This is a genomic window from Aeromonas sp. AE23HZ002T15, assembly GCF_054165525.2.
The window spans coordinates 4,502,594-4,560,264 of the sequence record NZ_CM201342.1; the positions used below are offsets into that span (position 1 = coordinate 4,502,594).

At 62.0% G+C, this 57,671-nt stretch carries 46 protein-coding genes and 1 tRNA gene (1 of these 47 cut by a window edge); 25 read left to right on the top strand and 22 right to left on the bottom strand.

Annotation, left to right across the window (positions count from 1 at the left end; genetic code table 11):
- Nucleotides 1–68 precede the first annotated feature (68 nt).
- The 5 genes from ACT5M9_RS21005 to ACT5M9_RS21025 all read left to right on the top strand — a co-directional run bounded on the left by ACT5M9_RS21005 (nucleotide 69) and on the right by ACT5M9_RS21025 (nucleotide 5,158).
- Entirely contained in the window at nucleotides 69–1,661 is a 1,593-nt protein-coding gene (locus ACT5M9_RS21005; RefSeq protein ID WP_457979148.1) for an ABC transporter substrate-binding protein, read from the top strand.
- Complete coding sequence (locus ACT5M9_RS21010) at nucleotides 1,646–2,656, top strand: ABC transporter permease (protein WP_457979146.1); 1,011 nt, start codon at nucleotides 1,646–1,648, stop codon at nucleotides 2,654–2,656. The genes ACT5M9_RS21005 and ACT5M9_RS21010 overlap by 16 nt, the downstream gene beginning before the upstream one ends.
- Nucleotides 2,646–3,458: an ABC transporter permease gene (locus ACT5M9_RS21015; RefSeq protein WP_457979145.1), complete on the top strand. Its 813-nt coding sequence runs from the start codon at nucleotides 2,646–2,648 to the stop codon at nucleotides 3,456–3,458. The genes ACT5M9_RS21010 and ACT5M9_RS21015 overlap by 11 nt, the downstream gene beginning before the upstream one ends.
- 273 nt (nucleotides 3,459–3,731) lie before the next feature.
- The gene (locus ACT5M9_RS21020; protein ID WP_457979144.1) at nucleotides 3,732–4,520 is read left to right on the top strand and encodes an ATP-binding cassette domain-containing protein; all 789 of its coding nucleotides are present in this window, start codon (nucleotides 3,732–3,734) and stop codon (nucleotides 4,518–4,520) included.
- Nucleotides 4,520–5,158 carry an ATP-binding cassette domain-containing protein gene (locus ACT5M9_RS21025; protein WP_457979142.1) on the top strand — a complete coding sequence of 213 codons (639 nt, stop codon included), beginning with the start codon at nucleotides 4,520–4,522 and terminating at the stop codon, nucleotides 5,156–5,158. Before ACT5M9_RS21020 ends, ACT5M9_RS21025 begins: the two co-directional genes overlap by 1 nt.
- Before the next feature lie 120 nt (nucleotides 5,159–5,278).
- Here ACT5M9_RS21025 and hypB read toward each other — a convergent pair whose 3' ends face one another.
- Nucleotides 5,279–6,136, bottom strand: a complete 858-nt coding sequence (hypB, locus tag ACT5M9_RS21030; RefSeq protein ID WP_457979141.1) for a hydrogenase nickel incorporation protein HypB — start codon at nucleotides 6,134–6,136, stop codon at nucleotides 5,279–5,281.
- On the opposite strand from hypB, the gene ACT5M9_RS21035 reads away from it, so the two are divergent.
- Entirely contained in the window at nucleotides 6,038–6,403 is a 366-nt protein-coding gene (locus ACT5M9_RS21035) for a hypothetical protein (RefSeq protein ID WP_520395681.1), read from the top strand. The two genes, hypB and ACT5M9_RS21035, sit on opposite strands and share 99 nt — an antisense overlap.
- Here ACT5M9_RS21035 and hypA read toward each other — a convergent pair.
- The 18 genes from hypA to ACT5M9_RS21125 all read right to left on the bottom strand — a co-directional run bounded on the left by hypA (nucleotide 6,381) and on the right by ACT5M9_RS21125 (nucleotide 27,412).
- Complete coding sequence (gene hypA / locus ACT5M9_RS21040; RefSeq protein ID WP_457979138.1) at nucleotides 6,381–6,722, bottom strand: hydrogenase maturation nickel metallochaperone HypA; 342 nt, start codon at nucleotides 6,720–6,722, stop codon at nucleotides 6,381–6,383. The genes ACT5M9_RS21035 and hypA overlap by 23 nt on opposite strands.
- A 32-nt stretch (nucleotides 6,723–6,754) precedes the next feature.
- Nucleotides 6,755–7,759, bottom strand: coding sequence for a hydrogenase expression/formation protein HypE (gene hypE, locus ACT5M9_RS21045; protein ID WP_457979136.1), 1,005 nt, complete (start codon nucleotides 7,757–7,759; stop codon nucleotides 6,755–6,757).
- On the bottom strand, nucleotides 7,756–8,874 hold the full coding sequence (gene hypD / locus ACT5M9_RS21050) for a hydrogenase formation protein HypD (RefSeq protein WP_457979134.1): 1,119 nt from the start codon (nucleotides 8,872–8,874) through the stop codon (nucleotides 7,756–7,758). Before hypD ends, hypE begins: the two co-directional genes overlap by 4 nt.
- Complete coding sequence (locus tag ACT5M9_RS21055) at nucleotides 8,868–9,119, bottom strand: HypC/HybG/HupF family hydrogenase formation chaperone (protein ID WP_332501141.1); 252 nt, start codon at nucleotides 9,117–9,119, stop codon at nucleotides 8,868–8,870. The genes hypD and ACT5M9_RS21055 overlap by 7 nt, the downstream gene beginning before the upstream one ends.
- Nucleotide 9,120: 1 nt before the next feature.
- Nucleotides 9,121–11,535: a carbamoyltransferase HypF gene (gene hypF, locus ACT5M9_RS21060; RefSeq protein ID WP_457979132.1), complete on the bottom strand. Its 2,415-nt coding sequence runs from the start codon at nucleotides 11,533–11,535 to the stop codon at nucleotides 9,121–9,123.
- Nucleotides 11,532–13,475, bottom strand: coding sequence for a SelB domain-containing protein (locus ACT5M9_RS21065; RefSeq protein WP_457979130.1), 1,944 nt, complete (start codon nucleotides 13,473–13,475; stop codon nucleotides 11,532–11,534). Before ACT5M9_RS21065 ends, hypF begins: the two co-directional genes overlap by 4 nt.
- A gap of 4 nt (nucleotides 13,476–13,479) precedes the next feature.
- A complete protein-coding gene (selA, locus tag ACT5M9_RS21070) occupies nucleotides 13,480–14,925 on the bottom strand; it encodes an L-seryl-tRNA(Sec) selenium transferase (protein ID WP_457979128.1) in 1,446 nt (481 codons plus the stop codon).
- 199 nt (nucleotides 14,926–15,124) lie between these two features.
- Nucleotides 15,125–15,216 (bottom strand) — tRNA-Sec (locus ACT5M9_RS21075).
- A gap of 202 nt (nucleotides 15,217–15,418) precedes the next feature.
- Nucleotides 15,419–15,910 (bottom strand): hydrogenase maturation peptidase HycI, encoded by a 492-nt coding sequence (gene hycI, locus ACT5M9_RS21080; protein WP_457979126.1) that lies wholly within the window; start codon nucleotides 15,908–15,910, stop codon nucleotides 15,419–15,421.
- On the bottom strand, nucleotides 15,910–16,323 hold the full coding sequence (locus ACT5M9_RS21085; RefSeq protein WP_457979124.1) for a formate hydrogenlyase maturation HycH family protein: 414 nt from the start codon (nucleotides 16,321–16,323) through the stop codon (nucleotides 15,910–15,912). The genes hycI and ACT5M9_RS21085 overlap by 1 nt, the downstream gene beginning before the upstream one ends.
- On the bottom strand, nucleotides 16,316–17,131 hold the full coding sequence (locus ACT5M9_RS21090) for an NADH-quinone oxidoreductase subunit B family protein (RefSeq protein WP_457979122.1): 816 nt from the start codon (nucleotides 17,129–17,131) through the stop codon (nucleotides 16,316–16,318). The genes ACT5M9_RS21085 and ACT5M9_RS21090 overlap by 8 nt, the downstream gene beginning before the upstream one ends.
- Nucleotides 17,131–17,661: a formate hydrogenlyase complex iron-sulfur subunit gene (locus tag ACT5M9_RS21095; RefSeq protein ID WP_457979120.1), complete on the bottom strand. Its 531-nt coding sequence runs from the start codon at nucleotides 17,659–17,661 to the stop codon at nucleotides 17,131–17,133. Before ACT5M9_RS21095 ends, ACT5M9_RS21090 begins: the two co-directional genes overlap by 1 nt.
- A 9-nt stretch (nucleotides 17,662–17,670) precedes the next feature.
- Nucleotides 17,671–19,389 (bottom strand): hydrogenase large subunit, encoded by a 1,719-nt coding sequence (locus ACT5M9_RS21100; protein WP_457979119.1) that lies wholly within the window; start codon nucleotides 19,387–19,389, stop codon nucleotides 17,671–17,673.
- A 50-nt stretch (nucleotides 19,390–19,439) separates the two neighbouring features.
- Nucleotides 19,440–20,393 carry a respiratory chain complex I subunit 1 family protein gene (locus tag ACT5M9_RS21105; protein ID WP_457979117.1) on the bottom strand — a complete coding sequence of 318 codons (954 nt, stop codon included), beginning with the start codon at nucleotides 20,391–20,393 and terminating at the stop codon, nucleotides 19,440–19,442.
- A gap of 2 nt (nucleotides 20,394–20,395) precedes the next feature.
- A complete protein-coding gene (hyfB, locus tag ACT5M9_RS21110; protein WP_457979116.1) occupies nucleotides 20,396–22,285 on the bottom strand; it encodes a hydrogenase 4 subunit B in 1,890 nt (629 codons plus the stop codon).
- Nucleotides 22,285–22,941, bottom strand: a complete 657-nt coding sequence (locus tag ACT5M9_RS21115) for a 4Fe-4S dicluster domain-containing protein (RefSeq protein ID WP_457979114.1) — start codon at nucleotides 22,939–22,941, stop codon at nucleotides 22,285–22,287. Before ACT5M9_RS21115 ends, hyfB begins: the two co-directional genes overlap by 1 nt.
- 466 nt (nucleotides 22,942–23,407) lie before the next feature.
- Entirely contained in the window at nucleotides 23,408–25,276 is a 1,869-nt protein-coding gene (gene kup, locus ACT5M9_RS21120) for a low affinity potassium transporter Kup (protein WP_457979112.1), read from the bottom strand.
- Between the two features lie 597 nt (nucleotides 25,277–25,873).
- On the bottom strand, nucleotides 25,874–27,412 hold the full coding sequence (locus tag ACT5M9_RS21125; RefSeq protein WP_457979110.1) for an endonuclease NucS domain-containing protein: 1,539 nt from the start codon (nucleotides 27,410–27,412) through the stop codon (nucleotides 25,874–25,876).
- A 737-nt stretch (nucleotides 27,413–28,149) separates the two neighbouring features.
- Between ACT5M9_RS21125 and ACT5M9_RS21130 the strand changes: the two genes are divergently transcribed.
- From ACT5M9_RS21130 to ACT5M9_RS21195, 14 genes are all read left to right on the top strand, one after another.
- Nucleotides 28,150–28,734, top strand: a complete 585-nt coding sequence (locus tag ACT5M9_RS21130; protein ID WP_457979108.1) for a 4Fe-4S dicluster domain-containing protein — start codon at nucleotides 28,150–28,152, stop codon at nucleotides 28,732–28,734.
- Between the two features lie 233 nt (nucleotides 28,735–28,967).
- Nucleotides 28,968–31,112, top strand: coding sequence for a formate dehydrogenase subunit alpha (fdhF, locus tag ACT5M9_RS21135; RefSeq protein WP_457979107.1), 2,145 nt, complete (start codon nucleotides 28,968–28,970; stop codon nucleotides 31,110–31,112).
- Nucleotides 31,113–31,330: 218 nt separating this feature from the next.
- A complete protein-coding gene (locus ACT5M9_RS21140) occupies nucleotides 31,331–31,591 on the top strand; it encodes a hypothetical protein (RefSeq protein ID WP_457979105.1) in 261 nt (86 codons plus the stop codon).
- 332 nt (nucleotides 31,592–31,923) lie between these two features.
- Nucleotides 31,924–34,062: a sigma 54-interacting transcriptional regulator gene (locus ACT5M9_RS21145; RefSeq protein ID WP_457979103.1), complete on the top strand. Its 2,139-nt coding sequence runs from the start codon at nucleotides 31,924–31,926 to the stop codon at nucleotides 34,060–34,062.
- Between the two features lie 11 nt (nucleotides 34,063–34,073).
- Nucleotides 34,074–34,895 carry a formate dehydrogenase accessory sulfurtransferase FdhD gene (gene fdhD, locus ACT5M9_RS21150; protein WP_457979101.1) on the top strand — a complete coding sequence of 274 codons (822 nt, stop codon included), beginning with the start codon at nucleotides 34,074–34,076 and terminating at the stop codon, nucleotides 34,893–34,895.
- 209 nt (nucleotides 34,896–35,104) lie between these two features.
- Nucleotides 35,105–35,704, top strand: a complete 600-nt coding sequence (gene recR, locus ACT5M9_RS21155) for a recombination mediator RecR (protein ID WP_457979099.1) — start codon at nucleotides 35,105–35,107, stop codon at nucleotides 35,702–35,704.
- 281 nt (nucleotides 35,705–35,985) lie between these two features.
- The gene (gene htpG, locus ACT5M9_RS21160) at nucleotides 35,986–37,899 is read left to right on the top strand and encodes a molecular chaperone HtpG (protein ID WP_457979098.1); all 1,914 of its coding nucleotides are present in this window, start codon (nucleotides 35,986–35,988) and stop codon (nucleotides 37,897–37,899) included.
- A 250-nt stretch (nucleotides 37,900–38,149) separates the two neighbouring features.
- Nucleotides 38,150–38,794, top strand: a complete 645-nt coding sequence (gene adk / locus ACT5M9_RS21165) for an adenylate kinase (RefSeq protein WP_457979096.1) — start codon at nucleotides 38,150–38,152, stop codon at nucleotides 38,792–38,794.
- Between the two features lie 94 nt (nucleotides 38,795–38,888).
- Entirely contained in the window at nucleotides 38,889–39,863 is a 975-nt protein-coding gene (hemH, locus tag ACT5M9_RS21170) for a ferrochelatase (protein ID WP_457979094.1), read from the top strand.
- Between the two features lie 40 nt (nucleotides 39,864–39,903).
- Entirely contained in the window at nucleotides 39,904–40,299 is a 396-nt protein-coding gene (locus ACT5M9_RS21175; RefSeq protein ID WP_438549542.1) for an MAPEG family protein, read from the top strand.
- A gap of 183 nt (nucleotides 40,300–40,482) precedes the next feature.
- Nucleotides 40,483–41,787 (top strand): inosine/guanosine kinase, encoded by a 1,305-nt coding sequence (locus ACT5M9_RS21180; protein ID WP_438549541.1) that lies wholly within the window; start codon nucleotides 40,483–40,485, stop codon nucleotides 41,785–41,787.
- Nucleotides 41,788–41,950: 163 nt separating this feature from the next.
- A complete protein-coding gene (locus ACT5M9_RS21185) occupies nucleotides 41,951–43,579 on the top strand; it encodes a methyl-accepting chemotaxis protein (RefSeq protein WP_457979091.1) in 1,629 nt (542 codons plus the stop codon).
- A 122-nt stretch (nucleotides 43,580–43,701) separates the two neighbouring features.
- Nucleotides 43,702–44,064: a DUF2750 domain-containing protein gene (locus ACT5M9_RS21190; RefSeq protein ID WP_100861710.1), complete on the top strand. Its 363-nt coding sequence runs from the start codon at nucleotides 43,702–43,704 to the stop codon at nucleotides 44,062–44,064.
- Nucleotides 44,065–44,230: 166 nt separating this feature from the next.
- On the top strand, nucleotides 44,231–44,725 hold the full coding sequence (locus ACT5M9_RS21195) for a hypothetical protein (protein ID WP_457979090.1): 495 nt from the start codon (nucleotides 44,231–44,233) through the stop codon (nucleotides 44,723–44,725).
- Here the strand turns inward: ACT5M9_RS21195 and ACT5M9_RS21200 are convergent.
- On the bottom strand, nucleotides 44,688–46,325 hold the full coding sequence (locus ACT5M9_RS21200; RefSeq protein WP_457979088.1) for an EAL domain-containing protein: 1,638 nt from the start codon (nucleotides 46,323–46,325) through the stop codon (nucleotides 44,688–44,690). The two genes, ACT5M9_RS21195 and ACT5M9_RS21200, sit on opposite strands and share 38 nt — an antisense overlap.
- A 186-nt stretch (nucleotides 46,326–46,511) precedes the next feature.
- Between ACT5M9_RS21200 and glgC the strand changes: the two genes are divergently transcribed.
- Nucleotides 46,512–47,786 (top strand): glucose-1-phosphate adenylyltransferase, encoded by a 1,275-nt coding sequence (gene glgC, locus ACT5M9_RS21205; protein WP_457979086.1) that lies wholly within the window; start codon nucleotides 46,512–46,514, stop codon nucleotides 47,784–47,786.
- An 80-nt stretch (nucleotides 47,787–47,866) separates the two neighbouring features.
- On the opposite strand, the gene ACT5M9_RS21210 is transcribed toward glgC, so the two are convergent.
- Entirely contained in the window at nucleotides 47,867–49,864 is a 1,998-nt protein-coding gene (locus ACT5M9_RS21210) for a hypothetical protein (RefSeq protein ID WP_457979085.1), read from the bottom strand.
- Nucleotides 49,865–50,011: 147 nt separating this feature from the next.
- The gene (locus ACT5M9_RS21215; protein WP_457979084.1) at nucleotides 50,012–50,566 is read right to left on the bottom strand and encodes a lipoprotein; all 555 of its coding nucleotides are present in this window, start codon (nucleotides 50,564–50,566) and stop codon (nucleotides 50,012–50,014) included.
- A gap of 320 nt (nucleotides 50,567–50,886) precedes the next feature.
- Between ACT5M9_RS21215 and ACT5M9_RS21220 the strand changes: the two genes are divergently transcribed.
- The 4 genes in view from ACT5M9_RS21220 to amoF are tightly spaced (at most 22 nt apart) and all read left to right on the top strand, a layout consistent with a single transcriptional unit that may run on beyond the window.
- Nucleotides 50,887–52,050, top strand: a complete 1,164-nt coding sequence (locus ACT5M9_RS21220) for an isochorismate synthase (protein ID WP_438549534.1) — start codon at nucleotides 50,887–50,889, stop codon at nucleotides 52,048–52,050.
- On the top strand, nucleotides 52,047–53,717 hold the full coding sequence (locus tag ACT5M9_RS21225) for a (2,3-dihydroxybenzoyl)adenylate synthase (RefSeq protein WP_457979082.1): 1,671 nt from the start codon (nucleotides 52,047–52,049) through the stop codon (nucleotides 53,715–53,717). The genes ACT5M9_RS21220 and ACT5M9_RS21225 overlap by 4 nt, the downstream gene beginning before the upstream one ends.
- Nucleotides 53,718–53,739: 22 nt before the next feature.
- A complete protein-coding gene (locus ACT5M9_RS21230; RefSeq protein WP_457979080.1) occupies nucleotides 53,740–54,648 on the top strand; it encodes an isochorismatase family protein in 909 nt (302 codons plus the stop codon).
- A protein-coding gene (amoF, locus tag ACT5M9_RS21235; RefSeq protein ID WP_457979078.1) for an amonabactin biosynthesis non-ribosomal peptide synthetase AmoF crosses the window boundary here: on the top strand, nucleotides 54,645–57,671 show its 5' portion. Its footprint extends 63 nt past the window's final position; 3,027 of the gene's 3,090 nt are visible here — the first part of the coding sequence; its start codon is at nucleotides 54,645–54,647; its stop codon lies beyond the right edge, outside the window. The genes ACT5M9_RS21230 and amoF overlap by 4 nt, the downstream gene beginning before the upstream one ends.

Consider the following 57,671-nt stretch of genomic DNA (forward strand, 5'->3'; position numbering starts at 1 on the left):
GCCCCTTGTTTGGTTTAATCAGGCGGCGTTTCTTGCCAAGGGGTGAGAGACGCAAAAGGATAGGCAAGATGATGATCCGACCCCTGGGGACTGCCGTGTGGCTGGCCCTGTCGCTGGGCGCTGGCGTGCAGAGCGCCTCGGCCCAGCCCGTCCCCACCGAGCTCAAGCTCGCCATCGGAGCCGAACCCACCGAAGGGTTTGACCCCCTGCTCGGCTGGAGCCATGGCAGTTACCTGCTGCTGCACAGCCCGCTGCTCAAGCAGATTGCTGGCGAGGGTGCCGATCTCAGCTGGCAGAACCTGCTGGCCGAGTCCGTGGTGCCGAGCAAGGATGGCAAGGGCTGGCTCATCACCCTCAAGCCAGACCTGAAGTTCTCCAACGGCGCGCCGCTCACCGCAGAAGACGTGGCCTTCACCTACAACCGCGCGGCCAAGGAGGGGGGCAAGATCGACATGGGCAACTTTGTCTCTGCCAAGGTGGTCTCGCCCACTAAGGTGGCCATCACCTTAAGCGCCCCCCAGAGCACCTTCGTCAATGTGCTGGGCTCCTTGGGGATAGTCTCGGCGCGGGATTACGATCCCAAGCGCTATGCCCAGCAGCCCATAGGCGCCGGTCCCTATCGACTGGTGAGCTACCTGCCGGGGCAACAGCTGGTGGTGGAGGCCAACCCCTATTACGCCGGTGGCAGCAACGACTTCAAGCGGCTGGTGTTCGTCTTTATCGACGAGGAGAGCGCCTATGCCGCCGCCCAAAGCGGCCAGCTCGACGTGGTGCGCATTCCTCCCTCCCTGGCGCCTACCGTGCCTGCGTCGGTGAAACTCTGGGTACGCCCGAGCGTGGAGAACCGGGGCATCGTTTTCCCGATCCCCACGGCAGGCAAAGATGATGCGAAGGGCAACCCCATCGGCAACGACGTCACCTCGGATGTGGCGGTGCGCCGGGCCGTCAACTACGCCATCGACCGCAAGCTGTTGGCGGATCAACTGCTCGAAGGCCATGCCATCCCCGCCTACAGCGCGGTGCAGGGGCTGCCGTGGCAGGGCGAGGATATCGCCTTCAAGGACGGGGATCTGGCCCATGCCAATGCCTTGCTCGATGAGGCGGGCTGGAAGAGGGGCAGCGACGGGGTGCGCCACAAGGGCGATCTGCGCGCCGCCTTCACCCTCTGGTACACCAGCGGGGACAGCACCCGGCGGGATCTGGCCGAAGCGGTGCGCGCCATGCTCAAACCCCTTGGCCTGGACGTGAGCCTCAAATCCGGCAGTTGGGAGCATGTGGAGCGGGCCATGCATGCCAACCCTGTGATGATGGGGTGGGGGAGTCTGGATCCCATGGAGCTCTATCACCACTACCAGAGCGGCGCCGCCGGGGTGGAGTTCTACAACCCGGGTTACTACCGCAATGCCGCCGTGGATGCCCACCTCAAGCAGGCGCTGGATGCCCCGAACTGGCAAGCGGCCGTGCCCTTCTGGCAACAGGTGGAGTGGGACGGCAAAACCGGGGCCGGGGTACAGGGGGATGCCGCCTGGGCCTGGCTGCTCAATGTGCAGCACACCTATCTAGCCAATGCCTGCGTCGATCTTGGCAAGGGGGCGCCCGAGATCCACGGTAGCTGGTCCCTGCTGAACAACCTGCAGGAATGGCGGTGGACGTGCCGTTAAGCACCAACCGCTGGATGCTTGCCAAGAGGACGGGCAAGACCCTGCTGCGACTGGCCGGGCTGCTGGTACTGGTGTCGCTCGCCACCTTCGTGCTGCTGAGTCACTCCCCCATAGATCCCATCAAGGCCTATATCGGCAACGATCTGCTGCACGTGCCCCCCGCGCAGTACGCCAGGATTGCCGCCCGCTGGGGGCTGGATCAGCCCCTGTGGCTGCGTTACTGGCACTGGTTCGGGCGGGTGCTGCAGGGGGATCTCGGCTACTCCATGCTCTACAACGCCCCCGTAGCCCAGGTGATAGGGCAGCGCTTTGCGGCCTCCTTTGCGCTGCTGGCGGGGGCCTGGCTGCTCTCCGGCATCCTAGGTGTCTTGCTGGGGCTCTGCGCCGGCCGCTATCTCAACCGCTGGCCGGACCGGCTCATCTGCCGCCTCGCGTACCTGCTCGCCTCCCTGCCCACCTTCTGGGTAGGCCTCTTGTTGCTGGCCCTGTTTGCGGTGCACTGGCCCTTGTTGCCGGTCTGTTGCGCCTGGGAGCCGGGCCTGGGAGCCGACCAGGTGGACTGGGCCATGCGGGCGCGCCATCTGCTGCTGCCGGTCACAACCCTGGCCCTGCTGGGGCTTGGCAACATAGCCCTGCACACCCGGGCGCGGGTGGCCGAGGTGCTGGCAAGCGATTTTATTCGCTACGCCCGCGCCCAGGGCGACGGCGGCTGGCCCATGTTGCGCTTTCACGTGCTGCGCCACGCCCTGACCCCGGCCCTCTGTCTGCAGTTTGCCTCCCTTGGCGAGTTGATCGGCGGGTCGCTTCTGGCGGAGAAGGTGTTCTCCTACCCGGGACTCGGTCAGGCGACCGTGGATGCGGGGCTGCGCGGAGACATCCCCCTGCTGATGGGAATCGTGCTGTTTTGCACCCTGTTGGTGTTTCTTGGCAACACGGTGGCGCGTCTGCTGCTCGCTCGCATCAACCGAGGCTGGGGAGAGCACCATGTTGTTTAATCCGCTGCCCTCCCTGCTGCGCCTTGCCTTCGCCCTGAGTTGCCTGCTGCTCCTTGCCGGTTATGGCTGGCACCTGGCGGGGCAGGAGGTGCCCATGGACTTGCTGGCTCGCCAGCAGGGGCCGTCGATGGCCCACTGGTTTGGTACCGATCAGATGGGGCGGGATCTCTGGCAACGCGCCTTCCAGGGCACTCTCACCAGTCTGGAGCTCGGCATCAGCACGGCCCTGTGCAGCGGCCTGCTGGCCATGCTGGCCGCCAGCCTCTGTCTGGTGCATCCCAGATGTGATGCCGCCGTGCGTCTGGTCATCGACGCCATGCTGGCGCTGCCCCACATGCTGCTGCTGATCCTCATCTGCTTCACCGTGGGCGGGGGCCTGCACGGGGTGATCCTGGCGGTGGCGCTCACCCACTGGCCGAAACTCGCGCTGATCCTGCGCGCCGAGGCCAGACGCATCGCCAGCAGCGACTACGTGGTGCTGGCCCGCTGTCAGGGGATGGGGGGGCTAGGGCGCTGGCGCATCCATCTGCTGCCCGGGCTCTTGCCCCAGTGGTTTATCGGCACGCTCTTGATGTTTCCCCATGCGGTGCTGCACAGCGCCGCGTTAAGTTTTCTGGGCTTTGGCCTCGCGGCCCACGAAGCGTCGCTGGGACTCTTGCTGGCCGATGCCCTGCGCTATCTGGCGGGGGGCGGCTGGTGGCTGGCCCTCTTCCCCGGTCTGATGCTGCTGTTGCTGGTATTGCTGTTTGATCAGGCCGCCCGCGCCCTGCAACGGCTCTGGTTTGGGGGTGAACCATGCTGATATTTGAAACCGCCACCTGGCGTCAGCACAGTCTGGCTGGCGCTCTTCCTCAGTTTCATGATGTTGGCGCTGGTGCTGTTGTTCGATCAGGTTACTCGCGCGCCCTGCAACAGCTCTGGTTTGGGGGTGAACCATGTTGATATTTGAAACCGCCACCTGGCGTCAGCACAGTCTGGCTGGCGCTCTTCCTCAGTTTCATGATGTTGTCGCTGGTGCTGCTGTTCGATCAGGTTACTCGCGCGCCCTGCAACGGCTCTGGTTTGGAGGGGCGCCATGCTGATCTTCGATAAGGTCACCATAGAGGCCGCCCGCTACAACTGGCTGGGCCGCCGTCGCTGGCAGCCCCTGCTTCGCGACATAGATCTGCAACTGGCCCCCGGCGAGATAGTGGCGCTGGTGGGAGGGAGCGGCGAGGGCAAGAGCCTGCTGCTGCAAAGCGCCCTTAGCCTGTTGCCAGACAACCTGCGCATGGGCGGCACCATCAGCCTCGACGGCGCGCCGCTTTGTGACGAGGGGCGGGCCCGGCTGCGTGGCCATACCCTCTGCCATGTACCGCAAGGGGTGAGCGCCCTCAACCCCTTGTTGACGGTGGAGCGTCAGCTCGGCCGCGCCGCCCGGCTCTGCGGCCAGAGCGGCTCCCGCGAGCAGCTCAGCCGGCAATTGCTGAGATACCAGCTGCCGGTGCAGACTCTCACTCACTACCCGCGCCAGCTCTCCGGCGGCATGGCGAAACGCATCCTGGCCTGCGCCGCGGCGCTCAGCGGGGCGCGCTTCATCCTGGCGGACGAGATCACCGCCTGGCTCGATGAAGGCCTGGCCTGCGAGTTGTTGGCCCAGCTGCGGGAATTGGCGAGCGAGGGCAGCGGCATCCTCTGGGTCACCCATGATCTCGCGCTGGCGGCCCGCTTTGCCGATCGCATCGTCGCGCTCCATCAGGGGCAGGTGAGCGACAGTCTGAGCTGCCAGCAGCTGAGGGCGGGGCAGGGCAGCGAGACCCTGAGAGCCCACTGGCAAGCCCTGCCGGAGTTTCATTCGTTATTTGCCAACCCGGAGATGTGCTGATGTTCGAGGTTCAGGATCTGGCTATCCATCAGGGGGCGCAGCCCCTCTGGCAGGGGTTGAACCTGAAGATCAAGGCGGGTGAGCGGCTCGGCCTCTCGGCGCCGAGCGGTTATGGCAAGACAACTCTGGGGTGGGTGCTGGCAGGCTGGCGGCCATTGCCTGATGGCGGCAAGGTGCTGCTGGATGATAAGCCTCTGCCAACCTCTGGCTACAACCCGGTGCAGCTGATCCCCCAGCACCCTGAGCTCTGCTTCAACCCACGCCGCAGCACCGGTCAGGCGCTCTGGGATGTCTGGCGCCCGGACGAGGCCATGCTGGCACGCTTTCTGGTGAACCCGGAATGGCTCAGCCGCAAGCCGGGCCAGCTCTCCGGCGGCGAACTGGCCCGCATCGCTCTGCTGCGGGCGCTGGATCCCAGAACCCGGCTCCTTATTGCCGACGAAGTGACCGCCCAGCTCGATCCCCGCATCCAGCGCCAGCTCTGGCAAGAGCTGATGGTGGAGTGCGAGCACCGGGGTCTCGGCATGCTGGTATTCAGCCACCAGCAGGCGCTGCTGCATCAGGTGTGTCACCACGTGATCCATTTCGGTGAGAGGGGAGAGAATATGCCTGACATGCTGTCAAACGATGCTGCTTGAGCATTTCATGCTGTTGTAGTTAAAAAAGAGAGGGAGGCTAGTGCCTCCCTCTCTTGTTATCCAGCCCAGTGGAGGGCTATCTCTAGCGCAGCCTGCCGGGATCTTGGTGCGACACCTTTCTCAGGCGCTCGCCAGCCAGTTCAGCCAGGCGTCCATCCCTTCCCCCGTGGTGGCGCTGACCTGGATCACCTGGATATAGGGGTTCACCCGTTTGGCGTTCTCGATGCAGCGCTCGACGTCGAAGCGTACATGGGGCAGCAGGTCCGTCTTGTTGATGATCATCAACTGGGCGGCGGCGAACATGTCCGGGTATTTCAGGGGTTTCTCCTCCCCCTCGGTGACCGAGAGGATAGCGACCTTGTACTTCTCGCCGAGATCGAAGCTGGCGGGGCAGACCAGGTTGCCCACGTTCTCGATAAAGAGGATGCCCCCTTCCTGCACGGGCAACTGGTGGTAGGCGTCGTGCACCATCTTAGCATCCAGGTGGCAGCCCTTGCCGGTGTTGATCTGGATGGCGGGCACTCCGGTGGCACGGATGCGATCCGCATCGCTGCTTGTCTGCTGATCCCCCTCGATGACGGCGCAGGGACGCTGGCCTTCGAGTCGGCGCAGGGTCTCGCACAGCAGGGTGGTCTTGCCTGAGCCCGGGCTCGACACCAGGTTCAGCACCAGCTGGCAGGTGGCCTCGAAGTGATCGCGGTTGTGGACGGCCAGCGCATTGTTCTTGGCCAGCACGTCCATCTCGATGGCGATCAGCTGGCGCTGACCCAGGCCCGGCACCGACAACCCGGCTTCCCCCTTGCCGTAGTGCAGGTCACCATGCTCATGGCTGTGGTCATGGGAATGGGCATGATGGTGGCCATGGTCGGTGGCGTGATGATGCTCGTGCTGATGGTCATGCTGGTAGCCATGTTCGTGGCCGTGGGAATGACCATGATTCTGGGTATCTGGCTGAGCGGCCTGGGCCTGAGGGATCATGCCGTGGTAGTGGTGATGCACATCCCCCTGATGGTGGTAGTGATGGTGATGATGGATGATCACCGTCCTGGGCGCGTCCTGCTCCTGTGCAGGACCATGGGAGTGATGATGACCATGATGGTGGCCGTGTTCATGCTCATGATGATGATCATGCCCATGTTCATGAAGATGATCGTGATGGTGATCATGGTGATGGTCCTGGCCGGCAACGCGCGCCTGGCCGCATCCGCATACGCTACACATATCAACTTACCTCGATGTCGGTGATGCGCAGGCTATCCCCCTGCGCGACTCGTAATTTGTATCCGCCACACTCCGGGCAGGCCTGGCCGCGCTCGGCGAGGGCCACCGTCTTGCTGCAGTCGTAACACCAGCCCTCGGCGATCTGGTGCTGAAAATGCAGGCTCGCGCCCTCGACGGCCGTGCCCTTGGCGGCGGCCTCGAAACAGAACGCTATGGTGTCCGGGTCGACGCAGGAGAAGCTGCCGACCTCCAACCAGATGGCGGTGACCTTGCTAAAGCCGCGCTGGCTGGCCTGCTCGGCGGCCAGATCGATGGCCGCCATGGCCAGAGACATTTCATGCATGTTCAGCACTCCTTGATGTGATGGGTCATGGCTCAGCAGATCCGGGGCAGCAGCTCACCCTGGGGCAGCTCCAGATAGCGGCGGCTGCCCCAGAGGTTGTTGAGGACCACCTTGTGTTGGGCGCTCTCCTTGACCACCCCGATCTGGCAGGCGGTCGGGTTGAATGTTTGCAGCAACGCCAGCGCCGCTTCGGCTTGTTTCGCGGGCAGGGCCAGCACCATGGTGCCTTCGTTGGCGAGATCATAAGGTTCGAAGCCGTAGAGCTCGCACAGGCCGCGCACCGGGTCACACACCGGGATGGCGGACTCCTCCAGCTCGATGGCAACGCCGGAGGCCGTGCTCCATTCGTTGAGCACGGCGGCGAGCCCGCCCCGGGTGGCATCGCGCAGGGCGTGGGGGTGAACGTTCGCCTCGAGCAGGGCCTCCACCTGGGGCCAGAGGGTGGTGCAGTCGCTTTTGAGGTCCGAGCCGAGCTGCAGGGCGTCTCGTGCCATCAGGATGCAGGCGCCGTGACTGCCGATATCCCGCGACACCAGGATAGCGTCGCCGGCCTCGAGGTTTCGCACCGAGATGCCCCGGCTCTGCTCGGGGCGGGGGAAGCTGCCGACCCCGCTGGTGTTGATGAAGATCTTGTCTGCCGCGCCCCTCGGTACCACCTTGGTGTCGCCGCAGACGATGCGGGCGCCGCTCTTGGTCAATTCAGCGGCCATGGACTCGACGATGCGGACGAGATCGGCGTAGGGGAAACCCTCCTCGATGATAAAGCTGCAGCTCAGATACTCGGGCCTTGCCCCCATCATGGCGAGATCGTTGACGGTGCCGGCGATGGCGAGTTTGCCGATATCGCCACCGGCGAAGAAGAGCGGCGAGACGGTGAAGCTGTCGGTGGTGAAGGCGATGGGGCCGCTGATCGGCAGCAGGGCGGCGTCTTCACCGCGCAGCAGGATCTCGTTGCCAAAATGGTGGAAGAACAGCTGGTTGATCAGCTGGTTCATCTCGACACCGCCGCCGCCGTGACTCAGTTGAATTTCTCTCATTGCTCCTGGATCCCCATATAGCGGTAGTAGGCGTTGCAGGCCCCCTCGGAGCTCACCATGCAGCTGCCCATGGGCTGGGTCGGGGTGCAGCCCCGGCCAAAGACCTTGCACTGGTTTGGCTTGGCGAGCCCGCGCAAAATGTCGGCGCACTGACAGGCCTTGTGATCGTCGATGGGGCTCTGGTTGAGCGAAAAATGGCGCTCCGCATCCCGCGCGGCAAAGTCATCCCGCAGGCGCAGGGCGGAGGCGTTGATATCGCCGAGGCCGCGCCAGCGAAAGTGCTCGCGAGTCTCGAAATACCGGTCCACCAGACGCTGGGCGGCGCGGTTGCCGCTGGCGGTCACGGCACGGCTGTATTGCACCTCCAGCGCGCAGCGCCCCTCCACCTTCTGGCGCACCATCATGAGCAGCGCCTCCATCACGTCCACCGGCTCGAAGCCGCTCACCACCACGGGCACCCGGTAGTGCTCGACGATCGGCAGATAGATGTCAGCCCCGGTTATGACGCTGACGTGGGAGGGGCCGATAAAGGCGTTCACCTTGGCGACCCCGTCGGCCATCACGGCGTGAATGGCGGGGGGCACCAATACATGGTTGATATGAAACAGTAAATTGCTCACCCCTGCTGCGTCGGCGGCCGCCAGCAGCGCCGCCGTCATGGGGGTGGAGGTCTCGAAGCCGATGGCGAAGAACACCACGGTCTTGTCCGGGTTTTCCTTCGCGATGCGCAGCGCATCGAGGGGGTCATAAACGGGGCGAATGTCGCTGCCCCTGGCGCGCTGCTGGGCCAAGGAACCCTTGGAGCCCGGCACCCGTATCATGTCACCCAGGGTCACCAGGATGACATTCGGCTTGGCGGCCAGCTCCATGGCCTGATCGATGCGTTCTTTTGGCATCACGCAGACCGGGCAGCCGGGGCCGTGAACGAACTCGATGCTGTCCGGCAGCAGCTGGGGCAGGCCGTACTTCATGATGGTGTGGGTATGGCCGCCGCACACCTCCATCACCCGCAGGGGCTCGGGCAGTTGCTCGGCCAGCGCGTGAATTTGGGCGGCGAGGGCGCGGATCACCTGAGGCTCACGAAAGCCCTGGAACAGATCGCTCAGGCTCAGCATGGCAAGATGTCCTGCTTGGGCATCAGGGCCACCATCTGGCGGAAGCTTTCCAGGCTTGCCTGGGCTTCTTCCTCGTCAATCTTGCTCATCACGAAACCGATGTGGAGCAGCACATAGTCCCCCAGCGCCAGCGGCTCTTCGAGCAGCATGCAGCTGACACGACGCTGCACCCCCAGGGTGTCTACGGTGACGCAGTTATCTTCGGGGTGCAGTTGCACCACCTGGGAAGGTATTGAAAGGCACATATCAGGACTCCGACACGGCGGGCAGGGCGGCCGGCCCTGGCTCCGCAAGATGATGGATGGCAAACCAGAGCTGGCCTGCGGCTATGCAGCCGTCGTTGAGCGGCAAGATCTCGCTGGTCAAGACTTCGCGCCCGGCACTCTCGAGACGGGGGATGAGCTGGTCCATCAGCACGCGGTTTTGGAAGACGCCGCCCCCCAGTACCACCGGGTAGGTGGGAAAGCGTTCGGCAAGGGTGACAATCAATTCACAGATGGCGTGGATAAAGCCGGTGGCCAGGTTTGCCACCGGTACTTTGTTGTGCTGTGCCAGCAGTTCCTCGATGAGTGGCGCCCAGTCGATCAGCAAGGGGCCGTCTGTTTGTTCGGTGATTGCAAAATGCAGGGGCCAGGGCTCGGCATTCGGGGCGAGCCGCAGGGCCGCCGCCTCCAGCAAGAGCCCCGCTTCTCCCTCGTAGTCGGGCTCGTCGACAAGGTCCAAGAGGGAGGCCACGGCATCGAACAGCCGACCCATGGAGCTGGTATAGGGGGCGTTGCGACCTAGGCGCCACAGCTGATGCAGGTTGGCGAGCCGCTCAGCGGGCATTTGGCTTATCACGGGAAGATCGAGGGCGCTGATTTCATCGGGCGACTGAGATTCAAACAGCAGGCCCAGCAGCTGGCGCACCGGCTCGCGGATGGCCGCCTCGCCCCCGATCAGCCGAAATGGCTTGAGGTGCGCCACTCGCTCGAAGCCCCGTACGTTGGCGATCAGCAGTTCGCCACCCCAGAGGGTGCCGTCATCCCCAAGGCCGGTGCCATCGAAGGCAAAACCCAGCACAGGGCCTGTCATATCGTGCTCGGCCATCACCCCTAGCAGGTGGGCGTGGTGGTGCTGCACCTCGAGGTGGATCGCCCCCTCTGCCGCGCAATAGTCCCTGGCCCAGCGATGGCTGAGATAGCCGGGGTGGCGGTCCGATACCAGCGTCTCGGGCTTGAGATCGTAGAGGCTACGGAAAGTGTCGAGCGTCTGCTCGAAGTGCCCCTGCATCGGCAGGCTGTGCAGGTCCCCGATATAGGGGCTGTAGATGCGCTGGCGACCGAAGGCCAGCGCCAGCTGGTTCTTCTGCTGGGCCCCCACCGCCAGCACGGGTTGCGCGGCCGCTTCCTTCAGGCTGGGAGTGCAGGGGGCATAGCCGCGGGCGAGGCGCAGGGTCTGGCGCCTTCCGCCCGCCCACTGCACTAGGCTGTCGTCGCAGGGGTGCAAGATGGGGCGATTATGATCCAGGATGCCGTCGATCTCTGCCCCCAGCTCGCTAATTATCTCTTCGCACTGGATCAGGATGGGGCTGCCGCGGCCATTGGCGCTGGTGGCCACCAGGGGGATGGCGCAGGCCTCCAGCAGCAGCTGGTGCAGGGGAGTGTAGGGCAGCATGACGCCGAGATAGGGGATGCCGGGGGCTATACCCTCGGCCAGGGTCGCCGTTTCGGCCGACAGCTCGGCCGATGATTTCTTGCGAAGCAGGGTGATTGGCCTGGGCTGGGAGCAAAGCAGTTGCCATTCGGCCTCGCCGCCAGCCACATGCAGCTTTGCCTCTTCGAGTGTCCCCACCATGATCGCCAGCGGCTTGCGGACCCGCCGCTTGAGGCTGCGCAGCCGGGCAACAGTCTGTTCATTTCGGGCGTCGCACATCAGGTGATAGCCCCCCATCCCTTTGACCGCGATAAGCGCGCCTTTTTGCAGGGCTTGGGCGGCGGCCTGTAGGGCTTCCTCTCGCTCGGCCAGGGCATCACCATTGCCTGAACGCCAGGTCAGCTGAGGCCCACAATCCGGGCAGCTCACCGGCTGGGCGTGGTAACGCCTGTCCAGCGGATCCTCATAGGCACTGGCACAGCGCGGGCACATGGCAAAATCCGCCATGGCGGTGTAGGGCCTGTCGTAGGGGAGGCGGCGGATGATGGTGTAGCGCGGGCCGCAGTGGGTGCAGTTGGTGAAGGGGTAGTTGTGGTGGCGATCCGCCGGGTTGGCGATGTCCCGGGCGCAGGCCTCGCACATCCCCTGATCCGGCGAGATGGCGACCGTGGCCGCGCTCTGCTGCTGACTTGCCCTGATATGGAAGGTGCCATCGAAGTCGGGGTCGTCATCCAGGGGGATCGTCCATTCACTAAAGCTGTCGACACGACTCAGTGGTGGCGCCAGCTCCCGTAGCTCACGGGCAAAGTCTGCCAACTGGGCCGCGCTGCCCTGTACCCCTATGGTGACGCCGTTGGCATCGTTGAGCACATAGCCGGTGAGGCGATGGGAGATCGCCAGCCCATAGACGAAGGGGCGAAAGCCGACCCCCTGCACTATGCCGTCGAGGTGAAACTCGCGGCGCAGCGAGGCAGGCTCGGAGTTGGTTGGGGATGAGTGCGTCATCGGGGCCGCTTGTGCTGTCATACCGCCTCGCTCTCTGCGAACTGTTTGTCTGCCAGCTGCGGGGGAGGCAGGCGCAGCACCCGTCTGTCGTTCTCTTCTCGCCGCAGCCAGCCGTCCATCTCCATGCGAAGGCAAAACGGAATCGCGTATTTGCGCGACAGACCGGTGATCTCTTTGAATGCACTCATGTCGATCAGATCCCCCACCTGCTGGCCCGCCAGCACGGCCTGTACCATATGGTCATAGAGTTCGGCATCGTAGTAGATGGGCCCTTCCAGCTGTACCAGGTACTTGAGCCTCGCCAGGTTGCGCAGCTGCTTTTGCAGCGCCCCTTTTGGCCGCAACCCTGGCGGCAAGGTGAGCTGGAGCACAGGGTCTATGGCCACGCCGCCGGGGCCCAGTTTACCGGGCTCATATCCCTCCTTGCCTTGATCTCGCACTAGTTTGAGTACCAGACGCGCCTCTTCTCCCAGCTCATCTTCCGACTCGCCACTGCCCGGCTGCCACTTGTCGTGGTGCAGGCGGATCTGCTGCTCCTCCTTGAGCCTCTGCAACAGCTGCTGTACGACTGGCAAGGCGATGCGCAGCCTGGTGGCCAGCTCGGCGGCGCTTAGCGGCTGCTGCGTTAGCGCGGTCAGCAGCGCGGCGCGGCTATCTGCGAGCCAAGCGAGGTTCAGGAGCCAGTCCCCATCTTGCACCGTGCCCGGCGGCGGCTCGGCAAAGTGGCTGGCGGGGGCATAGCCATCGAGCCCCAACTGCAGGGTGGCGGAGTTGAGGCCTGCGAGATCGCGGGGCAGCTCGCACAGCAGGGCGTGCAGCGCCTTGCGTTTGGCGGGGTGGATGTCGCCGCACCAGAGGATGCGGGCGCCGTGCAGCAGCTCGCTGCTGCCGTGGCGGATGATGGCCAGCGGCTGGCCGAAGAAGCAGGGCACGTGGCTGGCAAAGATCAATCTGGCCAGCCGAGTCTCCTTGATGGGCATCTCTTTTGTAGGTGCCTCTTTAATCGGCACCGCTTTGATAGGTACAAAGCGGGCCCGCCCGTGCCAGCTGCCGAGCGCCACCTCCACTTCCTGGTTGCGAAGGGACTGGCTGGGCGACTCCTGGCTGGCGGGATCCAACCGCACTATCAGGTGGCTGACCGCCTGACAATCTCCCGCGGCGCTGGCGAGACAATGACCGCGAGCCACCTCCTTGTGGGGCACCTTTTTAAGCCCCACCGCCACCCGGCAGACGGAGCCTATCTCATCGACGCTGTGGTGATAGGCCTGCAGGGAGCGTATCTGCACCTCACGGCCGGCGGGGTAGAGCCGCAGCTTGTCTCCTACCCGTAGCAGCCCCTGCTGCAATGTGCCTGTGAGCACGGTACCTGTGCCGCTGGCGGTGAAAACCCTGTCCACATAGAGGCGGGGGGCCTGCCGCTCGCGGCCGGCCTGCTCGCCGGCCACATCCGACAGCTGGTGGACGATGGCGGCGTGCAGTCCGTCTATGTTCTCGCCGCTCTTGGCGCTGACGCTGACGATGTCCGGCACCATGCCGCTCTCGTCCATCACCTGCTCCAGCAAGGCTTCTTCCAACTGCGCCAGTTCATCAGTGCTCACCAGATCGCACTTGTTGATGCAGACCAAGAGGCGCGGCACCCCCATGGCCTTGAGCAGGCGCAGGTGATCGCCGGTCATGGGCATCCAGCCCTCGTCGGCGGCGATGACCAAGAGCACCAGGTCTAGGCTCCAGAGCCCGGCCACCATGTTGCGTACATAGCGCTCGTGGCCGGGCACGTCGATGACGCCTATGGTATTGCCCTGACCGTCGTCGAAGTGGGCGAAGCCGAGATCCTGTGTCATGCCGATGGCCTGCTCGTGGGCACGGGCCGTGATGATGCCGGTGAGGGCCTGGATCAGCAGGGTCTTGCCATGATCCACGTGGCCGGCGAGGCCGATGACGGCGCGATAGGAGGCTGTCATGGGTTCAGCAATCCTTGTGGTGGCCGTGGGGAGCTGCGGACCCCTGTGCCTGGTCCGGGACGAGCAGTGTTTTCAACTGCAAGATGAGGGTTTGCATATCCTCCTCCAGCACGGAGGCCATATTGAGCAGCACCTGCTGCTGGCGTACGGTCGCTATCACCGGCACCGGCAATTCCCGCAGGGCGTCGAGCAACTGCTGGGCGGGGCGAGGGTCAAGGCAGGCCAGCGCCGGGGCGGGGTAGAACTCATCCGGCAAGGTGCCGCCCCCCACCACCAGCTGGGCGGGCACCTGGACGAAGCAGCCGGGCAGGGCGCTGATCAGTCGCTCGGCTCTTTCTTGCATGGCGGCAGGATCCGAGAGGGTGCGCTGGGCAATTCCTTCCCCTGCCGGGGACTTGTTGAGCTTGTGGACGAGCAGGCGTTCCAGCAGGGAATAGACGATGCGGCTCGGGCGGAAGGTGCGCATCATGGGGTGCTTTTCCAGCCGCTTGATGAGATCGGCGCGGCCGCCGATGATGCCGCACTGGGGGCCCCCCAGCAGCTTGTCGCCTGAGTAGCAGACCAGGTCTGCCCCCGCCTTGAGGTACTGGCGCACCGAGGTCTCGTCCGGTGCGAAGGTCTCTGTGGTGAGACCGGAGCCCTGATCCACCGCCAGTACGATGTGATCCGGCAGGGCGCGGGCCACCTCGCCGATGTCGGGGGACTCGGTGAAGCCGCGAATGGCGAAGTTCGATCTGTGCACCATCAGCACCAGGGCGGTCTGATCCGTGATGGCATCGAGGTAATCCTTGGCCGTGGTGATATTGGTGGTGCCGACCTCCACCAGGGTGGCGCCGGAGAGCGCCAAAATGTCCGGGATGCGAAAGCCGCCGCCGATCTGGATCTGTTCGCCCCGGGAAACGATCACCTCGCGCCCCTTGGCAACCTCCTGCAGCAGCAGGAAGAGGGAGGCGGCGTTGTTGTTCACGACCAGGGAGTCTTCGGCCTGGGTCAGGCTGGTGAGCAGGGGGGCGATCAGCCCCTTGCGGCCGCCTCGCTTGCCGGTGGCGAGATCCAGCTCCAGGTTGTTGTAACCCGTGTTGAGTTCCCGCACCTCGTCCCACAGCTCGGCATTCAAGGGGGAGCGCCCCAAATTGGTATGAACGAGCGTGCCGGTGGCGTTGATGATCCGGGTCTGGCGCTGACGTACCAGGTGCTGGCAGCGGGCGACTATCTGCGCCTCCAGGCTGGCCGAGTCTACGCCCGTAGTGCGAAAGCCTTCGCTCTGGCGCAGCTCGCTCAGGGTGCCGCGCACCGCCTGGGTCACCAGGGGGCGGCTCAAGTCGGCGATATAGGGCGCGAGAAAGGCTTGCTGCAGCAGCTGCTCCACCTGGGGCAGGCGAAAATTGGGCTGGGCGCTGGGTTGCTGGTGCTGCTCGTCGGTGGCTGAGGCGTGAGACTGGTTCGGCATGGAGTTACCCGGATTGTGCTGACTGAGGCACACCGGTTGACCGATAACTTGACCGAATGAGTCGGTTATTTCCGAGGTGACTCTTCTTGCCGGAAATCAATAATTAATCCAGTCTGGATAATTGACTCGGGTTGAGATGTTCATTCATCGGATTATATTGGCAAGCGGTATGGTGTCTATTCATCCAATATATAAAAAGTGGCGGAAGAGGCAGGAATCGAACCTGCCAAAGCCTTCTCGGCTCACGTCGGTTTTGAAGACCGGGAGGGCCACCAGACCCCATCAACTTCCACTAAGACCGCCATTTTGTGGCACTTCTTTGTGACTGGCAACGCTTTTTTAGTCATAAAAACCCGTTATCCAGCCATTTTCCCACGTATCTCCACAAGCGTTGTTTTATATCAAAAACGGCGCAGTTAGCCCGAAGTTTTTATTGTCACAACGGGCCTGGCTGGAATGTAGTGAGAATTGTTTTTGATAGTGCGCAGGATATTTATCTCGCGCTGTTTGCATTATTCCACTGGGCGAATCGCTCTATTAACAGTTCTGTATCCTGGGCCGCGTCCAGATGCTGGTGCAGATAATCCATGGCACCGCTCACCATCTCTGTCATGGGGAAGGAAAACGCGACTATGGCCGGCTGCACCCCGACGAAGAGCACCTCGGGCACGAAGGTCTTCAGCTCATCGATGAGGAAATTCAGCGGCATGTTGTGGGTCGAGAAGATAAACATCTCGGCTATGGTCTCGGGGGGGATCAGCTGGAGCGTCCCCGCCTTCTCGCCGATTTCGGCGGCGTCCACCAGCAGCACCCGATCCGGTTGCAGCTCCCGCACCTTGTGCACCACATTCTCCGGCGCGATGCCGCCGTCGATGTGCAGCCAGCCGGGCTGGGGGCTTTCCTGCAACTTTTCCGCCAGATAAGGGCCGGCGCCGTCGTCCCCCATCATGGCATTGCCCACGGTCAACACGAGATTGCGGCTCATCAGCGGCTCCTTATCATCAGGTACATATGGGGATCGTTATACAGGGCGGTGAGCTGGTCCATAAAGCGGTCGGTCCAGCCGAGCTCAGACTCGCTGAGCAGCCCCTCGGCCTTGCGCAGCCGGTCGAAGGCGCAGGCCAGCATGTGGCAGTGTTCCCGATAGACGGTGATCTCCCCAAAAGTGAGAAAACCCTCCATCTTGCGCCGTGCCTCGCTGCCTGCCGGCAGCTTGGCTACCCAATCCCGATAGCCTGCCAGAGGGCAGACCAGATCGGCGCTCAGGCAATCGACGATACCGAGGTGGTGGCCGATGGCGAGGCTGTAGTACATCACCTCTTTGGCCTCCTCGGGCACGTCGAACTGCTCGTCCACAAACTTGCGGGAGAGGCGATAGAAGAAGACCTGGTCAGCCATGGGTGACCTCTTTCTTGCCCGCGCCGCGGTTGAGGCAGGCGCTGGCTAGGTTGTTGACGATCTCTGACAGGCGCGGATCGTCGTGCTGCTGCAGATAGCCCTGGATGCGCAAGTCCACGTCCTGCTGGGTCGCCCCCTCGAGCAGCGCCATAAACTCGTCGGCTATGATGCGCCCCTGACGGTAACCCGCCATGCGGCGCGCCTCGCGCTCTATCATCACCCTTATCTCGTTCGGGATGCCGGTGTGGCGCAGCTCGACCCGCTCACCCGCCGCGACCTCGTGGCTGGTGGCTTTCAGTTTCTGCTCCAGCAGACCGAGCGCCACCGCGAAGCCGTAGATGGTGGCCGCCGGGGTGGGGGGGCAGCCGGGGATATAGACATCCACCGGCACTATTTTGTCGGTGCCGCCCCAAACGCAGTAGAGATCGTGGAAGATGCCGCCGTCGCAGCCGCAGGCGCCGTAGGCGATGCAGATCTTGGGATCCGGAGCCGCCTCGTAGGCGCGCAGGGCCGGTACCCGCATGGCCCGGGTCACGGCGCCGGTGAACAGCAGGATATCGGCGTGACGCGGGGAGGCGACCACCTTGATGCCGAAACGCTCGGCGTCGAACACAGGGGTGATGGTGGCGAAGATCTCGATTTCGCAGGCGTTGCAGCCGCCGCAATCCACACGATAGACATAGGCCGAGCGGCGAATGTCTTTGAGCAGTGTCTTCTTGAGGCGTGCGAGCTCGGGATCCTGCGCCAGCGGCACGGCGCGGCTATGGGCATCGCCAATAATGGGCTCTATGCCTTTGATTTGGCTCATCAGATCCACTCCTGTTGGGCAGTTGACCGGACGGGTGGGTTCAACATGCTCTGTTTGCGTTTGCAGTCGGGGCAGTGGTGCAACCGCTGTGGGTGGGCCAGCGGCTTGGCCGCCTGCGCCAGAGTATCTTCCACCAGGGCCACCAGTCTGGCGGGGGCGAAGAAGGTACCGCACAGCTCGCAGGGGGCTAGCGAGAAGCGGGCCTCCTCGTAGAGATCGGCCTTGTTGGTCACCGCCAGTTCGAAATTCGGGGAGAGCGAAATGGCGTGGGTCGGGCATACCTCCTCGCAGCGGCCGCAGAAGATGCAGCGCGCCATGGAGAGCTCCCAACGTCGCTCGCCACTTTCCATGTCAACTTCCATGATGAGGGCGTTGGCCGGGCAGGCCTTGGTGCAGGCGGCGCAGGCGATGCACTGGCTGGCCTGGTATTCCGGCTTGCCACGAAAATCCCGGTTCACCTCGAAGGGGGCGAAGGGGTACCTGGCCGCCGGCGTGCCGGCTTTCAGGATGGTCTTGAACAGCTTGATCATGATGGCCCCTTATTTGAGCGGAGAGTGCTTGCGGTCGATGCCGTAGCGCTCGATCTCCTTGTAGGAGACCACGGTGGACTTGCCCTTCTTGGGGTCGACCAAGGTGACCCTGTCGGTGCAGGAGTAGCAGGGATCCAGGCTGCCGATGATGAGCGGCGCATCCGCCACCGTATTGCCTCGGAGCATGTAGCGCAGGGCGGGCCAGTTCGCGTAGGTGGCGGCGCGGCAGCGCCAGCGAAACAGTTTCTGATTGTCCCCGGTCATGCTCCAGTGCACGTTCTCGCCGCGGGGCGCCTCGGTGAAGCCCAGCGCAAACTTGCCCGGCTGGTAGGTGAAGCCTTCGGTGAGTAGCGGGCCTTCGGGCAGGTTACCCAGACCAAACTCAATCATGTCGAGGGAGTCGTAGAGCTCGTGGATGCGCACCAGCACCCGGGATTGCACGTCGCAACCAGCGAGGCTCTGGATCTCCATGGGCAGCTCGCGATAGGCGGCAAAGTCGTGGACCCGGCGCACGTCGCGCTTGAAACCGCTCGCCCGCACCATGGGGCCGACGCAACTGAAGTCCCGCGCTACCAGTGGATCCAGCCTGCCAATCCCCACCAGACGGGAGGAGATGTTGGCGGTGTCGAGCAGCATGGCCACCAGGGGCTTGAGCTCATCGCGCAGTTCTCGTACCAGTTGGGCGCCCTTGATGCGATCTTCCTTGAAGATGTCCCGGCGTACCCCACCGATCAGGTTGAGGCCATAGGTCTTGCGGGCGCCGGTGAGCAGCTCGGCCAGGGTCATGGATTTCTCCCGCACCCGGAAGAACTGCATGAAGCCGGTGTCGAAACCGGTGAAGTGGCTCGACAGCCCGATGTTGAGGATGTGGCTGTGCAGGCGTTCGACCTCCAGCAGCACGGCGCGGATCATCTTGGCCCGCTCCGGCACCTGAATGCCCATGGCGTTCTCCACCGAGGTGGTGTAGGCGACGCTGTGGGTGAAGCCGCAGATGCCGCACACCCGATCCGTCAGAAAGGCCACCTCGTTGTAACCCATGCGGGTCTCCGCCAGCTTCTCCATGCCGCGGTGGACATAGAAGAGGCGGTAATCGGCATCTATGATGTCCTCGCCGTCCACGAACAGGCGGAAGTGGCCCGGCTCGTCCGAGGTGATGTGCAGCGGGCCCACCGGCACGATGCGATTGGCGTCACTCCCCAGCTCGTTGACGAAGGGGTAGGTTTCGGTCTCTGTGGTGGGGGCGGGACGCTGGCGATAATCCATGGCGTCCTTGCGAAGGGGGTGGATATCTTCCGGCCAGTCGTCCGGCAGCACCAGCCGGCGTTCGTCCGGCAGGCCGACCGCACGCAGGCCGTACATGTCGCGGATCTCCCGCTCCCCCCAGACCGCCGCCGGTATGGTCGGGGTGATGGAGGGGTACTCCTGCTCCACTGCGTTGACCAGCACCTTGACCGTGATCCAGCTCTTGGTGTCGGCCTCCATGGAGAAGACGTGGTAGACGGCGAAGTGGCCATTGAGGCTGCGCTCATCATTGGCGAAGGAGACCGACAGCCAGCCGCCGAGTTTGTGGAACAAGATGCTGGTGAGGGCCACCAGATCAGTAGGTTTGACTGTGAGGGTAGCCTGATCGGCGGTCTGCCACTGCTCGTCCGTGATGGCGTGGGGCAGTTGCTGTCGCAATTGCTGGATGTAGTCGCAGCCGATGCGATCTGAGATGGCGATGGTCATGCTGTGGTCTCGTTAAAAGCGGAAAAATGAAAGATGAAGGCGGGCATGACTCATACCCCGACCAGATAGGCGAGCAGGGCCAGCAAGGCCAGCCCCAGGCCATAGCGGGTCAGCCGGTGGGTGTGCACAAACTGGGTGCGGGCCATGGCGTTTTCGATGATGCCGGCGAGGGCAAAGGCCACTACCAGCTTGCACAGCAGGATGAGCGCAGCCATGGCGAGCGCCGGCAGGCTCCAGCTCGCCGCCTTGCCAAAGGGCAGGAAGATCACGAGGAACAGCTGCACAACGACAAGCTGCTTGAGGCCGATGCCGAGCTTGAACAGGGCGAGCCCAGCGCCCGAGTATTCGGTCAGCGGCCCTTCCTGCAACTCCTGTTCGGCTTCGGCGCAGTCAAAGGGCAGCTTGCCCATCTCCACAAAGACCGCGAAGGCGCAGGCGGCCCCCGCCAGCAGGGTCGCCACGGGGGCGGCCAGCGGCTGGGTCGCCACATAGGTGCTGATGTTGCCGAGATCCGAGCTGCCCACCATCATCGCCATGATGAAGCAGGCCAGCACCAGGATGGGCTCGACCAGGATGCCGAGGGTCAGCTCCCGGCGAGCGCCGATGCCGGCAAACATGCTGCCGCTGTCGAGCCCGGTGAGGGCGAAGAAGAAGCGGAAGATGGCGAACAGATAGATATCGGTGATGAGATCCCCGGCGATGGGGAAGGGAGACTCGTGAGTCAGGGTCGGCAGGGCCATGGCCACCAGCAGCAGGGTGGCGATGAGCAGGGAGGGCGTCAGGTTGAAGAGGATGCCGGCGGGCTCTGGCGTCACTTCCTGGCGGCGCAGCAGTTTGCCGATATCCCGGTAATCCTGCAGCAGGCCCGGTCCCTGGCGTGAGTGCATCTTGGCGCGCAGCACACGGTTAAAACCGGTGGCGAGCGGCGCCAGCGCCAGCATGGCGAGAGCCTGGGTGAGGGCGAGGGCGACCATGCCCCAGCTTGGCATTTCGAGAACGGGCATGATCAGACTCCTACGGCCATCAGGATAAAGAGCGCCAGCACCAGGCCATGAAGCAGCCAGCCAGCGATGGACGGCGATTCACTCACCCCCTGGAGCGGGGTTGCCACATCGAGGCGTGGCTGCTGCCGATAGAGCGGCGCGCACAGCCGGCGCAGGGTATGGGTGACGCCGCCTGAGGTGAGGCTCATGCGCTCCTCGTAGGCGTAGCCACAGGCCCAGGGGGTGCCGGCGTGGCGGCGACCGAGCTTGGGTCCCTTGAACAGGGCGAGCAAGAGCAATGGGATCAGGAAGAGACCAATCAAAGTAATGGCAATCACGGGCGGGGAGAGGACGGCCTGACTGCTATCGAGCGGCAGCAGGGTTGCGCCGGTTGCCACAGTGCTGGCCACTGAACTTGCCAAGTGAGCGGCGACAAGGGCCTGACCGTAACCGTTGACCAGGGGGGCAATCCAGGGGGCGCCGAGACCCAGCACCAGACAGACGGCGGCCAGCAGCATAGTGCCCACCACCATGGAGCGCGGCACTTCGCGGGCCTGGCTTGCCTTCTCGCTTCGCGGGGCGCCGCAGAAGCAGATGCCGTAGACCTTGACGAAGCACATCACCGCCATGGCGCCGGTCACCGCCAGCATCACCACGGCGAGCGGGGCAACGACCGAGGTGCCGAGCTTGGTCATGGAGAGCAGGGCCTGATAGATGAACCACTCGCTCACGAAGCCGTTGAGCGGTGGCAGGGCCGAGATGGCCATGGCGCCGATGAGAAACGCCAGCGCCGTCCAGGGCATCAGCTTGGCGAGGCCCCCCATCTTGTCCATATCGCGGGTATGCAGGCGGAACATGACCGAGCCCGTGCCCATAAACAGCAGGCTCTTGAAGATGGCGTGGTTGAGCAGGTGATAGAGCGCCCCGAGTAGCCCCAGCACCACCAGGGTCGGTTGCTGGTTGGCGAGGCCAATCATGCCGATCCCCATCCCCATCAGGATTATGCCGATGTTCTCCACCGTGTGGTAGGCGAGCAGCCGCTTGAGGTCATGTTCGGCCAGCGCAAACAGCACCCCGAGCACCGCCGAGCAGACGCCGAAGATCAGCACCATATAGCCCCACCAGAGCTGGTTGGCGCCGAGAAAGTCGATGGCGACCCGCAGAATACCGAATAGACCGAGCTTCACCATGACCCCGGACATCAGCGCCGAGATATGGGAAGGGGCGACGGGCTCGGCCACCGGCAGCCAGCCGTGCAAGGGCACGAAACCGGCGCGCAGGCCAAAGCCGCAGAAGCTGAGCAGGAACACCAGCGAGGCGAGCGCCCCGGTTAGGTGCTGCTCACGCAGTATGCTGAACTCCAGACTGCCGCTCTCACGGCAGAGCAGCCAGAAGGCGATGAGCACCAGCACCATGCCGATATGGTTCATCACCAGATACAGCCGGCTCTGCTTGGTGGCATCAGGATTCTGTTTGACCAGCCAGTAGCTGGTGAGGGTCACCAGCTCGTAGCAGAGTAGGCAGCCGAGCGCATTGTCGGCCAGCACCATGCCCACCATGGCGAACAGGAAGAGGTTCATCAACACACCAATGCTGACATCCCCCTTGCCCTGGTACTCCTTGATGTAGGCAAAGGAATAGAGGGATACGGCGGCGCCAACCAGGGTGATTACCAGCAGCATCAGGGCGGCGAGCATATCGAGGTGCACCGAGCCCAGCAGCCAGAGCTGGCCGTCAAGCGTCTCACTGGAGGCGAGGGCTTGAACGGCAACCACCACACCGGCCAAGGAGCCCAGCAGGGCGAAGCCGCTATTGAGGCGATTGGCGAGCGGCGCCTGTTTTTGCAGCAATAGGCCGGCGGCGGCACCCAGCAAGAAGAGCAGCAAGATGCCCGGGATCCATGAAGGCAACATCAGCATTCTCCCTGTCGGGTCGTGGCGGCCTTGGCCGAACAAGAGGTGGCAAAGCTCGAAGCCAGCTCGGGATGGGTGCTGGCTGCTTGCAGGCGGCGATCGCGGGCGGCGTTGGCACAGACACTGTCGTTGACCAGAGTCAGTGCCTGGGAGGGGCAGGCCTCGATGCAGGCCGGACCTTCTTCGCGAAAGGCGCAGAGATCGCATTTGACCGCGATGGCGCGCACCCCGGGCTCCCAGCTCAGCAAATCCGAGCCAAAGGTGCTGAGACCGGCCGAGGTAGACGGGTTGCTGGAGCGAATGCTGCAAGGGATATAGGTGTCGTAGCTGTTGGACATGGCCACCGGCCGGCTGCCACCGCTCTGGATGGCGCCGAACGGGCAGGCCACGGCGCACAGGTTGCAGCCGATGCACAGGGATTCGTTGAGTTGCACCGCATCCTCGGTCTGGGCAATGGCCTCGACCGGGCAGACCTTGATGCAGGGGGCGTCTTCACAGTGACGGCACTGAACCGGCATGGTCGCCTGCTCATGTCGCATGACGGTTAATCGGGGGGCCTGTTGCAAACCCTTGGCCTTGTGAACCGTGCTGCAGGCGGCCATACAGGTGCCACAACCGATACAAAGTTTGGGATCAGCGATAACGAAGCGGTTCATAGCCTACCTTGTCGTGTCGCGAACGGAGAAAGTAGGGGCAGGTTGGCAAAATGCGGGCCAAATCGAGTTGGTCTATGAGAATGAGTTCAAGTGGCTGTTTTAACTCAGTTTAAATTTGAGTGGTGAGCCGTGACGAAGGAGTGATTGGATGTCGAACCGTGACGTTCGTCACTAGTGACGAAGGGCGGGAGAGGGATCGTCACCTTGGAAAAGCGGTGTGGATAGGGGGAAGTCGGTGGAATTAGTCGGGCGTAATGAATGACGTGAATTGCACCCCTCACGCAATATCTGCATGCAAGGCGTGGCGGCTGGAACCATCAATCTTGCGATATCAACGGTCCGCTCCCTTCTCCCCTCGTGGGAGAAGGGTTGGGGATGAGGGGCGGTATCGTCCTCGCCCATAGTTAACGACAAAAAAAGAGGGAGGCCTATGCCTCCCTCTTTCTATCTGGCGGTATTCACGCCATCAGATATCCACTTGCGAGCCGAGCTCGATCACCCGGTTGGGCGGGATCTCGAACTGATCCGGCGCGCGCAGGGCGTTGCGCTGCAGCAGCATAAACAGCTTGCCGCGCAGATAGAGATACCAGGGGCGCTCTCGCATGATGAGGGACTCGTGGGCCATGAAGAAGGAGGTCTCCATCATGCGGCAGCTCAAGCCTTCTGCGTTGCAGCGATGGAAGATCTCCTCCACGTTCGGGGTCTCGCGCCAGCCGTAACTCGCCACCACCCGCCAGAAGGTGGGGGAGAGCTGCTCGATGCAGACCCGGCGCACGTTGTGGACGTAGGGTGCATCTTCCACCTTCAGGGTCAGCAGTATGATCCGCTCGTGCAGCACCTTGTTGTGCTTGAGGTTATGCAAGAGCGCATGGGGGATCACGTTGATCACCCGCGACATATAGACGGCAGTACCCGCCACTCGGGTCGGGGGGGATTTTTCCAGGGACGCGATCATGGGATCCAGCGAGTTGCCGTGCTCGTTCAGGCGGCGAATAAGCTGGAAGCGTTCGCTCTTCCAGCTGGTCATGATGGTGAACATCACGGCTCCCAGGGTCAGCGGCAGCCAGCCGCCGGAGACGATCTTGGCGAGGTTAGCAGCAAACAGCGGCACGTCGATGGCGAGCAGCAGGGCGAGCAGGCCGGCCACCAGGTACTTGTTCCAGTGCCAGCTGTTCTTGGCCACCGAACACGAGAGGATGGTGGTCAGCACCATGGTGCCGGTCACGGCGATGCCATAAGCCGCCGCCAGATTGCTGGAGTGCTCGAAGCTCATAATCACGATCACCACGGACACATAGAGCATCCAGTTGATGACCGGAATATAGATCTGGCCCGACTCCTGCTCCGAGGTGTGCACGATGCGGATGGGGGAGAGATAACCGAGACGCACCGCCTGCCGGGTCAGGGAGAAGACCCCGGAGATCACCGCCTGGGAGGCAATCACAGTGGCCAGGGTCGCCAGCAGCAAGAGCGGTAGCAGCGCCCATTGGGGGGCGAGCAGGAAGAAGGGGTTGGCGATGGCCTCCGGGCTTCGCAGCAGCAGGGCGCCCTGGCCGAAGTAGTTGAGCACCAAGGAGGGTAGCACCACCATAAACCAGGCGCGCTGGATGGGGAGCTTGCCAAAGTGACCCATGTCGGCGTAAAGCGCCTCCACCCCTGTGATGGCCAGCACCACGGCGCCGAGGGCAAAGAAGGAGGTGAGCTGATATTCCATAAAGAAGCGCAGCGCCCAGACGGGGTTGAGCGCCCCCAGCACCTCGGGGTTCTGGAAGATGCTGCGAAGGCCCAAAGCCGCCAGGGTCAAAAACCAGAGCAGCATGATGGGGGCAAACAGCTTGCCCACGGTGGCGGTGCCATGCTTTTGAATGGCAAACAGCAGAGTCAATACCAGCACGGAGAGCGGCACTATGTAGGCGTCGAGGGAGGGCGCCACAATTTTTAGCCCCTCGATGGCCGACATCACCGACATGGCGGGGGTGATCACCACCTCCCCGTAGAAGAAGCTGCCGCCAATGAGCCCCAGGATAATAAGCGCCGGGGCCCATTTCTCCGAGCTGTTGCGGGTCGCCAGCGACATCAGGGTCAAGATGCCCCCTTCCCCTGCGTTGTCCACCCGCATCACGAAGGAGAGGTACTTGAGCGAGACCACCAGGATCAGCAGCCAGAAGATCAGGGAGAGAAAGCCCAGGATGGAGGCGGGCTCGACCCCGAAGCCAAACTGGCCGGAAAGGCACTCGCGCAGGGTATAGAGCGGGCTGGTGCCGATATCGCCATAGACCACGCCGATCGCCGCAAGCGTCACGCCGGAGAGGGCGGGTTTGTTAGTGCAGTTCATAAAATTGTCTTGTCAGAGTGCCGCTGGCAGCTGCCAACGCAGGGGCCCCGCGCTATCGGACGTTCACCGACAGTCGTTCGGGAGGGTATTCAAGAATCTGGGAAGGGACATTAACTTGATAGAAGGAATAGGCTCATCATGGACACAGTCTGTTCATCTGCGATTCAGCTCATGATGACACAGAGTTTGTGGGAATAGGTGCTGGTTTAAATAATCAAAATGCCATTTCGAGTGAGCTTATTAATTGGCCGCCGATTAAAACAAGGCGCTGGGAAGTAGGCAAGTGATTGTTTTAGCTGGCTATCCATTTTGGCCAGAGCTTTCCCTCAAGCTGGCCAAGAAATAAACGATAAAATGCTGACCAATAAATTATCCCGCTGTGTTGCGAAGAAGGTTGGAATTGGGTAGCGATGGAGTCTCTGTTTGAGGGCGCTGAGATGGGAAAAGAAGTGACTGTCGGTTAAGGCAGCCACTAAAAAGAAAAAAATTAATAATTTAGATGAGTTCAATCACTAATAAAATCCTTTGAGATAGCATAATCCATCAAGTTATTCCTCTATTACTTTTATATATGGCAACTCATCTTTGGTCAAAACATCATTGTAATTTTAGACCAGTTTCTGACATGAAAATTGCATAATCACACATGAACTGTAGATTATGTTTCCTGTAGTTATATATATTGCTTTCTGGCACAAGTGGAACTTTAACCCTTCGAAGTTCACCTTTCTTGTTTAACATGAGTAACGATATTTCAATAGTTCCATTTTCTTGTGCCCAAACCTCAAAAAGTGGGTATTCAATATTTACATTTTTCATTGCAACATCATCAAATTTGAACGTTTCATTGAAGTGCTGATGTGTCATCCAACGCAGCTCAGAGCCATATGTGATAGTAATAAACTCACTCGGACTTAATCTAATATTTTCCCCATTCCAATTGAATATACTGACAACATATCGAATCCCATTGTTCTCTTTACTTACTAGTTGGAACGTTGGTACATAATCAGTTCGTTCTAAAGCAATGCCATATAATGTAACTGGAGTGTTTGATAAACTGTAAATATAACAAGAAACTTTGGCTTTTAGATCTCGGCTTTTAATACCATCCATTAATTTAGGTATGATACCGGACCAGTAACTATTTCCCTCCGTAATAGAACTCAAGTCATCAGTAAACTCTGACCATTGAGCAGGGAATTGTGGTGATGTCATTTTAATTAAGTAATGAGATGAGCCGCCTTCAATATACATAGCGTCTCTAATTAAATCTTCGTCTGACATGATTTTATAGTTGTCATAAAATCGACCACTTCGATTCGCTACCACTAATTGCCAATCATAACCGATTACTCTAAGTTTCTCAGGGTACCCTATTTCCATATCATCGTATGAAAACATAGAGTAAGGGATTGCAGATACGAAATTATCATCTGGATTATCAAGGTCATTATCCCAGTCAATTTTTTCTTTTATTTTTATAATTTCATTTTCATCGGCAGTTAACAATGGTGAGGAAAAAACAAAATAAACAGCATGTGGATATATAACAGAACGTTCATTTCCATGATAGTCACAGGAAATTAAAAAATGATCATTTACTCCAATAGATTTTAATGCACTAGAGATTTTTGAAAAACTAGAGTCTCTTTTAGATGGATTCTTATACAAATATATCATCTGTATAGGGGATACGTGTAATGGAAGATGCTCCGGCGCCAATGAAATTTCTTTTGATGAAATAGGCTTTCCTTGCTCATCAATAGATATCTGAATTCCTTTAGTAGGATATGGTGTGATTTTTAAATATTCTGTGAATGGGACTCTTAATTCATGCCATGTAGTCGAAACAAGAATTGCTCGAATTGAATTTTGGCTAACCCCAAGTTGGGAGCTTAAAATTGACAAATATTTAAATAGTTCATGTATTCCCTGTCTAGCCGCTTGGTCACTGCGCTTTAATTCAATTACAACATAATTATTGAATTCGTCTTTAGCTAGTATATCAACACGTCCATTAGTGCCGAAATTATTATTTAGATTGAATTCTTTAGCAATGAATATAAGCCCGGGTTCCAGAATCTTTAAATTCTCAGCAAGTTTATCTCTAATAGTGTTCTCGCATATAGTCAATTTATTAACTCCATAATTTATGTTTTACACCATCTAAGAGAGTAGTTGAAAGTGTCTAATATATAATGTTTAGATGCATGCTTTTGATTAAGCTAAATTTAAAGTGATTGTTACATTGTAAATCGATGAATATCTACAGATAAGTTAGTTACGTTATCGTTTGCTGCTATTGGCCCAAGCGGTCTATTTTATTTATGTCATGAAAATGACATCTTAGAGATAGGTTGTCATGTGAGACATTTTATTTCATTAGATAAAAAACAGTAGCGAAAGGCGTTAGAAACCGGATCTGGCTCAACAAATGGGTCAATAAGGGGCCTTTTTGTTCTGTTTTTCTTTACGGCTCGCACATTTCAAATGGAAAAACTAAACAATTTTACCCCTAATTTGCTCCCTCTAGGGCCTGTCGGTGCTGCCTTGCGCCCCGTGGCCGCCATGCCATCAATGCGTCGTCGATATGTCGTCGAGAGGTCGGCCTGTTCGATGGGGCAGGGGATTGTCACCGGGGTGTCGAGCTCGTCACTTTTGTCGTGTCGAGGGTGTGGGTGGGCTGCTGTCGTCATCGTCACCGGTTCATACTCGCCGACAGGAAAATCTGGTTAATCCTTTATTTTCAGTGGCTTGTGACTTTTATCGAGAAGGGAGGCCGGTTTGGTCTGATTCATGCCTAGTGGGATAACCGGCCGGGTCCTTGGGCGATCCGGGCGGTGGCATAGAACCATTTAGGATCCCTCCCTATGAACAGCTTTGTGATTGCCGATCCCAGTCTCTGCATTGGGTGTCGTACCTGTGAGGTGGCCTGCGCCGTGTCACACCAGTCCGCCGCGAGCGGCACCGTCGAGCGAGACAGCGGCTTGCATCTCGCCATCGAAGAGGGGCACCTGGTCTCCAAGAACAGCTATTATCAGCCGCGTCTCAAGGTCATCGTCGGCAGCAAGGTGACCACCCCGGTGCTCTGCCGCCAATGCGAGGACAAGCCCTGCGCCAAGGCCTGCCCCAATAACGCCATCGTCACCGAGGATGGTCACGTCAAGGTCTATCAGGCGCGCTGCATCGGTTGCAAATCCTGCGTGGTGGCTTGCCCCTACGGCGCCATGGCGGTGGTGGTGCAAGAGGTGGCGCCGGCGGCCGATGCGCTGTTCAAGCGCCCCCAATGCAAGGCGCAAGCCTTGAAGTGCGATCTCTGCCGTCACCGCGAGGCGGGCCCGGCCTGCGTCGAGGTGTGCCCGACCCAGGCGCTGCGTCTGGTGACCCCGGAGACTCTGGCGACCATCAACCGGCAGAAGCAGCTGGCCAGCGCCGAGGCCATGCTGGCGGGTTAGTGGCGCCCTGGCAGCGGGCGACGGCGTGCCAGTTTGTGTCCAGGGCATTGAGCGTGGACATTAGCCGCAAGTCGCGGTCCCGGCGCTGACCAGGATGCCGACCCGCCGACTGGGGTCGTGATGGTGCAGTGTTTTTCTCTGCTTGATGTGACTTTTTCTCGTCATAGGCACTGCCAGAGAGCCATAACACAACCAATCCAACCATTTATCGTTAACCAACAAGAGTGTGAGTCATGAAAAAGGTCATTACCGTCTGCCCCTATTGCGGCACCGGTTGCAAGATCAACCTGCTGGTTGATAACGACAAGGTGGTGGGGGCAGAAGGCGCCCACGGCCGCACCAACGAGGGGCAGCTCTGCCTCAAGGGCTACTACGGTTGGGATTTTCTGAACGACACCAACCTGCTGACTCCGCGCCTCAAGAGCCCGATGATCCGCCGCGAGCGCGGTGGCAAGCTCGAAGCCGTCTCCTGGGACGAGGCCATTGGCTTTGCCAGCAGCCGCTTGTCGGCCATCAAGGCGAAATACGGAGCCGATTCCATCATGACTACGGGCTCGGCCCGCGGCCCCGGCAACGAAGCCAACTATGTGATGCAAAAATTTGCCCGCGCCGTGCTGGGGACGAACAACGTCGATCACTGCGCGAGGGTGTGACACGCACCCTCAGTCTCCGGTCTGGAGACAACAGTAGGCAACGGCGCCATGAGCAACGCCATTCCTGAAATTCAAGAGACCCAATGCCTGCTGGTGTTTGGTTACAACGCGGCCGACTCCCACCCCATAGTGGCGCGTCACATCCTCAAGGCGAAGGCGAACGGGGCCAAGGTGATCGTCTGCGATCCGCGCATGGTGGAGACCGCCCGCATCGCCGATCAGTGGTTGCCGCTGAAAAACGGCTCCAACATGGCGCTGGTCAATGCTTTTGGCAACGTGCTGATCGCCGAAAACCTCTACAACAAGGAGTTCGTCGCCAACTACACCGAGGGCTTTGAGACCTACAAGGCGCTGGTGGCCAGGTACACCCCGGAATACGTGGAAGGGATCACCGGCCTCAAGGCCGCGGATATCCGCGCCGCCATCCGCACCTATGCGGCGTCGCCGGCCTCCATGATCCTGTGGGGCATGGGGGTGACCCAGTACGGTCAGGCGGTGGACGTGGTCAAGGGCCTCGCGGGGCTGGCGCTGCTCACCGGCAACTTCGGTCGGCGCGGCACCGGCTGCGGCCCGGTGCGCGGTCAGAACAACGTGCAGGGCACCTGCGACATGGGGATGCTGCCCCATCAGTTCCCGGGCTATCAGTCTGTGGCCGATCCCGCCATCAGCGCCAAGTTTGCCAAGGCCTGGGGCGTGGAGACGCTCTCCCAGAAACCGGGTTATCGCCTGACCGAGCTCAGCCACAAGGTGGAGGAGGGCAAGTGCAAGGCCTTCTACATCTTCGGTGAAGATCCGGCCCAGACGGAAGCGGATCTCGCCCAGTTCAGGCGCACCCTGGGGGGCATGGATCTGGTCATCGTACAGGACATCTTCATGACCCAGACCGCCGAGATGGCGGATGTGATCCTGCCCGCCACCAGTTGGGGCGAGCACGAGGGGGTCTACAGCTCGGCGGATCGCGGCTTCCAGCGCTTCTACAAGGCGGTGACCCCGCCGGATAACGTGAAACCGGACTGGGCCATCTTCTCCCTGATGGCGACCGCCATGGGTTATCCCATGGAATATCGGGACACCCATCAGATCTGGGATGAGATGCGTGGGCTTTGCCCGCTCTATGCCGGGGTCAGCTACGACAAGATGGCGGATCTCAAGAGCGTGCAGTGGCCTTGCCCGACCGAGGATCACCCGGGCACCAGCACCTTGTTCGAGGGCAATGTGTTCACCACCCCGAGTGGCAAGGGGCAGCTGATCGCCTCCGAGTGGCGGCCACCCCTGGAGCAGCCGGACGAGAATTACCCGCTGGTGCTCTCCACCGTGCGGGAGGTGGGTCACTACTCCTGCCGCTCCATGACAGGCAACTGCTCTGCGCTGCAGACCCTGGCCGATGAGCCAGGCTATGTGCAGATCCACCCGAGCGATGCGCAAAAACTCGGGGTGAAGGATCAGGCGCTGGTCTGGATCTCGTCCCGGCGCGGCAAGGTGATCACCCGGGCGAACTACAACGAGCGGGTCAACGCCGGGGTGGTCTATATGACCTACCAGTGGTGGATAGGGGCCTGTAACGAGCTCACCATAGAGCACGTGGACCCCGTCTCCTACACCCCGGAATACAAGTACTGCGCGGTGAAAATTGAGCGAATTGATAATCAGTCTGAGGCGGAGAATTATGTCCAGACCGAATACAGCGCGCTCAAGGCGAAATTGCGCAGCGCCGCCAAGGGGTAATTGCCATTAAATCAAGCGGATCCAGGCCCTGTTATCAGGGCCCGGATCCCCTCATCCTTTTTTCGGTGGGAGGCTTTCTCATGAACAAAGCATTAAATGTATCCTTCGGTATCTGTTACGTATCGGCTTATTTCCTAGCGATGCTATTGGGCGTCGGCTGCTATTTATGGCAGGACGAATTGATATTTCTGCTGGGCTTTGGTTTCTTCGGTTGTTTTATGGCCGCGCGTCTGGCCATGGGCGCCGTGCTGGCGGCCCTGAGCGTGCAGGTGGCCTGGCTCATCGCCTTCCTCTCCACCACCCTGGTGAACGTCCTGCTGCTGGGGCTCTGCACCCTCGTCATCTACCTGACCCATCAGGTGGTATCGGCAGAAATAGCCGACAATATCAGTGGGTTATTGGTGGCCTTCCAGCTGCTGTCGGCGGCGTTCATCTTCGGCGGCCTCAAGCTGCATCGCTATCAGCTGCATATTTCCTGAGGGTGCGACAGCGGGCAAAGGGCATATCGGCGGCTTATCGGGGTGCAATGAGCGGCCAACGGTGGCGATAATGACGATATATTCAGGCCGCACAATAAATATGAGATGACGGAACGTGAATAATTGTCAGGTTGTAATGCCAAAGGGCCTGCTCTATTATGCGCTGCACCAGCAAAAGGCTATTTCAGTGAATGTTTGTTTTTATAATTAAGTGTTAATTCATTAAGTCTTAATTATAACAACTGACGGAATTGGATGATGCTCCGCTAATCGCCGTTGCCGATGGCAATGTGCCTGCTAATTGCCCCACACCAAAATCACGCGAGGCCTGAATGCTGAATGTGAGTGCCATCCCGTTGACCGATATCTCTCCCATCTGGGATGACGGTTTTCTCTCCCTCTCCAAGACCCTGCTCTCCGCCGTCACCCTGGATGGCTTCATCACCAAGCTCAACCGCATCGAGGCCTGCTTCGACGGGGTGAGCCGGGTCAACCTCATCCTGAATCTGGGAGCGGAGGAGGCGGCCTTCTACTTCATGGGGGAGCAGGGACCGGCGCACCTCGTCTGCCAGCGGGGGGATCTGCATCTTTCCGACCGCTCCCCTAAGGAGCAGGCCATCGTCCTGCCGGCGGCGCGCTTCGTGAATCGCTGCGCCAAGCTCGCCAGCACCCCTGTGTATGATGACCTGCAATCCTATTGCCAGTTGCCCATCACCACGGCCCGCAGCCACCTGGGGGGCATAGAGTTTATCAGCACCCAGGCGAGCGCCTTCCCGATGGAGACTCTGGCCAAGCTGACCCAGCTCGCCGCCATCGTCGCCATCGCGCTCGAGAACGTGCTGGACAAGGAGCGCACCCTGGAGCAGGCGAACTCCCTGCGCCTCGAGCGCGACAGCTGCAAGATCCTGGTGGACGTCACCAATGCGGTGATAAAGCTGGTGCGCATCGCCGAGCTCCCCAAGAGCCTGTTTGCCATCTTGCAGCACCATTTCGCCATCGGCAGCCTCTGTCTGGCGGAGTACAATGCCACCTCCGACAGCTTCAAGAGCTATCTGGTGAACCAGCGCGAGAGCGATCAACCCGGCATCATCAACCACTCCTGCTTCGAGAAGAACTGCCTGCAGGGGGCCCTCAATCACAGCGAGCCCTTCTTCGTCTACCGCGAGCAGGGCCACGGCTGCAACTCGGGTTGCCGCTTCACCAGCCAGATCCTGCCCCCCGATGCGAACAGCTCCTGCATCCTGCCCCTGCGCTATCGCGGCAGCCTCTTGGGGGTCCTGATCCTCTCTCACCCGACGGCGGATTTCTTCGCCGATCTCGATATCTCCTTGCTCGAACAGGTGGCGGCGCGCACGGCGATCGCCATGAACAACGTGCAGGCGCAGCAGGAGATCTCCAACACCAACGGCGCCCGCGACAAAACCATACGAGTGGCGGACAACCCGCCCGGCGAGGATTTTCCCAGCATCATCTATCAGAGCGAGGCCATGGCAAGCGTGCTGGAGAAGGTGAAACTGGTGGCCCAGAGCGACTGCTCGGTGCTGATTTTGGGGGAGACGGGGACCGGCAAGGAGCTGATCGCCCGGGCCATCCACCAACTCAGCGCCCGCAGCGAGCAGGAGCTGGTGAAGGTGAATTGTGCCGCCATTCCCACCGGCCTCATCGAGAGCGATCTGTTTGGCCACGAGAAGGGGGCCTTCACCGGCGCCCTGAGTCAGCGCATCGGCCGCTTCGAGCGGGCCCACAAGGGCACCCTGTTCCTGGATGAAGTGGGGGACATGCCGCTGGATCTGCAGCCCAAGCTCTTGCGGGTATTGCAGGAGCACGAGCTGGAGCGGGTCGGCAACAGCACCCCCATCCCCATCGACGTGCGGCTGGTGGCGGCCACCAACTGCGATCTGCTCTCCATGGTCAAGAACAAGCGCTTTCGAAGCGATCTCTACTACCGCCTCAACGTCTTTCCCATCGAGCTGCCGCCCCTGCGCGAGCGCCGCGAGGACATACCGCTTTTGGTCAACTTCTTCATCAAGAAGATCGCCAAGCGGATGCGCCGCAGCATCACCTCCATCCCGGCCGATGCCATGAAGATGCTGGTATCCTTGCCCTGGTACGGCAATATCCGCGAGCTCGAGAACATCATAGAGCGGGCCGTGGTGATGACCCGGGGTCAGGTGCTGAACCTCTCCCCGGACGAGCTCTTGCCCCTCAAGGGCTTTCACAAGATAGAGACCCTGGTCTATGACGAGCCCGCCAAGGCGCTGTTCAAGGCGCCCGAGCGGGAGGCGATCTCCCCTGACGACTCGCAAGGAGAGGATGAGCGGACCAGCATCATCAGGGCGCTGGAGGCGTGCAACGGTATCGTCGCGGGGGAGCGGGGCGCCGCCCAGCGCCTCGGCATGAAGCGCACTACCTTGCTCTCCAAGATGAAGCGCCTCGGCATCTCGGCGAAAGCCCCCCGGACTCTCGACTAAAGGCAGACAAGATGTTGTCAGAGCAGGATTGCCCCTTGCACCCCGTGAGCAGCCATCGCGAGGTGGTGCATTACCAGAACGCCGGCGTCACCACCGACAGTGCCATGCTGCTACCCGCCGAGACCCCGGTGGCGCTGGTCTACAACGGCATAGCCCACAGCGTGATGATGTGCAGTGCCACCGATCTGGAGGACTTTGCCATCGGCTTTTCGCTCTCCGAGGGGATCATCGACGGCCTGCACGACATCCACGACATGGAGCAGCGCGAGGGCTGTCAGGGCATAGAGCTGCACATCGAGCTGGCCAATCGCTGCGTCCATCGTCTGAAAGAGAAGAAACGCACCCTGGCGGGGCGCACCGGCTGCGGCATCTGTGGCAGCGAGAGTCTGGCGCAGGTGGTGCGCAGCTTGCCGCCCCTGCCGGACAGCCAGCGCCTCCCGGTCGCTCACATCGACAAGGTGCTGGCGGCGCTGCGCCCGCTGCAGCAGCTCGGGCAGAGCACGGGTGCCACCCACGCCGCCGTGCACCTGGACCTGGCGGGCAACATCCTCGCCATTCGCGAGGACGTGGGCCGCCATATCGCGCTGGATAAATTGGTGGGGCATCTTTGCCGAAGTGGTCGGCGCGATGGCGCCATCCTGGTGACCAGCCGCGCCAGCTTCGAGATGGTGCAAAAGTGCGCCAGCGCCGGGGTCGAGATCCTGCTCGCCATCTCGGCTGCCACCGAGCTGGCGGTGGAGCGGGCGGAGCAGAGCAATCTCACCCTGGCAGGCTTCTGTCGTCCGGGCCGGGCCGAGATCTACTGCGGCCGCCAGCGCATCCTGCTGGACTAATCCGACTCGGCATTACCTTGAAGCCGCACCATCCAAAGCGACCCCACACGGTCGCCCTGTTTTACCAGCAGCGCCTTGCAGGCCATTGGCGCAGGGGGCCGGCTCGGGTATAGTCCTGCGCCAACAAGATTAGGTTCGGATGGAGGAGTGGCGCTGCACCAAGTGAGCCCAAGGCTCCTCCCTTCGGCGTGGCTTTAAAGGATATCCCCATGAAATTCAGTCCCCTGCTCGATGAGATGATGAAGGCGCTGCAGGTGCTGCCGGGCGTCGGTCCCAAGTCGGCCCAGCGCATGGCGTTCACCCTGCTCGAGCGCGAGCGCAGCGGCGGCCTGCGTCTGGCATCCCTGCTCAATCGGGCGCTGACCGAAATCGGTCACTGCAGTCACTGCCGCACCTTCACCGAGAATGATCGCTGCGAGATCTGCGCTAACCCCAAGCGTGAAGAGAGCGGTTTGCTGTGCGTGGTGGAGAGCCCGGCGGATGTGGCGGCCATCGAGCACACAGGCCAGTTCTCCGGCCGCTACTTCGTGCTGATGGGGCATCTGTCACCGCTCGACGGCATAGGCCCCGAGGAGCTGGGGCTGGAGATCCTGGAGCGCCGTCTGAAAGACGAGTCCATTCAGGAGCTGATCCTCGCCACCAATCCCACCATAGAAGGGGACGCCACCGCCTGGTATATCGCCGACATGGCGCGGGCCGCCGGGGTGGCGGTGAGCCGCATCGCCCACGGGGTGCCGGTGGGAGGCGAGCTGGAGCTGGTGGATGGCACTACCCTGTCTCACTCCCTGATGGGACGCCAACGCATCTAAACCTGCTCATAATCCTGCTGCGAAGCCGTGATCAAGGCTCATGTGCTGCTCGGAAGCCTCACGTATGTTTATACGCTCCGGTTCCTGCGCTGCTCTTTACCTTGCTGACGGCTTCTCGCGACGGCTCATAAACAGGTTTGGTTAGATGGTACAAAAAGTGGGCGGCTGAGCCTGCAACGAGGGGCGAGTGTGCAAGTTTGCACACTCGCCCCTTGATATTTGGGAGGCCAGCCCCATCTAGGTTGGGAATCTGTTCAACCCGACGTTTTGAGGATTGGTCGATGACCCAAAGTGTTCACGCCGAAACCCACGGCTTTCAAACCGAAGTCAAACAACTGCTGAGCCTGATGGCTCACAGCCTCTACTCCAACAAAGAAGTATTCCTGCGCGAGCTGATCTCCAACGCCTCCGATGCGGCGGACAAGCTGCGCTTCAAGGCGCTTTCCGATGCCTCTTTGTTCGAAAACGACGGCCAGCTGCGCGTGCGCCTGGTGGTGGACAAAGAGAACAAGACCCTGACCATCTCGGACAACGGCATCGGCATGACCCGTGACCAGGTGATCGAGCACCTGGGCACCATCGCCAAATCCGGCACCGCCGAATTCTTCAAGCACCTGTCCGGTGATCAGGGCAAAGACTCCCAGCTGATCGGTCAGTTCGGGGTGGGCTTCTACTCCGCCTTCATCGTCGCCGACAAGGTGACCGTGATCTCCCGTGCCGCCGGCACAGAACCGAGCCAGGGCGTGCAGTGGGAATCCGAGGGTGAAGGCTCCTTCACCGTGGCGGACGTGACCAAAGAAGGTCGCGGTACCGACGTCATCCTGCACCTGCGCGCCGAGGAAGAAGAGTTCCTGGACGACTGGCGCCTGCGCTCCGTGGTCAGCAAATACTCCGACCATATCTCTGTGCCGGTCGAGATGTACAAAGAGGGCACTCCGGATCGGGAAGAGGACGGTGAAACCATCGTCGGGACCCCGGGGGAGTGGGAGCAGGTCAACCGCGCCACAGCGCTCTGGACCCGCAACCCGAAGGACATCAAGGACGAGGAGTATCAGGAGTTCTACAAGCACGTCGCCCACGACTTCGAAGATCCGCTCCTGTGGGGTCACAACCGGGTGGAAGGGGCGCAGGAGTACACCAGCCTGCTCTACATCCCGGCCCGCGCCCCCTTCGATCTCTACAACCGCGAGCAGAAGCACGGCCTGAAGCTGTACGTGCAGCGCGTCTTCATCATGGACGACGCCGAGCAGTTTATGCCGACCTACCTGCGTTTCGTGAAAGGGGTGCTGGACTCCAACGATTTGCCGCTCAACGTCAGCCGCGAAATTTTGCAGGACAACAAGGTCACCGCCTCCCTGCGCAAGGCCTGCTCCAAGCGGGTGCTGACCATGCTCAACAAGCTGGCCAAGGACGATGGCGAGAAGTACGCCAAGTTCTGGAGCGAGTTCGGCAACGTCTTGAAAGAGGGCCCGGCCGAGGATTACGCGAACCGCGAAGAGATCGCCAAGCTCCTGCGCTTTGCCAGCACAGCCGGTGAGGGCGAGGCCCAGACCGTCTCCCTCGAGGACTACGTCGGCCGCATGAAGGAAGGTCAGCAGAAGATTTACTACATCACTGCCGACAGCTTCGCCGCTGCCAAGAACAGCCCGCACCTCGAGATCTTCCGCAAGAAGGGCGTCGAAGTGTTGCTGATGTGGGAGCGGGTGGACGAGTGGCTGATGAGCCACCTGACCGAGTTCGACGGCAAGCAGCTGGTCTCCGTCACCCGTGGCGAGCTGGATCTGGGCGAGCTGGAAGACGAAGCCTCCAAGCAGGCGCAAGAGGAGGCCGAGAAGGCCAACGCCGGTTTGGTTGAGCGCGTCAAGCAGAGCCTGGGGGACACCATCAAAGAGGTGCGCGTCACCCATCGCCTGACCGATTCCCCGTCCTGCATCGTCACCGACGATCACGGCATGAGCACCCAGATGATCAAGCTGATGCGCGCCGCCGGCCAGCCGGTACCGGAGCAGAAGTACATCCTGGAGCTCAACCCGGAGCACGCCCTGGTGAAGAAGCTCGACACCATCAGCGACGAGAACCTGTTTGGGGAGTGGGTGAATCTGCTGCACGAGCAGGCCCAGTTGGCCGAGCAGGGCGGTCTCAACGATCCGGCGAGCTTCGTCGCCCGTATCAACCGTCTGCTACTCCAGGCGTGATCTGATTGGCCCACTGACACAGTGGGCCTTTTTTATGGCAAGCCGCGTCTGCCCATGACTGGCCAGACCACTATTTCGCTGCATTTTCAATCATTTTCTGCGTGCAGCCCCTGCGCCTTTCGTCGTAGAGCCACTGCAAAGACATGGTGATAATGTGGCCACTCACACGGGGCAAGCTTGTGAAAACGGGCGAAACCGTGTAGTTTTTTGCCTTCTCAAGAATTGAATAACCAATCAATTAGGAGCGTGTATGCGCATTGTTCTGTTGGGAGCACCGGGTGCAGGTAAAGGCACTCAGGCTCAGTTCATCATGGAAAAACACGGTATTCCGCAGATCTCCACCGGCGACATGCTGCGTGCGGCGATCAAGGCGGGCACCGAGCTGGGCCTCAAGGCCAAGGCCGTGATGGACGCAGGTCAGCTCGTCTCCGACGACATCATCATCGGCCTGGTCAAAGAACGTATCGCGCAAGCGGATTGCGCCAACGGCTTCCTGCTGGACGGCTTCCCGCGCACCATCCCCCAGGCGCAAGCCATGAAGGATGCCGGTGTTGCTGTGGACTTCGTGCTGGAGTTCGACGTGCCGGACGAAGAGATCGTCAAGCGCATGAGCGGCCGCCGCGTTCACTCTGGTTCCGGCCGTACCTACCACGTGGTGTTCAACCCGCCGAAGGTAGAAGGCAAGGATGACGTGACCGGCGAGGATCTGGTGATCCGTGCCGACGACGAAGAGACCACGGTGCGCAAGCGTCTGGATGTGTACCATCAGCAGACTGCACCGCTGATCGGCTTCTACGGCAAGGAAGCGGAAGCGGGCAACACCCGTTACGTCAAGATCGACGGCACCCAGCCGGTGGATCTGGTGAGCCAGCAGCTGGCCGCCATCCTGGGCTGATACGCCCCGGTTCGACAACGAGTCTGAAGTAAGGGTCCATCCAGGGCCCTTTCTTGCATCATAACAAGAACGACAATAACGACAGGACGCTAACGTGACCACGAAAACCGGGATCTTGCTCGTCAATCTGGGGACCCCGACCGCACCGACCGCCTCGGCCGTGCGGGCCTTCCTCAGCCAGTTCCTCAGCGACCCGCGGGTGGTCGAGATCCCCCGCCTGTTGTGGTCACCCCTGCTCAATTTCGTCATCCTACCCCTGCGGGCTCCCCGGGTCGCCAAACTCTACCAGCAGATCTGGACCGAAGAGGGTTCCCCCTTGATGGCCATCAGTCAGCGCCAACGGGCGGCGCTGGAGCAGGAGCTCAAGCGGGAAGGGGTGGATGTGCCCGTGGTGCTCTCCATGACCTATGGCAGCCCGTCTCTGAGCGATGGCTGGCAGGCCCTCAAGGCCCAGGGGGTCAACCGGGTGATCCTGTTGCCGCTCTACCCCCAATACGCCGCCAGCACCACGGCCGCCGTGTTTGACGGCTGGGCGCGAGTGATGAAGAGCGAGCGCCACCTGCCGGTAATGCGGCTCATCCGCGACTATCACAACCACCCGGAATACATACAGGCGCTCGCCATGAGCGTACGCCGCCAGTGGGAACAGCAGGGGCAGGGGGAGCATCTGTTGATGTCCTTCCACGGCATTCCCCAGCGCAGCGAGGACGAGGGCGACCCCTATGGTCATCAGTGCCGCCGCACCGCCACCCTGCTGGCGGAGGCCCTGGGCCTCGCCCCCGAGCAGTGGAGCGCCAGCTTCCAGTCCCGCTTTGGCAAACAGGAGTGGCTCAAGCCCTACACGGATGCGACCATCACCGAGCTGGCCAGCAAGGGGGTCAAGCGGCTCGATGTGATCTGTCCGGCGTTCTCCGCCGACTGTCTCGAGACCCTGGAGGAGATCCAGGTCGAGAACCGCCACCTCTTCACCGAGGCGGGGGGGGAGCAGTTCCACTACATTCCTGCCCTCAACAGCGATCAGGCCCACATCCGCATGATGGTGTCGCTGATCTGCCGCGAGCTGGCGTGATCGACAGGGATTTCAACGTTAAACGATAAGGATTGTCTTCATGATGCATATCACGCTGATCTACGCAGGCCTCTTGGGGCTCCTGTTCCTGCTGCTCTCCTTCTGGGTGGTCAAGCGCCGGCGCCAGTTCAGGGTGAAGATAGGGGCGGGGGACGCGCCCGAGATGCTGGCGGCGATCCGTGCCCACGGCAACTTCGCCGAGTACGTGCCCCTCACCCTGCTGTTGATGGCCCTGTGTGAACTGGCCGGGGTCGGCGTGTTCTGGTTGCACCTCGGCGGCGCGCTGCTGCTGGTGGGACGAGTCCTGCACGCCATCGGTATCCAGCTGCCAGAGGCACCGAACAAGCCGCGGCTGTTTGGCACCCTCTTCTTCTGGCTCTCCCTCGGCCTCTTCTCGGTGCTGGCCCTGGTACAGGGGCTGTCGTTCGGGGGATGATTGACCCGCCCATTTGTCAAAAACCACCTCACCCCGAGGTGGTTTTTTTATGCCGCCAGAGTCAAACGTTTTCCTCTGCAGCCCTTGTCTATACTGACCCCATATTTTAAACGGGCGACTTTTCGATGGGGCGGATTGTGTTAAAATCCCGCCCCTCTTTTCCCCAGAGCACAGAAGATTGCCATGAAATTTCCCGGTCAGCGCAAGTCCAAACACTACTTCCCGGTCGACAGGCGTGATCCCCTGATCCCGCAAAATCCCCTGCTCACCGAACTGGGCAAGGCCTATGTGGTGGGTATCGATCAGACCCTGGTGGACATCGAAGCCCATGTGGATGAAGACTTCCTGAACCGGTACGGCCTGAGCAAGGGCCACTCCATGCTCATCTCCGACGATGTGGCGGAGCGGGTCTACGAAGAGCTCAAGACCAACAACATGGTGGTGAGCGAGTTTGCCGGCGGCACCATAGGCAACACCATGCACAACTACTCGGTGCTGGCGGATTCCCACTCCATCCTGCTCGGGGTCATGAGCCAAGACATCCGCATCGGCAGCTACGCCTACCGCTATCTGTGCAATACCTCCTCCCGGGTCAACCTGGACTACCTGCAACCGGTGGACGGCCCGGTCGGCCGCTGCTTCACCTTCATCACCGAAGGGGGCGAACGCAGCTTTGGCATCAACGCCGGCAAGATGGATCACCTGGATGTGGCGCACATCCCCGAGGCCATCATCAAGGAGGCCTCCGCCCTGGTGATCACCGCCTATCTGGTGCGCGGCGCCGACGGTACCCCCATGAAGGACGCGGCCATGACCGCCGTGCGCTATGCCCGCGAGGCCGGCGTGCCCGTAGTGCTGACCCTGGGTACCCGTTTCGTCATCGACGAGAACCCCCAGTGGTGGCGTGACTTCATCGCCGAGAACGTGACCGTGCTCGCGATGAACGAAGACGAGGCCGAGGCCCTGACCGGGATAAAAGATCCCCTCGGCGCCGCCGACAAGGCCCTGGACTGGGCGGACATGGTGCTCTGCACCGCCGGCCCCATCGGTCTCTACATGGCGAGCTACACCGACGAGGACTACAAGCGCGAGACCACCCATACCCTGCTGCCCGGCGTCATCCCCGAGTTCAACATGTTTGAATTCAGCCGCCCCATGGCCCGCGCCAAGTGCCGCAAGCCCGCGCGCATCTACTCCCACATCTCCCCTTACATGGGCGGGCCGGAGAAGATCAAGAACACCAACGGCGCCGGTGACGGGGCCCTCTCCGCCGTGCTGCACGACATGGTGGCCAATGCCTATCACCGCATGAATGTGCCGAATTCCGCCAAGCACATGTCCGAATTCCTGACTTATTCCTCCCTGGCCCAGGTGTGCAAGTATGCGAACCGGGTCAGCTACGAGGTGCTGGCCCAGAGCAGCCCGCGCCTCTCCCGCGGCCTGCCGGAGAAGGAAGACAGCCTGGAAGAGGTGTACTGGGAGCGTTGATCCCGCAGGTTTTTTTAGACTAAAAGACGAAGGCGCCCACGGGCGTCTTCGTGCATTTTGGGGCTGGATCATGTTTTTGGAAGCGGTGTTGCCGCCGTCGTGGACAGCCGGAGTCGACGCGGCATACCTTGTTAACAGCATGTAGCGGTTAAGGGATGACCTTATGTTGAGACAATGGAGTATCGGCCGGCGCCTGTCGCTGGTGACCCTGATGGTGCTGGCCCTGCTCGGGCTCTTGCTGTTTTCCTGCCTGCAGATCTACCAGCAGGGGCTGATGGCGGAGAAGAGCCGTCAAACCCGGGCTCAGGTTGAGACCGCCTACAGCCTGGTGGCGCAGTTCGAGGCGCGAGTGCAGCGGGGCGAGCTGGGCGAGGCGGATGCCAAGGCCCAGGCCCTGGCGCTGCTCAAGGGGCTGCGTTACGGCCAGGACGACTACTTCTGGATCAACGACAGTCACCCCACCATGGTGATGCACCCCATGAAACCGGCGCTGGATGGCCAGGATCTCTCCGGGGTGGAGGACAAACAGGGGCTCAAGCTGTTCGTCGCCTTCGCCGAACTCGCCAAGGCGAAAGGGGCGGGGGAGGTTGCCTACTACTGGCCCAAACCCGGGGTGGAGGAGCCGGTGCGCAAGATCTCCTACGTCAAGCGCTTCGCCCCCTGGGACTGGATCATCGGCACCGGCGTCTATGTGGACGACGTCGAGGCTCAGTATCAGGAGGTGCTGCGCACCCTGCTCGGGATTGGCGCCGTGCTGGCCATATTGCTGTTCCTGGTGGTCGGCCTCATCGTACGCAGCATAGTGGTGCCGCTCTCCCAGTCGGTGTCGGCCCTTGGCAATATAGCGCGGGGGGAGGGGGACTTGCGGTTCCGTCTGCCGGAACGGGGTCGGGATGAGCTCCATCAGCTGTCGGTCAACTTCAACCAGTTTGCCAGCCAGATGGCGCAGCTGGTGGGACGCAGCCAGCAGATCGCCGCCCAGAACCGGGAGCAGGCCCATCAGCTGGAGCAGGTGGTGGATCGTACCGGCGCCATCGTCACCGGCCAGGAGCAGGACACCTTGCGGGTGGCCAGCGCCATGGAGCAGATGACGGTGAGCAGTCGCGAGGTGGGTCAGCATGCCGCCGATGCGGCAGAGGCGGCGGATGCGGCCTTGGGTCTGGCCCGGCACGGCCGCGAGGTGGTGGCCCAGACCATAGCCACCATCAGCCAGCTGGCGGACGAGATGGCCGAGACGGTGCAGGCGGTGAGCCGGCTCGAGCAGGAGACCCAGCAGATTGGCTCAGTGCTCGACGTGATCCGGGGAGTGGCCGAGCAGACCAATCTCTTGGCGCTCAATGCCGCCATCGAGGCGGCCCGGGCCGGGGAGCAGGGGCGCGGCTTTGCGGTGGTGGCGGACGAGGTGCGCACCCTGGCGACCCGCACCCACAGCTCCACCGACGAGATCCGGCAGATGATCCAGCGACTGCAGGAGGGGGCGGGCAAGGCCGTGCACGGGATCACCCAGTTGCAGCAGCTCTCCCGTACCACGGCGGACAAGGCCGGGGATGCCGATGGCGCCATCAATGCCATCGATGGATCCGTGCACTCCATTACTGCCATGAACAGTCAGATAGCCACGGCGGCGGCGCAGCAGAGCCAGGCGGCGGAGGAGATCAACCAGCGGCTGGTGGCCATCACCACCCTGGCGGCGGATGCCCTGGCCCAGAACCGCCTGACGGAGCAGGCGGCGGGCAAACTGGCCCACTCCTGCGACGAATTGGGGGCCCTGGTGGCGCAATATCGTACCTGATGGGCCTTATCCCCTCCTTTTTGGGGATTTGACTTGAGTCCGAGGGGCTTTTGGGACACCATCTGCCCCATTATCGGCCACGCCGGCCGACTGCCTGCCATTGCCAGCAAGAGAGAGATCCCATGAGCAAATTAACTGACAACCTTGACGCCAATTTCCAGCTGTTTATCGAAGAAGTCCGCGAGTCGGGTCAGGTATGGGGTCTGCGCTACGGTGAAGACTGGGTAGTCTGCCGCTCTGCCGAGTTCGAAGATGCTGACGTCATGCCGCTCTGGTCCGCCGAAGGGGATGCCCGTCTGCACTGCGTGGACGAGTGGGCAGACTACGAGCCCGAGGTGATCGAGCTGGAAGAGTTCCTCGACATCTGGATCAACGATCTGGACGACGACGATGTGCTGGTCGGCCCGAACTGGAACGCGGATCTGGAAGGCCAGGAGCTCGAGCCCATCGAGCTGGCCAAGGCGCTGGTGGAACTGGACGCCTGAGCACGGCCACGCTGAGGCCCTGGCCTCAGTTGTGAATAGGAACCGATGGCCGCGAGGCTGTCGGTTTTTTTATGGGAACCTGGCGGGATCTGAAGGAAAGGGCGAATTGGCTTGGATCGACGGGCAGGATGGGCCATCATCAATCCTTTGCCAGTCGGGAGGTGCCATGTTTGTCTTTGACGTGACCACGGGGGCGGGAGCGCGGGCCGAGATCCGGGTGCAGGCGCTGGACTGGACCCAGAGCGGGCCTGTTACCTTCAACTGCGACAGCGACGAGCTGGCGCTGGTGCTGCTTGACGGCTGCCGCTGCGATGCGGTGGGGTATTTCAACTTGCTGGCGGGCTGCAAGCCGCTCTATGTGGAGCAGTGGCTCACCTATCTGCAGGAGACGGGTCTGATAGACAAGCAGAGCTGCCAGCTGGAGAGCCCCGCCCAGCCCGATTACCTGGCCAGGGCCGGGCTGGACGACGAGGAACTCAACGCGCTGCTGGGGCAGGTCTACAAGGTGGCCGGCTTCAATCGTCTGCAGATCAACCGCTACCTCAAGAATCGCCACAACCCGACCATGCTGGCGACCCGCTACGATCAGAAGGAGCTGGAGCGCTATCGTCAGCTCAACGACATCATACTGACCTTGTTGAAGTTGAAACGTCCCCAGTAAACAGCCCCTGCTGACCGGCATCCGGCCTCAGCTCCTGAGGCCTGGCGATGAGCCCTCCCTGTAGTCCATCCGCATACATGCCTTGCAACAGCTCCTTCTGAGCCACCTCTTCCACCCCTTCCGCGATCACCAGACAGCCCATGCGATGGCACATGTCGACGATCATCTGCACGAACTGCTGGTTGGTGATGTCCCGCTCCAGGGTGCCGAGCAGCAGGGGATCCAGCTTCACATAGTCCGGTTTGAGCTCATGGAGCAGGGCGAAGGAGTCCATCCCCTTGCCGAAGTTGCGAATGGCGGAGCGGCTGCCCTGGCGCCGCAGCAGTTCGAACAGCCGCTTGCCGCCGGCCAGGTTGTGTTTCAGCTGATCCTCATCCAGGGCGAAGACCAGGTTGGCACAGATGTTCCCATCCTTCTGCAACTGGTGATCGAACCAGATCAGGAAGGCGCCGTTTTGCAGCAGGGCGCTGGAGAGGTTGACGCCCCAGCGGTGGGCCTGCTGGTCGAAGGTGCGATAGTGGCGGATGACATGGGTGATCAGCATCTGTTCGAGGCGCATCAGCATGTCCAGCCGTTGCGCCATGGCAAACAGGGTGTCGGTGGGCAGCTGTATGCCTTCCCGGCTGCTGAAACGGGCGAAGACCTGCAGGTAGGGCACCATGTCCCGGTTGAGCGCCTGCACCGGCTGGGAGTGAAGGCTGATGCGATCCGGTTGTGACAGCAGCTCATCCAGCACGCTCTTCCAGTGCTGCTGACCATGGAGGTTGGCGTGATCATGCTGCTGGATGGCCCAGCCGTTGACGGTTTCGGTCTGGGCCCGCGCCAGGGCCAGATCGGCACGAGAGAGGATGGCCTCGATGTTCTGGCCACGGGAGAACTGGGTGATCCCCGCATAGGCCACGTTATCCAGCTCCCGCTCTCTGTGGTAATGATCGAAGGCCCGCTTGAACTCCTGCCCCAGCAGATGGGGGGGGATCTCGGCGTCGGCGGGGAGCAGCACCGCAAAGTCCGACCCCGAGATGCGATAGACATGCTGCCCCTGGAAGCGGTTGACCACCAGATGAATGAGATTGGCGATGTCCTTGATATAGGCATCCCCGGATTGGAAACCATACTGGGCATTGAGCCTGCCCAGTTCGGTGGCGCGGATCAGCACCAGGATGGAGGTCCGGGACTCCTCTTGCTGCAGCCACTCGGTTAGGTCCCGGCGAAAGGCGTGGCGATTGCCGAGCTGGGTCATCTCATCCCGGGTGGCCAGGGTGTAGAGTTCGGTGATCTGGCGGCGAGACTCTTCCTCGGCGTTGTCGAAGCTGGCGAGCAGTTGCTGCAGGGCCAGCCTGGCATGGGTGCTCTCCAGTCTGGCGGGATCCCGCAGTTGCAGCGCCTGCAGCCAGCGCTGCTCCAGCCGCTCCTGTTGTGCCTTGTGCAGGCGATGGCTGAGATAGAGCAACAGGGAGAAGCCAACCATAGTGCTCAGCATGACCAGCAGGAGGATGATCGGCGGTGTGGGGGGGGCCAGCAAGACCCCCTGCAGCATCAGCAGCGGCAGGGTCGCCATGGCGCCTACCAGCAGCAGCGTCTTCCCAGACTTGTTTGGCATCGGCGGATCCTTGGTGAAGTCAATGTGTAGCAATTTTAACCATGTGGACAGCATAGTACTGATGGACTCGTCAGCCCCCATGGAATGGGGGCTTGCAATCCTGTTAAATGTGATTGAAAACACTTTCATAACGGCTAAAAAAAGCGAATATGGGATGAAAACAGCAGCAACCAGGCCGAGGTATTTATGCAACTAGAACCCGTCAACACAGCCAAAGCACGGCAACTATTGAATCAGAGTATGGCCCTGGTGCTCGCGGGGGGACGCGGCAGCCGCCTGAAGCAGCTGACCGACAACCGCGCCAAGCCGGCGGTCCACTTTGGCGGCAAGTTCCGCATCATCGATTTCGTGCTCTCCAACTGCATCAACTCCGGCATTCGCCGGGTGGGTGTGGTCACCCAGTACAAGTCCCACAGCCTGCTGCGCCACCTGCAATCGGGCTGGTCCTTCCTGCGCTACCAGATGAACGAGTTCATCGACCTCCTGCCCGCCCAGCAACGGGTGGACGAGGTGCACTGGTATCGCGGCACCGCCGATGCCATCTACCAGAACGTCGACATCATCCGTGACTACGGCCCCAAGTACATCGTCGTGCTGGCGGGGGATCACATCTACAAGATGGACTATGCCGCCATGCTGCTGGATCACGTGCGCCTCGGCGCCAAGGTGACGGTGGCCTGCATCGAGGTGCCGCGCTGTGAAGCCTCCGCCTTCGGGGTGATGGACATCGACGAGCAGCGCAAGATCCGCGCCTTCGTGGAAAAACCTGCCAATCCGCCCGCCATGCCGGGGCGCGACGATCTCTCCCTCGCCTCCATGGGGATCTACATCTTCGAGGCGGAGTATCTCTATCAGCTGCTGGAAGAGGACATCCACAACCAGGAGTCCAAGCACGACTTCGGCATGGACGTGATCCCGCGCATCGTGGGGGAGGGCAAGGCGTTCGCCCACCCCTTCAGCATGTCGTGCGTGGGGGCCAAGGAGGGGGTGAAACCCTACTGGCGCGACGTGGGGACCCTGGATTCGTTCTGGGAGGCGAACATGGATCTCGCCTCCGTGGTGCCCGAACTCGACATCTATGACGAGAACTGGCCCATCTGGACCAGCCAGAACATGGCGCCTCCCGCCAAGTTCGTGCAGGACAGAAACGGCCAGCACGGCATGACCATCAACTCCATGTTCGCCGGCGGCTCCATCGTCAGCGGCTCCTTCGTGCTGAACTCTGTGCTCTTCACCAATGTGCGGGTGCACTCCTTCTGCACCCTGGATCAGGCGATCATCTTCCCCGGGGTCGAGATCGGAGCCGGTTGCCGGTTGCGCCGGGTGGTGGTGGACAAGGGCTGCAAGCTGCCGGACGGCCTGGTGGTGGGGGAGAACGCGGACGAGGATAGCCGCCGCTTCTATCGCTCCGAGCAGGGCATAGTGCTGGTGACCAAGGAGATGCTGGCCAAGCTGAAGTGATGGTCTGAAAGGTCAAACAGAAAGGGAGCCGCAAGGGCTCCCTTTTTCATGGGTCAGCGACTGACCCGGTTGCGGATGGTTTATTCGCTCACGACGGCCTTGCCGGCCATCACCATGGCGGTACCGTGCTTGCCACCGGCGGCGGTCACCTGCTGCACGCCGTCTTCGTCGGTGTCATGGCCGGCGCCCTCGATGACGTTCTCACCGGAGTCGCCGATCCACTCGGCCATCTGCATGCCGCCGTTGACGGTGCCGCGGAACCAGCTGACGTAACGCTGGGTCAGCTGGGCCAGTTCCAGCTCGGGGGCCTTCTCGCTGCCTTCGTTGCGCAGGTTCAGCATGGCGGAGCGCAGGGCGCCGGAGATGGCGGCCTGGGTCCAGGGGGTGTATTCACCCTGCTTGCCCGTGAGCCAGGTACCGGCCTTGGTGTTGAAGAAGGCCTTGTCGGTGGCGATGAACAGCTCGCGCGCGGCAGTGCGGTACTTGGCGTCCGAGGTGGCCAGGAAGGCCGCGGTCAGACCGCGGATGGCGGCGAACTGGGTCTCGATGGACTGACCCGCATCAGCTGATCCGCCGAACGTCATGCCGTCATGCAGCAGACCGTTCTTGCCCTTGAGTTGGGCGAGCAGGAAGTCGGCCTGTTTGCGGATGAGTGCGAGAGCCTGCTGGCCCTGGGCGGTCTTGAGGTTCAGCTCGCCGTTGTCACCGGCGGCGTAGCCGACCGGCAGCGCATCCTGGGCGCGCTGGAAGATCTGCAGGGCGACCAGGCTGTAAGCGGCGTCGAAGGTCGTGACGTGCTTGCCTTGCTTGCCAGCCTGCCAGCTGTCCACCAGGGTACCGGCCTTGGCATCGAAGTGCAGGGCATTGAGGTTCTTGAACACCATGCCGGAGAGGTTCAGGGCCAGGGAGAAGGCATCATCCCCTGCCACCAGCTTGGCGGCATCGGCCCCCTTGTTGGCGGTCGGCGCGGCGGCGAAGGGGGTGCCGTCGAACACGGCGTGGAAGGCCGGGTTCTGGTTGGTGTTGGCGCTGCGCTGATCGCTGAAGGCGTAGAACTCGGACAGGGGCCAGAGCATCATCCAGGCGTCGCGCAACTGGGCGGAGCCATCCACCACCTCCAGCTTGCCGATGGCTCCCACCTCGTTCTTGGTGGTCTCGGTGACCTTCACCTGATGGGGGAAGTAGACCACGCCCTTGGCGGGATCGTATTGCGGGCTTATCTTGGCGCCGAGCTGCTTGCCATCATAGCCGAGCTGGCCCTGCAGTATGGCCAGCTTGTCGATGGACTGTTCGGTCAGCATCATGCCGTTGAAGCCGTCGGCCGCGGAGACGCCGAGCTTGTGCTTGCCATCCTGATCCATGGTGGCGGAGGCTGCTTCGACCTCTTCGTCGCTCTCGGCCACATGCATGCCGCCGAGGAAGTCCTGAGACCACATCACTTCCTTGAGCAGGATACCGCCAACGGCGGCCGGGTTCAGCAAGTTGTCACTGCCGCTCCAGCGCAGGGTGGTGTAGTCGCGGAAGTAGGCGGGAACCTGGGTCTTGACGGATTTCTCGACGCCCTTGGCGGTCTTGATGGTGACCTGATCGCCGTTGACCGGGGTGGTATTCACGGCCTGGGCGAACTCGGGATTGGCGGAGGCGTAGGGCAGGGAGAGGGGATACATGCCCTGCGGTACTTCATCGGCCGGGAAGCCGACCGCCTCGGCCATGGCCAGCACGCGCTTGCCAAGGTCTGCCATTGTGCCGCCACGGGCCAGGTTCTGCGGCCCGTTCACCAGATGCGGGCCCATGCCTGACTGGTAGTTCAGGGCGTACATGGCCTCTTCGGAATACTCATAGGATTCGATGCCGGCGGCGAAGTCGAAGGGGGTCGGCTCGTCGGCGCGGTTGGCATCCAGCACGTCCAGATCCAGGCCGAGGGCCTCGGCAAGGGGTTCGCCGGAGAGCTCGAATTCGGTGTAGGCCAGCATGCTGGCGGCGGTGTTGAAGGTCTTGTCCTCGACCTTGACGGCGGCGTGCGCGGCGCCGCCGATCAGTGCACAGGCGATCGCCTGCACCAGTACGGTTTTTCTCATGTCCTTTTCACCCATATGTTTGATTTTATTATGACGCTTCTCAAAATCTAAATGAGAATGGTGTGCATTATGGGGCAAAGGGAGGGGCTTGAGAAGAGAAAAGCCGCGCCTGGGTTGCAGGGGAGAGGGAAGGCGCGGCGATGAGTATTACATCAATTTGAAGGGGATCACCAGGCGCCCCGGCTCCACCTTGAGGGCCTCGACCTTCTCCTTGATCCTGGCCTCGTTCGCACGGCTGCCATCGAGTCGATAGACCGGCGTCTGAGAGAGGAAGAGGGAGAGGGACTGGTTGAAGGTGGGCAGCAAGGGGGTGAGGGCGGCGCCCACGTCGGCAGGCTCCGTCTTGACCGAGATGAGCTCGAGATCCCGCAGATAGATGGCGCCCTGATCCGCCACATAGTCCGGGCGGGCACTCAGGGAGAGGCGTACCTTCATCTGCTGGCTGCCGAGGGGGCTCGCCACCTGCAGATCCCCGGCGGCATCCAGTTCAACCCGGTCGGCGCGGCTGCGGCCGATGCGGCTGGTGAGATCGTCCAGGCTGATCCGGCTCGACATGATCCCCGGGATGCCGATCTCCTTCTGGAAGGCGATCTTGTCTTTGAGGTACTGGTTGATCTCGCTCTCGCTGACGCTGTACTGGGTCAGGGAGGAGCAGGCCGCGAGCAGCAGGGCAAAGGGGAGCAATAACAGGCGCTTGAGCATGAAAGGTTTCCATCAGCAGGGCGATAACGGGTGATGGCGCCATCTTAGGGGCAAAGCGGCAAGACCGCCAGTCCGGCCCCGGGATCCTGTTTTTGTCGCATCCCCCATATGGGGATAGCAATCCCTGGCCATTCGAGTAACCCGCGTGAGGCCCATCACGCCAGGCCAGTGCTGGCCTGAAGCCGCCAATATCCACAAACAGACTCCAGTTTTACCGCCCAAAAATCCCCTTGACCGGGCTCTTTCGGGACGAGTATTTTACCGCCGCTCAAAAGCAATTGATAACGATTATCATTTTGACTCATGTTTGAGGGTGTAGCGTGAATACTCTAGTAATGGAAGATGGTGCGCCAGCCGAGGCCGGATCCCCGCCCGATTTCTTGTTTACCTCGAGTCAGGGCTGCATTCGCGCCTTTGATCTCGGCCAACCCATCAGCACCCCCGCCTGTGAATGGTCCCTGCTCGAGCGGCAGATAGTGCAGGCCCTGGCAGCGGCGCAGGCCGCCGGCCAGCAAAATCCGCTGCTCATCGGGGCCTTTGCCTTCGACCCCGCCGAAGCCTCCTGTCTCTATGTCCCCGGCCGCTACGAGCGGGGGGAGCGAAATGCCCCGGCGACCAGCCTCCCAGAGCACAATCAGGTGATCTCGGTGCAGAGCACTCCCGCGGCCGCCCAGTTCAAGGCCTCGGTGAGCTCGGCTCTCGATGCATTCGCACAGGGCCGGCTCTCCAAGGTGGTGCTGTCGCGCAAACTCTCCCTGCAACTGAGCAGGCCGGCGGATCCCGAGCAGGTGCTGGCACGCCTGATGACCCAGAATCCCAATGCCTTCCACTTCTCCCTGCCGCTCGGCCAGGGTCGTCGCCTGCTCGGCGCCAGCCCAGAGTTGTTGCTGCGGGTGAGCGCGGGAGAGGTCTTCACCCATCCCCTGGCGGGGTCTGCCAAGCGTGGCAGCGAGCCGGCGCAGGATGAGGCGGTGGCCCGGGCGCTCCTGGCGTCGAGCAAGGATCAGCACGAACACCGCCTGGTGATCGACGAGATCCGTCGGGTGCTGGCCCCCCACTGCCGGGAGCTGGCCATCCCGACCGAGCCCTCCCTGATGAGCACGGATACCCTCTGGCATCTGGGCACCCCCATCGCGGGTCAGCTGCACGGGGAGCAGGCGTCCGTGTTGTCCCTGGCCTGCCAGCTGCATCCCACCCCGGCCCTGTGCGGCTATCCCACGGATCTGGCCCGCCAGTTCATCCGCGAGCAGGAGCCCTTCAGACGCGCCCTGTTCAGCGGCATCGTCGGTTGGTGCGACAGCCAGGGCAACGGAGAGTGGGCCGTGGTGATCCGCTGTGGCGTGCTGGACGGCCATCACGTTGAGCTGTTTGCCGGTGCCGGCATAGTCGCGGGCTCGGATCCTGCCATGGAGTGGGCCGAGACCGGCACCAAGCTCGGCACCATGCTCAAGGCCCTGGGGCTTGGCACCGAGGTGGCCCTATGACGACTCACAACCACTTCCTGCCCTACACCCGCTGGCCAGAGGCGCTGGCAGCGTCCTACCGCGCCAAGGGTTACTGGCGCGGCGAGCCTTTGACCGCCATGCTGACCCGCCAGTGCACGCTGGCGCCCGAGGCCACGGCCGTCATCTGCGGCGAGCGCAGCTTCACCTATGGGGAGCTGGATGCGGGCTCGACCCGGCTGGCGGCGCGCCTCGCCCGCCAGGGTTTCCAGGTCGGCGACACCGCCCTGGTGCAGCTGCCGAATGTGGCCGAGTTCTACCTTGTGTTCTTCGCCCTGCTCAAAGTCGGCATAGCGCCGGTCAACGCCCTGTTCAGTCACAACCGGCTGGAGCTATCCTCCTATGCCGAGCAGATCAAGCCTCGCCTCTTTATCGGCTCGCTGGCTCACCCTCTGTTCGAGACAGGGGGCCGCGAGAGCGAGCTGCTGACACAGATCGGTGCCGAACTGGTGCTGCTGGATGGAGACGCGGGTGAGCTGGGTCTGAGCCATTGGCTTGGGGAGCTGGATGTCGATGGCGCAGCATCTCCCGCCTTTGGCCCGAGCCCTGTGGACGAGGTGGCCTTCTTCCAGCTCTCCGGCGGCAGCACGGGTACCCCCAAACTGATCCCCCGTACCCACGACGACTACCTGTACAGCGTGCGCAGAAGCGTTGATCTCTGTGAGCTCGGCCCCCATACCCGTTATCTGTGCGCCCTGCCGGCCCCCCACAACTTCCCCCTGAGCTCCCCCGGTGCCCTCGGCGTGTTCGAGGCCGGCGGCGCCGTGGTGCTGGCGCAAGACCCCAGCCCCATCAGCTGCTTCCCGCTGATCGCGCGCCACCAGGTCAACCTCTGCTCCCTGGTGCCGCCAGCTGTCTCCCTCTGGCTACAGGCCGCCGAGGCCGATCCGTCCGTGCGGGCTCAGCTTTCGAGCCTCTCGCTGCTGCAGGTTGGCGGTGCCAAGCTCGGTGAAGCGGTGGCCAGAAGGATAGAACCCCTGCTCGGCTGCCGCCTGCAGCAGGTGTTTGGCATGGCGGAAGGCCTGGTGAACTACACCCGACTGGATGATTCGGATGAGAAGATCATCCACACCCAGGGCCGCCCCATGAGCCCGGACGACGAGGTGCGGGTGCTGGACGAGGAGGGCAACCCGGTTGCCCCCGGTCAGCCCGGCGCCCTGCACACCCGCGGCCCCTATACCTTCCGCGGCTACTACCAGAGCCCGGCTCACAACGCCCGGGTGTTCGATGCCGATGGCTTCTATTGCTCGGGCGATCTGGTGGTACAGGATGCAGACGGCTACCTCACCGTGGTGGGGCGCCAGAAGGATCAGATCAACCGGGGCGGCGAGAAGATAGCGGCGGAGGAGGTGGAAAACCAGCTGCTGCACCATCCGGCCATCACCCAGGTGGCTCTGGTCTCCATGCCGGACAGCACCATGGGGGAGAAGAGCTGCGCCTTCATCGTCGCCACCGAGCCCGGCCTCAAGGCGCTGGCCCTGCGCAAGTTTCTGCGCTCCCGCGGCGTGGCGGAGTTCAAGCTGCCGGATCGCTTCGAGATCCTCGACGCCCTCCCCATGACGGCGGTGGGCAAGATAGACAAGCAGGGACTGCGCGCCCGTATCGCGCAATCCCTCGCAGGCGACAGCCTGCCGATGACAACAGTTTAAAACTAAAAGGAATCATGACGTTATGGCTATCCCAACCCTGAACAACTACGCCATGCCCAGCCAATGGAAGGACAACAAGGTCAGCTGGCCCCTGGATCCCAAGCGCGCCGCCCTGCTCATTCACGACATGCAGGAGTACTTCACCGCGTTTTATGGCGAGAACAGCCCGCTGATCGCCGCTCTGACCGAGCATCTGGTGGCGGTGCGCCGTCACTGCAAGGCCCTCGGCATCCCCGTCTTCTACACGGCCCAGCCCAAGGATCAGGCCCCCGAAGATAGAGCCCTGCTCAACGACATGTGGGGCCCGGGCCTGAACAAGAGCCCCGAGCTGCAACAGGTGGTCGCCCCCCTGCGCCCCGAGAGCGACGACGTGGTGCTGGTCAAGTGGCGCTACAGCGCCTTCCAGCGCTCCGAATTTGAGCAACTGCTGAAAGAGCAGGGACGGGATCAACTGATCATCGGCGGCATCTACGGCCACATCGGCTGCATGATGACCGCCTGCGACGCCTTCATGCGCGACATCCAGCCCTTCTTCCTGGCGGACGGGGTGGCGGACTTCTCCCTGGCCGATCACCAGATGGCGCTGGACTATGTGGCGACCCGCTGCGGCAAGGTGATCCCCTGCGAAGAGGTGCTGGCCATGGCGCCGGTAGCCAAGGCCGAAGGGCAGAACCCCTTGTTGACGTATGAGGGGCTCAAGGCCCGGCTGCTGAGCCACATCGACGAGGACGAAGAAGAGTTCGACGCGGACGAGAACCTCATCGACTATGGCCTCGACTCGGTACGCATCATGGCCCTGCTCACCGAGTGGCGCGCCGCCGGGGTGGAGCTTGGCTTCGTGGATCTCGCCAAGAAGCCGACCCTGAACGGCTGGTGGCGTCTCATCGAACAGAAACTGGCCGAGCAAAAGACCCTGGAGGTGGCGCAATGAGCCGCTTCCCACTGACCATTCCCCAGCAGGGGCTCTGGTCCGGTCATCTGCTCAACGACGACAAGGCGATGTTCAACACCGCCGAGTGCATCGCCTTCGATGGCAAGGTGGACGGTGCCGTGCTGGCCGCGGCCCTCGCCCAAGCGGTGGGGGAGTGCGAGGCCCTGCAGGGGCACTTCGAGGACAATGGCGATGAGGTCTGCTTCGTCAGCCACGCCCTGGCCCCCGTCTATGGCGAGATAACCCTGACGCGCGGTGACGAGGCAGAGGCCCGCGCCTGGGCCTGGGCGGATCTGCGCCGCCCGTTCGAGCTGACCACGGAATCCCCCTGCCGCTTCGCCCTGCTCCGCGGCACCGACCGGGATTATCTCTACAGCTGCGTGCACCACATCGCCCTCGACGGCTTCGGCACCACCCTGCTGTTCCAGCGCATCGCCGAGCTCTATGGGGAAGGGTTGGAGGGGGCCATGACCTCGCCATCCCCGTTCGGCCTGCTGGACGAGGTGTTGGCCGAGGAGCTGGCCCGGGAGGAGAGCGGCAAGAACGCCACCGCCCGTGCCTTCTGGCAGGAGCAGCTGCAAGACTGGCCAGAGGTGAAATCCTTCAGCGAGTCCCGCGCCCCCATCGCCGCCGAATTTATCCGTGAGAGCCGCCCGCTGCCGGCGGCGCTCTGGCAATCCCTGGTGGGCTTTGCCGATGACAACAAGCTGAGCTGGCCGGATCTGCTGCTGGCCGGTCTCTCGGCCCAGCTGGCGCTGGCGAGCGGTCAGGAGAAGACCCTGCTTGGCCTGATGATGATGAATCGCATCGGCTCTGCGTCGCTCACCGTGCCCTGCATGCAGATGAACATCACCCCGCTGGCCTTCGAGCTCGGTGAGGAGATGAGCCTGGCGGTCGCCGCCGGCGCCGTGGCCAAGGCCAAGCGCGGGGTGCGCAAGCATCAGCATTATCGCTACGAGCTGCTGCGCCGCGACCTCGGCCTGGTGGGAGGTGACAAGCGCCTGTTTGGCCCCCTGGTCAACATCATGCCGTTCGACCACGCCCGCCGCTTCGGGCCGCTATCTGCCCATATCCTCAACATCAGTGCCGGCCCGGTGGAAGATCTCACCATCGAAGTGCAGGTGGGAGCAGATGGCCAGCCGAGGCTGGATCTGGATGCCAACCCTGGCTGCTATCAGACCGCGGATCTGGCGCGCATCGCCGACACCCTGTTCACTCTGCTGGGACGCTGGCTCGCCGAGCCAACCCTGACCCTGGGCACACTCAAGGCCGACTGGCTCGCAGAGCAGCGTGCCAGGGCCCTGATCACCGGGCCGGCCCATGAAGTGATCAACGTGCGCCCCGTGCTGGATGCCCTCTGTCACTTCGCGGCCCAGACCCCGGACAAGATAGCGCTGGAGCAGGGGGAGGCCCGCTTCAGCTACGAGGCGCTGCTGACCCGCGCCGAGCAGATGGCTGCGGCCCTGCAAGGGGCTGGCGTGCAGCCCGGCGAGCGGGTCGGGGTCATGCTCGCACGCTCCCCCCAGGCCATCTTCGCCCAACTGGCGGTACTGCTGGCGGGCGCCGTCTATGTCCCCCTCGATCCCGAGCAGCCCCTGGAGCGTCAGGGCCATATACTGCGCATCGGTGAGGTCAAGACCCTCATCACCCAGGCGGAGTATCGCCACAAGCTGGCCAGCCTGTTTGAGGGCCGCACCCTGCTGGCCGGGGATCTGGTGAGCGGGGATCGCCTCTGCCAGCCGGCCAATGGCAGCGCGGTCGCCTACCTGATGTTCACCTCCGGCTCGACCGGCCTGCCCAAGGGGGTCGCGGTCAGCCACGGCGCCTTGGATCACTTCGCCGCCGCCGCCCGCTGCCGCTATCACCTGGACGAGGAGGCGCGCATGCTGCAATTTGCCCCCTTCAACTTCGACGCCAGCATAGAGGAGGTGTTCGCCACCCTGAGCGGCGGTGCGACCCTGGTGCTGCGCACCGACGCCCTGCTCGAATCCATGCCGACCTTCGCGGCCGGGGTGGAAGAGATGGGGATCACCCACCTGGACCTGCCCACCGCCTTCTGGAACGAGTGGGTGGTGTCCCTCGGCGCCGGCCAGGCCCACATCCCGGCCAACCTGGCCACCGTCATCATAGGCGGTGAAGCCGTCTACCCTGAGCAGCTGGCCCAGTGGCAGCGCCAGGGCCGCTCTGATGTGCGCCTGTTCAACACCTATGGCCCCACCGAGACGACTGTCGTGGTCACCACTCAGGAGCTGCAGGGCGAGGATCCCGCCCAGGCCCAGCTGCCCATCGGTCTGCCGCTGCCCGGCATGCAGGCGCTGATCCTGGGGGCGGGGGAGCAACCCGCCGAGGAAGGGGAGCTGGTGCTGCTCGGCCCGCAACTCGCCAACGGTTATGTCGGCGGCGTGCAGGGTACCTTCGGCACCCTGCGTGTCGGCGCTGAGATCCTGCCCGTCTATCGCACCGGCGATCGGGTGCGCTGGGTTTCCGGTCGCCTGGTCTACCTCGGCCGCCGTGACAACGAGTTCAAGATCAGTGGCTATCGCATCCAGCCCGGCGAGGTGGAGGCCCAGCTGCTGGCCCTGCCCGGAGTGGATGAGGCCTGCGTGCAGGGGATCAGCCAGGGCAGTGTGCGCCGGCTGGTGGCCTTCGTGGCCGGCCCCGAGCGCGACAGCCGGGTCATCAAGGCTCAGCTCGCCAAGGTACTGCCCGCCGCCATGATCCCCACCGACTATCGCCACTATGATCAGCTGCCCCGCACCGGCTCCAACAAGCTGGATCGCAAGGGTCTGCTGGCCCAGTACCAGGCGGGCGGTGAAGCCCTGACGCTGGGCAGCGAGACAGAGAACCGGGTCGGTGCCATCTGGCAGCAGATCCTGGGGCTGGCCACCATGGGGCCGGCGGACAACTTCTTCGAGCTGGGGGGCCAGTCCCTGCAGACCATCCAGATAGTGAACCGGCTCGGCGCCGAGTTCGGGGTGCAGGTCAAGGTCTCCGATGTCTTCGATCACCCGCGCCTCGACGAC

What these genes read in the sequence shown, in the direction of transcription:
- ACT5M9_RS21115 (WP_457979114.1), bottom strand. Translation starts at nt 22,941, where the DNA reads ATGAACCGCTTCGTTATCGCTGATCCCAAACTTTGTATCGGTTGTGGC.
- ACT5M9_RS21100 (WP_457979119.1), bottom strand. Translation starts at nt 19,389, where the DNA reads ATGACCATCGCCATCTCAGATCGCATCGGCTGCGACTACATCCAGCAA.
- hypA (WP_457979138.1), bottom strand. Translation starts at nt 6,722, where the DNA reads ATGCATGAAATGTCTCTGGCCATGGCGGCCATCGATCTGGCCGCCGAG.
- recR (WP_457979099.1), top strand. Translation starts at nt 35,105, where the DNA reads ATGAAATTCAGTCCCCTGCTCGATGAGATGATGAAGGCGCTGCAGGTG.
- ACT5M9_RS21025 (WP_457979142.1), top strand. Translation starts at nt 4,520, where the DNA reads ATGTTCGAGGTTCAGGATCTGGCTATCCATCAGGGGGCGCAGCCCCTC.
- ACT5M9_RS21015 (WP_457979145.1), top strand. Translation starts at nt 2,646, where the DNA reads ATGTTGTTTAATCCGCTGCCCTCCCTGCTGCGCCTTGCCTTCGCCCTG.
- ACT5M9_RS21140 (WP_457979105.1), top strand. Translation starts at nt 31,331, where the DNA reads ATGGCCGCGCGTCTGGCCATGGGCGCCGTGCTGGCGGCCCTGAGCGTG.
- hyfB (WP_457979116.1), bottom strand. Translation starts at nt 22,285, where the DNA reads ATGTTGCCTTCATGGATCCCGGGCATCTTGCTGCTCTTCTTGCTGGGT.
- hycI (WP_457979126.1), bottom strand. Translation starts at nt 15,910, where the DNA reads ATGAGCCGCAATCTCGTGTTGACCGTGGGCAATGCCATGATGGGGGAC.
- ACT5M9_RS21055 (WP_332501141.1), bottom strand. Translation starts at nt 9,119, where the DNA reads ATGTGCCTTTCAATACCTTCCCAGGTGGTGCAACTGCACCCCGAAGAT.
- glgC (WP_457979086.1), top strand. Translation starts at nt 46,512, where the DNA reads ATGCAACTAGAACCCGTCAACACAGCCAAAGCACGGCAACTATTGAAT.
- ACT5M9_RS21090 (WP_457979122.1), bottom strand. Translation starts at nt 17,131, where the DNA reads ATGAGCCAAATCAAAGGCATAGAGCCCATTATTGGCGATGCCCATAGC.
- adk (WP_457979096.1), top strand. Translation starts at nt 38,150, where the DNA reads ATGCGCATTGTTCTGTTGGGAGCACCGGGTGCAGGTAAAGGCACTCAG.
- ACT5M9_RS21130 (WP_457979108.1), top strand. Translation starts at nt 28,150, where the DNA reads ATGAACAGCTTTGTGATTGCCGATCCCAGTCTCTGCATTGGGTGTCGT.
- ACT5M9_RS21215 (WP_457979084.1), bottom strand. Translation starts at nt 50,566, where the DNA reads ATGCTCAAGCGCCTGTTATTGCTCCCCTTTGCCCTGCTGCTCGCGGCC.
- hypF (WP_457979132.1), bottom strand. Translation starts at nt 11,535, where the DNA reads ATGACAGCACAAGCGGCCCCGATGACGCACTCATCCCCAACCAACTCC.
- ACT5M9_RS21185 (WP_457979091.1), top strand. Translation starts at nt 41,951, where the DNA reads ATGTTGAGACAATGGAGTATCGGCCGGCGCCTGTCGCTGGTGACCCTG.
- ACT5M9_RS21145 (WP_457979103.1), top strand. Translation starts at nt 31,924, where the DNA reads ATGCTGAATGTGAGTGCCATCCCGTTGACCGATATCTCTCCCATCTGG.
- ACT5M9_RS21200 (WP_457979088.1), bottom strand. Translation starts at nt 46,325, where the DNA reads ATGCCAAACAAGTCTGGGAAGACGCTGCTGCTGGTAGGCGCCATGGCG.
- ACT5M9_RS21210 (WP_457979085.1), bottom strand. Translation starts at nt 49,864, where the DNA reads ATGAGAAAAACCGTACTGGTGCAGGCGATCGCCTGTGCACTGATCGGC.
- hypB (WP_457979141.1), bottom strand. Translation starts at nt 6,136, where the DNA reads ATGATCCCTCAGGCCCAGGCCGCTCAGCCAGATACCCAGAATCATGGT.
- ACT5M9_RS21095 (WP_457979120.1), bottom strand. Translation starts at nt 17,661, where the DNA reads ATGATCAAGCTGTTCAAGACCATCCTGAAAGCCGGCACGCCGGCGGCC.
- ACT5M9_RS21225 (WP_457979082.1), top strand. Translation starts at nt 52,047, where the DNA reads ATGACGACTCACAACCACTTCCTGCCCTACACCCGCTGGCCAGAGGCG.
- ACT5M9_RS21175 (WP_438549542.1), top strand. Translation starts at nt 39,904, where the DNA reads ATGATGCATATCACGCTGATCTACGCAGGCCTCTTGGGGCTCCTGTTC.
- ACT5M9_RS21180 (WP_438549541.1), top strand. Translation starts at nt 40,483, where the DNA reads ATGAAATTTCCCGGTCAGCGCAAGTCCAAACACTACTTCCCGGTCGAC.
- ACT5M9_RS21065 (WP_457979130.1), bottom strand. Translation starts at nt 13,475, where the DNA reads ATGACAGCCTCCTATCGCGCCGTCATCGGCCTCGCCGGCCACGTGGAT.
- selA (WP_457979128.1), bottom strand. Translation starts at nt 14,925, where the DNA reads ATGCCGAACCAGTCTCACGCCTCAGCCACCGACGAGCAGCACCAGCAA.
- ACT5M9_RS21020 (WP_457979144.1), top strand. Translation starts at nt 3,732, where the DNA reads ATGCTGATCTTCGATAAGGTCACCATAGAGGCCGCCCGCTACAACTGG.
- ACT5M9_RS21190 (WP_100861710.1), top strand. Translation starts at nt 43,702, where the DNA reads ATGAGCAAATTAACTGACAACCTTGACGCCAATTTCCAGCTGTTTATC.
- kup (WP_457979112.1), bottom strand. Translation starts at nt 25,276, where the DNA reads ATGAACTGCACTAACAAACCCGCCCTCTCCGGCGTGACGCTTGCGGCG.
- ACT5M9_RS21230 (WP_457979080.1), top strand. Translation starts at nt 53,740, where the DNA reads ATGGCTATCCCAACCCTGAACAACTACGCCATGCCCAGCCAATGGAAG.
- hypD (WP_457979134.1), bottom strand. Translation starts at nt 8,874, where the DNA reads ATGCTGAGCCTGAGCGATCTGTTCCAGGGCTTTCGTGAGCCTCAGGTG.
- ACT5M9_RS21005 (WP_457979148.1), top strand. Translation starts at nt 69, where the DNA reads ATGATGATCCGACCCCTGGGGACTGCCGTGTGGCTGGCCCTGTCGCTG.
- ACT5M9_RS21085 (WP_457979124.1), bottom strand. Translation starts at nt 16,323, where the DNA reads ATGGCTGACCAGGTCTTCTTCTATCGCCTCTCCCGCAAGTTTGTGGAC.
- fdhD (WP_457979101.1), top strand. Translation starts at nt 34,074, where the DNA reads ATGTTGTCAGAGCAGGATTGCCCCTTGCACCCCGTGAGCAGCCATCGC.
- hypE (WP_457979136.1), bottom strand. Translation starts at nt 7,759, where the DNA reads ATGAGAGAAATTCAACTGAGTCACGGCGGCGGCGGTGTCGAGATGAAC.
- ACT5M9_RS21195 (WP_457979090.1), top strand. Translation starts at nt 44,231, where the DNA reads ATGTTTGTCTTTGACGTGACCACGGGGGCGGGAGCGCGGGCCGAGATC.
- ACT5M9_RS21105 (WP_457979117.1), bottom strand. Translation starts at nt 20,393, where the DNA reads ATGCCCGTTCTCGAAATGCCAAGCTGGGGCATGGTCGCCCTCGCCCTC.
- ACT5M9_RS21035 (WP_520395681.1), top strand. Translation starts at nt 6,038, where the DNA reads ATGCTCGTGCTGATGGTCATGCTGGTAGCCATGTTCGTGGCCGTGGGA.
- htpG (WP_457979098.1), top strand. Translation starts at nt 35,986, where the DNA reads ATGACCCAAAGTGTTCACGCCGAAACCCACGGCTTTCAAACCGAAGTC.